Annotated in this window: 44 protein-coding genes and 1 pseudogene (2 of these 45 cut by a window edge); 28 read left to right on the top strand and 17 right to left on the bottom strand. The window is 51.1% G+C overall.

Annotated elements, in window-relative coordinates:
- A pseudogene (locus tag O3276_RS25315) lies at positions 1 to 274 on the bottom strand (IS5 family transposase) (it extends 503 nt beyond the left edge of the window).
- A gap of 466 nt (positions 275 to 740) precedes the next feature.
- Between O3276_RS25315 and O3276_RS25310 the strand changes: the two are divergent.
- Together O3276_RS25310 and O3276_RS25305 are read left to right on the top strand one after the other, a co-directional pair.
- On the top strand, positions 741 to 1,640 hold the full coding sequence (locus O3276_RS25310) for a hypothetical protein (RefSeq protein WP_269673791.1): 900 nt from the start codon (positions 741 to 743) through the stop codon (positions 1,638 to 1,640).
- Positions 1,641 to 1,830: 190 nt separating this feature from the next.
- On the top strand, positions 1,831 to 2,391 hold the full coding sequence (locus tag O3276_RS25305; RefSeq protein WP_269673790.1) for a Smr/MutS family protein: 561 nt from the start codon (positions 1,831 to 1,833) through the stop codon (positions 2,389 to 2,391).
- Positions 2,392 to 2,395: 4 nt separating this feature from the next.
- Here the strand turns inward: O3276_RS25305 and O3276_RS25300 are convergent, their stop codons facing one another.
- Both O3276_RS25300 and O3276_RS25295 read right to left on the bottom strand, forming a co-directional pair.
- The gene (locus O3276_RS25300; protein ID WP_269673789.1) at positions 2,396 to 4,051 is read right to left on the bottom strand and encodes an amidase family protein; all 1,656 of its coding nucleotides are present in this window, start codon (positions 4,049 to 4,051) and stop codon (positions 2,396 to 2,398) included.
- A 540-nt stretch (positions 4,052 to 4,591) separates the two neighbouring features.
- On the bottom strand, positions 4,592 to 5,122 hold the full coding sequence (locus O3276_RS25295; protein WP_269673788.1) for an acyl-CoA thioesterase: 531 nt from the start codon (positions 5,120 to 5,122) through the stop codon (positions 4,592 to 4,594).
- A gap of 127 nt (positions 5,123 to 5,249) precedes the next feature.
- Between O3276_RS25295 and codB the strand changes: the two genes are divergently transcribed.
- The 3 genes from codB (at position 5,250) to O3276_RS25280 (ending at position 9,605) form a co-directional block, all read left to right on the top strand.
- Positions 5,250 to 6,503 carry a cytosine permease gene (codB, locus tag O3276_RS25290; RefSeq protein ID WP_269673787.1) on the top strand — a complete coding sequence of 418 codons (1,254 nt, stop codon included), beginning with the start codon at positions 5,250 to 5,252 and terminating at the stop codon, positions 6,501 to 6,503.
- On the top strand, positions 6,500 to 7,789 hold the full coding sequence (codA, locus tag O3276_RS25285) for a cytosine deaminase (RefSeq protein WP_269673786.1): 1,290 nt from the start codon (positions 6,500 to 6,502) through the stop codon (positions 7,787 to 7,789). The genes codB and codA overlap by 4 nt, the downstream gene beginning before the upstream one ends.
- Positions 7,790 to 7,916: 127 nt before the next feature.
- Positions 7,917 to 9,605: a hypothetical protein gene (locus O3276_RS25280; RefSeq protein ID WP_269673785.1), complete on the top strand. Its 1,689-nt coding sequence runs from the start codon at positions 7,917 to 7,919 to the stop codon at positions 9,603 to 9,605.
- A gap of 334 nt (positions 9,606 to 9,939) precedes the next feature.
- On the opposite strand, the gene O3276_RS25275 is transcribed toward O3276_RS25280, so the two are convergent.
- On the bottom strand, positions 9,940 to 10,173 hold the full coding sequence (locus O3276_RS25275) for a hypothetical protein (protein ID WP_269673784.1): 234 nt from the start codon (positions 10,171 to 10,173) through the stop codon (positions 9,940 to 9,942).
- Between the two features lie 86 nt (positions 10,174 to 10,259).
- Here O3276_RS25275 and O3276_RS25270 point away from each other — a divergent pair, with 86 nt between their 5' ends.
- Both O3276_RS25270 and O3276_RS25265 read left to right on the top strand, forming a co-directional pair.
- Positions 10,260 to 10,508: a hypothetical protein gene (locus O3276_RS25270; RefSeq protein ID WP_269673783.1), complete on the top strand. Its 249-nt coding sequence runs from the start codon at positions 10,260 to 10,262 to the stop codon at positions 10,506 to 10,508.
- A gap of 25 nt (positions 10,509 to 10,533) precedes the next feature.
- The gene (locus O3276_RS25265) at positions 10,534 to 11,589 is read left to right on the top strand and encodes an ankyrin repeat domain-containing protein (RefSeq protein ID WP_269673782.1); all 1,056 of its coding nucleotides are present in this window, start codon (positions 10,534 to 10,536) and stop codon (positions 11,587 to 11,589) included.
- Positions 11,590 to 11,676: 87 nt separating this feature from the next.
- Here the strand turns inward: O3276_RS25265 and O3276_RS25260 are convergent, their stop codons facing one another.
- On the bottom strand, positions 11,677 to 11,991 hold the full coding sequence (locus O3276_RS25260) for a DUF4286 family protein (RefSeq protein WP_269673781.1): 315 nt from the start codon (positions 11,989 to 11,991) through the stop codon (positions 11,677 to 11,679).
- Positions 11,992 to 12,063: 72 nt separating this feature from the next.
- On the bottom strand, positions 12,064 to 12,702 hold the full coding sequence (locus O3276_RS25255) for an O-methyltransferase (protein WP_269673780.1): 639 nt from the start codon (positions 12,700 to 12,702) through the stop codon (positions 12,064 to 12,066).
- A 129-nt stretch (positions 12,703 to 12,831) separates the two neighbouring features.
- On the opposite strand from O3276_RS25255, the gene O3276_RS25250 reads away from it, so the two are divergent.
- On the top strand, positions 12,832 to 13,110 hold the full coding sequence (locus O3276_RS25250) for an Rdx family protein (protein WP_163373176.1): 279 nt from the start codon (positions 12,832 to 12,834) through the stop codon (positions 13,108 to 13,110).
- Positions 13,111 to 13,160: 50 nt separating this feature from the next.
- On the opposite strand, the gene O3276_RS25245 is transcribed toward O3276_RS25250, so the two are convergent.
- Genes O3276_RS25245 through O3276_RS25235 form a run of 3 tightly spaced genes read right to left on the bottom strand, consistent with a single transcriptional unit; the run spans position 13,161 to position 14,726 of the window.
- Positions 13,161 to 13,844 carry a TIGR04211 family SH3 domain-containing protein gene (locus tag O3276_RS25245; RefSeq protein WP_269673779.1) on the bottom strand — a complete coding sequence of 228 codons (684 nt, stop codon included), beginning with the start codon at positions 13,842 to 13,844 and terminating at the stop codon, positions 13,161 to 13,163.
- A gap of 6 nt (positions 13,845 to 13,850) precedes the next feature.
- Entirely contained in the window at positions 13,851 to 14,150 is a 300-nt protein-coding gene (locus O3276_RS25240; protein WP_269673778.1) for a YciI family protein, read from the bottom strand.
- On the bottom strand, positions 14,151 to 14,726 hold the full coding sequence (locus O3276_RS25235; RefSeq protein ID WP_269673777.1) for a septation protein A: 576 nt from the start codon (positions 14,724 to 14,726) through the stop codon (positions 14,151 to 14,153).
- Positions 14,727 to 14,863: 137 nt separating this feature from the next.
- Between O3276_RS25235 and O3276_RS25230 the strand changes: the two genes are divergently transcribed.
- From O3276_RS25230 to scpB, 7 genes are all read left to right on the top strand, one after another.
- Positions 14,864 to 15,754, top strand: coding sequence for a PHP domain-containing protein (locus O3276_RS25230; RefSeq protein ID WP_269673776.1), 891 nt, complete (start codon positions 14,864 to 14,866; stop codon positions 15,752 to 15,754).
- A gap of 394 nt (positions 15,755 to 16,148) precedes the next feature.
- On the top strand, positions 16,149 to 16,775 hold the full coding sequence (locus O3276_RS25225; protein ID WP_269676060.1) for an L-threonylcarbamoyladenylate synthase: 627 nt from the start codon (positions 16,149 to 16,151) through the stop codon (positions 16,773 to 16,775).
- 217 nt (positions 16,776 to 16,992) lie between these two features.
- Positions 16,993 to 17,592: a hypothetical protein gene (locus O3276_RS25220; protein WP_269673775.1), complete on the top strand. Its 600-nt coding sequence runs from the start codon at positions 16,993 to 16,995 to the stop codon at positions 17,590 to 17,592.
- The gene (locus tag O3276_RS25215; protein WP_269673774.1) at positions 17,567 to 18,943 is read left to right on the top strand and encodes a MutS-related protein; all 1,377 of its coding nucleotides are present in this window, start codon (positions 17,567 to 17,569) and stop codon (positions 18,941 to 18,943) included. Before O3276_RS25220 ends, O3276_RS25215 begins: the two co-directional genes overlap by 26 nt.
- Positions 18,944 to 19,130: 187 nt before the next feature.
- The gene (locus O3276_RS25210; RefSeq protein ID WP_269673773.1) at positions 19,131 to 20,345 is read left to right on the top strand and encodes a tryptophan--tRNA ligase; all 1,215 of its coding nucleotides are present in this window, start codon (positions 19,131 to 19,133) and stop codon (positions 20,343 to 20,345) included.
- Between the two features lie 118 nt (positions 20,346 to 20,463).
- Positions 20,464 to 21,333 (top strand): segregation and condensation protein A, encoded by an 870-nt coding sequence (locus O3276_RS25205; protein WP_269673772.1) that lies wholly within the window; start codon positions 20,464 to 20,466, stop codon positions 21,331 to 21,333.
- Positions 21,334 to 21,347: 14 nt separating this feature from the next.
- On the top strand, positions 21,348 to 22,232 hold the full coding sequence (gene scpB / locus O3276_RS25200; protein ID WP_269673771.1) for an SMC-Scp complex subunit ScpB: 885 nt from the start codon (positions 21,348 to 21,350) through the stop codon (positions 22,230 to 22,232).
- Here the strand turns inward: scpB and O3276_RS25195 are convergent.
- Together O3276_RS25195 and O3276_RS25190 are read right to left on the bottom strand one after the other, a co-directional pair.
- Complete coding sequence (locus O3276_RS25195) at positions 22,229 to 23,350, bottom strand: hypothetical protein (protein WP_269673770.1); 1,122 nt, start codon at positions 23,348 to 23,350, stop codon at positions 22,229 to 22,231. The two genes, scpB and O3276_RS25195, sit on opposite strands and share 4 nt — an antisense overlap.
- 43 nt (positions 23,351 to 23,393) lie before the next feature.
- Entirely contained in the window at positions 23,394 to 26,870 is a 3,477-nt protein-coding gene (locus tag O3276_RS25190; RefSeq protein WP_269673769.1) for a hypothetical protein, read from the bottom strand.
- A 185-nt stretch (positions 26,871 to 27,055) separates the two neighbouring features.
- Between O3276_RS25190 and rluB the strand changes: the two genes are divergently transcribed.
- From rluB to O3276_RS25175, 3 genes are all read left to right on the top strand, one after another.
- Positions 27,056 to 27,937, top strand: a complete 882-nt coding sequence (gene rluB, locus O3276_RS25185; RefSeq protein ID WP_269673768.1) for a 23S rRNA pseudouridine(2605) synthase RluB — start codon at positions 27,056 to 27,058, stop codon at positions 27,935 to 27,937.
- A 187-nt stretch (positions 27,938 to 28,124) separates the two neighbouring features.
- Positions 28,125 to 30,146 carry an NEL-type E3 ubiquitin ligase domain-containing protein gene (locus O3276_RS25180; protein ID WP_269673767.1) on the top strand — a complete coding sequence of 674 codons (2,022 nt, stop codon included), beginning with the start codon at positions 28,125 to 28,127 and terminating at the stop codon, positions 30,144 to 30,146.
- A gap of 154 nt (positions 30,147 to 30,300) precedes the next feature.
- Positions 30,301 to 31,221, top strand: a complete 921-nt coding sequence (locus tag O3276_RS25175) for a hypothetical protein (protein ID WP_269673766.1) — start codon at positions 30,301 to 30,303, stop codon at positions 31,219 to 31,221.
- Between the two features lie 75 nt (positions 31,222 to 31,296).
- On the opposite strand, the gene O3276_RS25170 is transcribed toward O3276_RS25175, so the two are convergent.
- Complete coding sequence (locus O3276_RS25170; RefSeq protein WP_269673765.1) at positions 31,297 to 33,258, bottom strand: bifunctional 2',3'-cyclic-nucleotide 2'-phosphodiesterase/3'-nucleotidase; 1,962 nt, start codon at positions 33,256 to 33,258, stop codon at positions 31,297 to 31,299.
- A 121-nt stretch (positions 33,259 to 33,379) separates the two neighbouring features.
- Complete coding sequence (locus O3276_RS25165; RefSeq protein WP_269673764.1) at positions 33,380 to 38,845, bottom strand: hypothetical protein; 5,466 nt, start codon at positions 38,843 to 38,845, stop codon at positions 33,380 to 33,382.
- On the opposite strand from O3276_RS25165, the gene O3276_RS25160 reads away from it, so the two are divergent.
- Positions 38,844 to 39,236, top strand: a complete 393-nt coding sequence (locus O3276_RS25160; RefSeq protein WP_269673763.1) for a hypothetical protein — start codon at positions 38,844 to 38,846, stop codon at positions 39,234 to 39,236. The genes O3276_RS25165 and O3276_RS25160 overlap by 2 nt on opposite strands.
- A 36-nt stretch (positions 39,237 to 39,272) precedes the next feature.
- On the top strand, positions 39,273 to 39,440 hold the full coding sequence (locus tag O3276_RS25155) for a hypothetical protein (RefSeq protein WP_269673762.1): 168 nt from the start codon (positions 39,273 to 39,275) through the stop codon (positions 39,438 to 39,440).
- Between the two features lie 226 nt (positions 39,441 to 39,666).
- Here the strand turns inward: O3276_RS25155 and O3276_RS25150 are convergent, their stop codons facing one another.
- Positions 39,667 to 43,584, bottom strand: a complete 3,918-nt coding sequence (locus O3276_RS25150; RefSeq protein WP_269673761.1) for a hypothetical protein — start codon at positions 43,582 to 43,584, stop codon at positions 39,667 to 39,669.
- Between O3276_RS25150 and O3276_RS25145 the strand changes: the two genes are divergently transcribed.
- From O3276_RS25145 to O3276_RS25125, 5 genes are all read left to right on the top strand, one after another.
- Positions 43,568 to 44,023: a hypothetical protein gene (locus tag O3276_RS25145; protein ID WP_269673760.1), complete on the top strand. Its 456-nt coding sequence runs from the start codon at positions 43,568 to 43,570 to the stop codon at positions 44,021 to 44,023. The genes O3276_RS25150 and O3276_RS25145 overlap by 17 nt on opposite strands.
- 552 nt (positions 44,024 to 44,575) lie before the next feature.
- Positions 44,576 to 44,869 carry a YebG family protein gene (locus O3276_RS25140; RefSeq protein ID WP_269673759.1) on the top strand — a complete coding sequence of 98 codons (294 nt, stop codon included), beginning with the start codon at positions 44,576 to 44,578 and terminating at the stop codon, positions 44,867 to 44,869.
- A 446-nt stretch (positions 44,870 to 45,315) separates the two neighbouring features.
- Positions 45,316 to 48,231, top strand: a complete 2,916-nt coding sequence (locus O3276_RS25135; RefSeq protein WP_269673758.1) for a valine--tRNA ligase — start codon at positions 45,316 to 45,318, stop codon at positions 48,229 to 48,231.
- 282 nt (positions 48,232 to 48,513) lie between these two features.
- Complete coding sequence (locus tag O3276_RS25130) at positions 48,514 to 49,044, top strand: hypothetical protein (RefSeq protein ID WP_269673757.1); 531 nt, start codon at positions 48,514 to 48,516, stop codon at positions 49,042 to 49,044.
- Positions 49,045 to 49,399: 355 nt separating this feature from the next.
- A complete protein-coding gene (locus tag O3276_RS25125) occupies positions 49,400 to 49,945 on the top strand; it encodes a hypothetical protein (RefSeq protein WP_269673756.1) in 546 nt (181 codons plus the stop codon).
- A 120-nt stretch (positions 49,946 to 50,065) separates the two neighbouring features.
- On the opposite strand, the gene dinG is transcribed toward O3276_RS25125, so the two are convergent.
- From dinG to O3276_RS25110, 3 genes are all read right to left on the bottom strand, one after another.
- Positions 50,066 to 52,306 carry an ATP-dependent DNA helicase DinG gene (gene dinG, locus O3276_RS25120; protein ID WP_269673755.1) on the bottom strand — a complete coding sequence of 747 codons (2,241 nt, stop codon included), beginning with the start codon at positions 52,304 to 52,306 and terminating at the stop codon, positions 50,066 to 50,068.
- A 226-nt stretch (positions 52,307 to 52,532) separates the two neighbouring features.
- Complete coding sequence (locus O3276_RS25115) at positions 52,533 to 53,195, bottom strand: hypothetical protein (protein WP_269673754.1); 663 nt, start codon at positions 53,193 to 53,195, stop codon at positions 52,533 to 52,535.
- Positions 53,196 to 53,329: 134 nt separating this feature from the next.
- Positions 53,330 to 54,004: a hypothetical protein gene (locus O3276_RS25110; RefSeq protein ID WP_269673753.1), complete on the bottom strand. Its 675-nt coding sequence runs from the start codon at positions 54,002 to 54,004 to the stop codon at positions 53,330 to 53,332.
- A gap of 124 nt (positions 54,005 to 54,128) precedes the next feature.
- Between O3276_RS25110 and O3276_RS25105 the strand changes: the two genes are divergently transcribed.
- From O3276_RS25105 to O3276_RS25095, 3 genes are all read left to right on the top strand, one after another.
- Positions 54,129 to 54,617 carry a YchJ family protein gene (locus O3276_RS25105; protein ID WP_269673752.1) on the top strand — a complete coding sequence of 163 codons (489 nt, stop codon included), beginning with the start codon at positions 54,129 to 54,131 and terminating at the stop codon, positions 54,615 to 54,617.
- A gap of 354 nt (positions 54,618 to 54,971) precedes the next feature.
- Positions 54,972 to 55,952: a TAXI family TRAP transporter solute-binding subunit gene (locus O3276_RS25100; RefSeq protein WP_269676059.1), complete on the top strand. Its 981-nt coding sequence runs from the start codon at positions 54,972 to 54,974 to the stop codon at positions 55,950 to 55,952.
- Positions 55,953 to 56,211: 259 nt separating this feature from the next.
- Positions 56,212 to 57,671, top strand: partial view of a TRAP transporter permease gene (locus O3276_RS25095; RefSeq protein ID WP_269673751.1) — the 5' portion only. Its footprint extends 1,147 nt past the window's final position; 1,460 of the gene's 2,607 nt are visible here — the first part of the coding sequence; its start codon is at positions 56,212 to 56,214; the stop codon falls past the right edge of the window.

Raw genomic sequence — 57,671 nt, 5'->3', positions numbered from 1 at the left:
TTCGCACCTGGTCACGAAGAGCATCATGCACCTTCTTCCATGTGCCACCTTGTTTCCAGATTCGGAAATAGGTGTAGACAGTACTCCATGGTGGAAAGTCAGAAGGCAGCATTCGCCACTGTCAGCCTGTTTTAGTGAGATAGAATATGGCATTCAATATCAGACGATAACTCCAGTCACGTGGTCGCCCATTTTTTGGGATATCATAGCCAGGGTCAGGGAATAGAGGCTTGAGGATTGCCCACTCATCATCGGTCAGGTCGGATGGATACATAATTATCCTCCTTCAACTAATCAGATACTGTAGTTATAGACGACGTTGAGTTTTTTATCCTGAGTAAATCGTCAGTAACTTTTACAACAGTCTCTAAAAGTCCTTACAGAAGGAACCATCAAGTTCACATGCCCGCTTGACTTCAGTGATCCTTTCGACTGTTTTCCACACTATGATGAAAGTGCTGTTGAACTTTTATAAGATTTCTAACGTTGAAATCTATCAATACGACGGTAAATATATAAACGTCGAGACGAGCTGACTGGTGTAACGGAGAAACTTTAATACAAAAGAGTGGTCTTAAGTTGTAATTCAATAGTTCAATATTTCAATATTTCAATATTTCAATATTTCAATGAATAGACTTAACTTAGCGTCAACGTTCGTTTCTGTTGATTCCTGTCTACAGGGTTCTGCAGAGACACCTTTTATACCACCTTGTTGTGTTACCAGTTTACAGCCAAGGATGGTCGGCTACTATACGCAGATACTGGGTCCATACCGTCACGGATATTTAAATGAGGTAGTAATAAGTCAGAACACACCATCTTCTCCACGTTCGATTAATGATTTTTCAATTTCTCTTTTACCACCCACTGCAAGCAAATTAGTGCCTCCTGAATTATCACCAGAAAACCTTGATGAAATTTCAGGTTGTGACTCAGCCAGTGAATCTGTTGATAATGATTTTGCATCCACAGATTTAACCTCAACAAACTCTCAACAAATAGCTCAGCAATTACCCCAGGAAAATTCGTTAGCTGATTTTTCTCAGCCATCATCACGTCCAATTACTATTGCTGGTCCGTTAAATAAAGACACACAAAAGAAAGCCATAACGAAAATTATTGAGTTTAAAGCACCTGAATTGTCCGGTTCTGGTGAACCCCTACACCCCACACCCGCAGCAGCCCACGATCAGTCCAAGAAAGGGAAGGCTTCAGAACAGTCCGAGCAACGGAAGGCTTACCAGAGGATTTACCAGAAGACTTATCAGAAAGCTTACCGTAAGTCCGAGAAGTATAAGGCTACCCAAAAAGCTTACAGACTGTCCGAGAAAGGGAAGGCTACCAAACGAACTTACAGTCAGTCCGAGAAAGGGAAGGCTGCCAGACGAGCTTACGCACAGTCCGAGAAAGGGAAGGCTGCCAAACGAGCTTGGGCACAGTCAGAGAAAGGGAAGGCTTACGGACAGTCCGAGAAAGGGAAGGCTGCCAAACGGGCCTGGGCACAGTCCGAAATAGGGAAGGCTTACCAGAAGGCTTACCAAAAGGCCTTCAAGATTTTCGGTGATGTAGAACAAGCAAAAGTCGCTGGTAAGCAAGCTGCAACCTTTATAATAGAATCAAATAAAGCAAAAAAATAAAATTTAGTTTCAAGATAAGGTTCATTGTTATTTGTGCTAACTTCAATAGTCCGATAATTCAATGAGTCACTTTAACAAAACATCTCAACCAGAAACTATTCTCAAATGGTTTGATGATACTTGCACAATTAGTACAATACCTTCCCAGTTAACTGTTAACCACCGTACTCAGCGATAAGTAGCCATTTTTATGCCAGAGCGAGATGACGAGCAAAGCTTTCAGGAAGCCATGAGGGATGTACAACCATTGGTTGGCAAAAAAGGCAACAAGACGCATTCTGGCAGCCATCGCAAGACGAATTCAGATATTCCACAAAGCACTCTAAGGGCTCGCCGCAAGGCTGCCGAGCTGGACAAGCCATCCTCTGGTGCTGCACTCTCTGACGCCTGGATTGAGCCTGTCGATCCTGAACAGTTTATTGAATACTCTCAGCCCGGAATCCAGACCACAAGGCTCAGGCAACTGCGTCAGGGAACAATCCCGGTTCAGTTTCAAGTGGATCTGCATGGCTATAAGATTGATGAAGCCAGAGATCTTATCCATGAGTTCATTCAGGTTTCCCGCTACCGTGGGCTGACCTGTGTACGCATCATTCATGGTAAGTCTCACCGCAGCAAAGAACGACAATCGACGTTAAAGAGCCATACCAATCACTGGTTAAAACAGATACCGGATGTTCTGGCATTTTGTTCTGCCCCGCCTTCCGAAGGTGGCACCGGTTCTGTTCTGGTTCTGCTGAAAAGGAAATAAACCGCTAACTTTCCCGGTGCAGATAGTCACCAAAATAGATGTCCGGTTTTTTCATTCTCAGCTCATTACGTTCCCGGGTTACATTTTCAAACTCTTTTGCCAACGGCATAAAATGGTAAAGGTTGCAGTCATCTTCCGAAGTACTCATCAGGGTCAGCCCGACGGGCATACCATGAACGTTATCATGGCCCACGGGCAGAGTAATTGCGGGCACATCCAGCAAGTTAGCCAGACTGGTGAGCTGACTCAACTGCAATGAACTCCGTAAGTCAGCCATACCGTATTGTTTTTCGCCCCTGATAATGTCTCTGCTGACTTCAGGAATCGTGGGCATCAGAATAACGTCAACACCTCGATCTTTGAGTGATTTAAGGTGCTGTTTGAATTGCTCACGGTTTTCTCTGGCAACGCGCTTCATCCGATCAGTAAACGATTTGGCCAAATTCATATTCAGCTTGAGTTCCGGATCGGCCTGGTTCCGTTGATCATCCGATAACGCAGTTGAATTAAAGGCTTGCAGTTCTTCAGAGCCAAAAAGTACCACATGGGACAGGGCCAGTGCCCTGGCATTCCCGGGAGAGTTCTCAAGATCCATAAGATGGACTTCCTGCACATTTCTGGCCTTGCCATATTCGCTCTGCCAGCAGCCAATGGCCTCTTTGCATTTTTCAGTAACAGACGGACTGGCGATGCCCAAGGCATCAAGATCAATGGCCACACCCAGCGCCTGATAATCCAAACAGCGTTTATCCGGTCTGACACTGCTGGACGCCAGAAACGCTTGTGCCATATCGCCTACGTTACGTCCTATAATTCCTGACTCTACCATTGACTCCGGGTTATCTTTATAGGCTCCCCCGGTCTGATCAAGAAACGGTTCAGCACGACTTTCTCCCTTGCCACATTTCCCCCCACCAACGCCCGTTGCTGCCGCAGGTATGCGGACCGAACCACCACCATCACTGCCGATGGCAATGGGCACCAGACCACTGCTGACCGCGACAGCACCACCAGAGGTGGAACCACCGGGAATTTTAGGCCTGCCATTTTTCCCCAGATAGGTATTAGCCAAAGGACCATCTTTAGGATTGATACCACTGGCACCGGCACCCAGGGCATGCTGGGTGTTGGTTTGCAGCAGGCAGAATTCATCAGAAGCACCAAGTATATCGAGAAACCTTGTGGTTACCGTTTGCTCAACGCCATCCCCTTTCATTCCATGGGTTGCCGTCATCCCCTTTATGTGAAATTCAGCCTTGACCGAAACGGGTATCTTATTATGTTGGAAATCTCTGGCTTGCAACGGCTGTTCAAAAATACCCTGTTCGCTGATACACCCTCTCTGTGACTCTGATAGTTGATCTGATTGGCAGGCTTTTTTTATAGCAGCTGACATATTCTCAGCATTCACGCCACACCAGTCAGACAGTGGCTTATCCAGATGACTATCAGACTCCCGGCCAGGCTTGATTTCAGATAACAATTGCAGATATTCACTGTCGGTGATTGTCTCTTCATCACCAGCGGCCCGAGGCGTAACAGCATTATTCGAAATCGCCTTGTTTATCCTCTGATCACTGAAAGTCACTCTTTCGGGCATTGAATTCGATAATCCGGAAATAAACCGCATAATCGGTGTAATGCTTTCAAAACGAGACATTCGTTCAATAACATATTTCAGAAAAGGCCCTTTGTTCATGCGACCCGAAGGAACCAGATTCTCAGCCCGGCATTGAGGGTATTGTTTTATTTTACGATGACAGAAGTACCCGGAATCATTAGCCTTTGATTGTGAACAGAACTCACATGCAAGAGCTGCTGACTTCGATGCTGATAGTGCCGTTGACGCATCCATTTTGACCCCTTCTTCTATATGTCTGCTGAAGTATCTATGTGTGTGCTATCCCTGAAGCGAATAAGTATGAAATAACTGTCATGTGAAGAAGTCACACATGATGAAAAACTGAACCGTCGCTCCCAGCGTTGCACCCAATCAGCCTATCTTCTGATAAAACAAATACAATAACCATGCGGGTTAAATAGGGAACTTGTCTGTTCCGGTCCACTGACCAGACCGGGCAACAGTCCAGCCTGTATACCAAAAAATTTTCTCGCCAGAGTTTGGACAATGAACAGTCACATTAGTTCATTGCCAATATCCCCGATATTGCCCTGTGAACTGTGAAAAAGTTCGATGAAGTTAGCTACTTGCTATCCCGCCCGCTTCAATTGTCTGAATATGGGCTTTTACTTCCTCTGGAATGCTGGTCTTGCGATTGGTCAAAAAGTTAAACATAACGCCCGTTGCGGTACCGGTTGTGGTCACTTTGTTCAGGCTTTTACTGAAAATCGCATACTCCATGGTAAAACGGTCTTCCTGCACATCACGAACTCTTGAGCCCACCAGCAAGGTGTCTGGATAGGTAACCGGAACCTTGTAAAAGCATTGGGTATGACTGATCACCGGGCCAATACCACTGCCTTTCGCTTGTTCCATCATCTGCATTTTGCCGAAATAATCGATCCGGGCTGATTCAAAATAACGGAAATACACGACATTATTGACATGCTGAAGGGCATCCATATCCCCCCAGGCTACGGGTATTTCAGTGATAACGGGATAGTCTTCCAGCAGGTGCTCCACAGTAATTACTCCTTTTTTCTTGCTATTATTGTGTGCATTTAACAGGCATGCGCGTGCAACCATAAAGGGAATTCGGGCAATTAACAACAGGTTCCATCCTACGGTAATTTCCGCAATCAGCTTCGGTTTATCATTGACTGACTTCGAATGACCGTTCTGTTAACATGATTATCCGGCTATCAGGCCCTCAACCTGTTTCTTTATTGGAGGACCAATGTCGGAATATTCTCAGGATTACGCTCACGCTCCCGTATCTGCCGCAGCCCGTAAAGGCTTCTTCCCCATTTTGGTGGTCATGGTTGGTTTTACCTTCTTCTCAGCCAGCATGTGGTCCGGCGGCACCCTGGGACAAGGTCTGGACTTTTCCAGCTTTCTGATCACAGTGATGATCGGCAACCTTCTGCTCGGTGCCTACACGTCAGGTCTCGCCTGGATGGGCAGTAAAACCGGCCTTTCCACTCACCTTCTCTCTGAATACGCTTTTGGTAAAATCGGCGGTAAGCTGACCTCCCTGGTGCTGGCCGCTACCCAGGTGGGCTGGTTCGGTGTGGGCGTGGCCATGTTTGCCCTGCCGGTGAACAAGGCCACCGGAATTAACACGGAGATTCTGGTGTTAATTTCCGGATTCCTGATGACCGTCACCGCTTTTTTCGGTTTCAAGGCACTGACCATTCTCAGTTTTATCGCCGTGCCCGCCATTGCCCTGCTGGGTGGTTTTTCGGTCAGGGAAGCCGTGGAGAGCGCCGGTGGCCTGTCGGCATTGATGGCCATTGAACCGGCCGCCACTATTACCTTTGCCAGCGCTGTCAGTATCTGTATCGGATCGTTTATCAGTGGTGGTTCCTTAACCGCGGATTTTACCCGCTTTGCCCGCACACCGAAAATTGCGGTCAGTGCAACACTGATTGCCTTCTTCCTTGGCAACAGCCTGATGTTCACCTTTGGTGCCATCGGTTCCATGGTGACCGGTCAGGCGGATATCACCGAGGTGATGTTTTTGCAGGGTTTGATTTTGCCAGCCGTGATCACACTGGGCCTGAATATCTGGACCACCAACGATAATGCCCTGTACGTTTCCGGCCTGGGCTTTGCCAGTATTACCGGCAAGAGCAAAAACCTGATCGTGATGATCAACGGTGTCCTGGGAACCTTGTTTGCCCTGTGGCTCTACAACCACTTTGTCGGATGGCTGGGCCTGTTGAGTTCTGCACTGCCACCCGTTGGTGCCATTCTGCTGGCTGATTACTTTCTGGTAAGAAAAGGCCATTACCCGGACTATCAACAAGCCTCTTTTGCCACGATCAACCCGTCGGCACTGATCGCCTGGGTTGTCGGCATTGCCGCGGCAAGCCTGCTGCCAGGGATTGCCCCCATCAATGGTGTTGTGGTGGCGGCTATCAGCCATGTCCTGCTCCAGAAAGCGCCCATTTTTCAGGGCCGCATGGCTCACGCTGAGACTTCGTTATGAGACTTGAAAACGTCCGCCTGCACCAGCAAGAGGGCCTGTTTGATATTGACATGGACAATGGCATGTTCACTGCCATCACGCCTGTTGCCCCGGTCCGAAATACTGCCCGGAACGAGGGAGTGGAGGTCATCGACGGTCATGGACGGCTGGTCCTGCCGCCATTTATCGACCCACATGTGCACCTGGATACCGCTCTGACCGCCGGAGAGACGGTGTGGAACCGCAGCGGCACTTTGTTCGAAGGCATTCACAACTGGTCGGAACGGAAAAAAACGCTGACCCGTGACGATGTTAAAAACCGGGCCGCAAAAGCCCTGGAGTGGTATATCGCCCAGGGGGTTCAGCACGTTCGCAGCCATGTGGATACCACTGACCCATCGCTCACCGCTTTGCAGGCTCTGCTGGAACTGAGAGAAGAGATGCGGGAGCTGATTGATATTCAGCTGGTCGCCTTCCCCCAGGAAGGCATTCCCTCCTTCCCCAAAGGGGCTGAATTGCTGGAAGAGGCCCTGAAGCTTGGGGCAGAAGCCGTTGGCGGTATCCCACACTTTGAATACACCCGTGAATACGGCATTGAGTCCCTGAAAACGGTGTTTGATCTGGCCGGGAAATACGATCGCCTGATCGACATCCACTGTGATGAAATTGATGATGACCAGTCACGCTTTGTCGAAACCGTCGCCACCCTGGCCCTGGAACGTGCCATGGGGCAGCGGGTCACCGCCAGCCATACCACGGCCATGCACTCTTACAGCAATGCCTATGTGGTTAAATTGATGCGCCTGCTGAAAAACTCCGGTATTCACTTTATTGCCAACCCGGTCACCAACCTGAATTTACAGGGGCGCATGGACAGCTATCCAAAGCGCCGGGGGATTACGCGCATCCCTGAGTTGCTGGAAGCCGGGGTTAACGCCTGCTTTGGTCAGGACGACATTGTCGATCAGTGGTTCCCCATGCAGGGCGGTAATATGCTGCTGGTGCTGTTCACCGGTCTGGTCGGCTGCCAGCTCACCGGCTTTGACCAGATTAACCGGGGCATAGACCTGATTACCCACAACAGCGCCCGCTGCCTGAATATTCACGACCAGTACGGTATTGCGGTCGGTAAACCGGCAAACCTTATTATGCTGGACTCCGAGAGCGTGTTTGATGCAGTGCGCCGCCAGGCTGCGGTCACTCATTCTATTCGCCGAGGCAAGTTGATTGCCAGCACCGAGCCAGCCCGAACCAGGCTCTATCACTCTGGCCGGTCCAGGGATATTGACCTGAGCTGGTCGATTTAACCGGTCCACTGCTCCCCATATTCCGTGGAGCAGTCACTTTCTTCGCGCCATTTGCAACCCTTTCCCCATTTATCTGTCTATATTGTCTGAGGCTTCAAGAAACGCTGGATTCACTGAGGAAGTACCGATGGCAATAACAAGATGGCTGATTTTCACTCTCCTTTGCGGGATAACCGGACTCGCCGCCGCTTATCCTGAAGCAGACCAACAGGGCACAGTTTATAAAGGGCTGCAGGATGTCCATACCATCGCAGAAATGCAGGGAATCAACCCCCGGGATGCAACAGTCCGATGGGAAATCGGCGACAATAATCTGCAGGAGTGGCTGCTCGCTCCCTGGAACCAACAGAAAGTGGACGAAGCCCTTGCCACTTACCAACAGCAGTACGGCTCTATCACCCAGACGGCTGCCAGAGTGGTCATTGGCGCTATCAGCAATAATTTTGATGCCTCTGGCCACCGGATTACCGAAGCTGAACGCCAGCAGCTGTTAGAACGGGTTCAGCAGACTCAATATCTTCAGAGGTTTCATCCCAGAGCCCGGGCCATCACCATCGCCGATGCTGATGCGCAGTTTTTCCCCAGTGATGTCTTTTTTACCAATAATCTGGCTCAGGCTTCCAATGTTGCCGCTAACCAGAAATCATCCAGTACGCTTATTCTGAGAAATACCCCGGTCTTTGTGCTTGGTCAGTTAACGACGATTGACTCAGCAGGTCTGGAGTCTGCCGAAGATAGCTGGGTTGCACTGTGGCGTCCGGAGTTTGGCCTCAAGTTCACCAAGGCAAGGCATATCGCCTTTGTTGATGACTCGCTGGCGGGTGAACTTCCCGCTTCATCCCGGGATCCTGATAACCAACTGAAACTGACCGTCACCAGCCGGGTCAGAAGTCAGGACCTGAACCAGCGGTTGCCTTTAGGCACCCCGGTATACAGCCTGAGTGGCAGGTACTTTTTCGCTGCGCGAAACCATCAACCTCCGGCATCCCGGCAGATAGAATCATCAGAGTTACGGCTTTATTCTGCCCAACTGTCCCCGGTGGAATTATCGGTTGATCCTGCGGGGAAACTGGATAATCAGGTGATACAAGTACCACTTCCCCTGAGTTACCGGAACTATCTGAACCAGCTGAGTAATACCCTGTTAAAATACCCGTCAGACTATGTTGCGCCGGAACACAATGAGAACCGTTACTTTGCCTTTGGCGAAGGAACCATTGGCCCTGACGGCGAAAGGGGGATGGACGCTTCCACTTTTGTACTGAAGCTCATTCAGCCTTTTGGCAAATGGCTTCCCAGATTTTCTGTTCACCAGGTTGAAGAAGGCATCAAAAACCGTCTGATCATGACCACTCAAAATGCATCCCCGGAGGAAAACTATCAGGCCATGCTGAATCATTGCCAGGTGGGTCATTTTGTCTCGGTGGGACGTGGCAGCAATATGGCCTGTCTGGGCAGCATTACCTTGGAACAGCTGGGACAGCTCAGTGACCAGGCCTATGCGGATGCAGTAACTACCGGAGGGATGACAGATCAGGACCGTATTCCACTGCTGGCACTCAGTACCGTCGGACTGACAACCATAGAGGATGTGATGATCAATAAACCGGCAGGTTCTTTGGAATTCCAGGCAACCGGTGAAACGCTGCCGCTGTATCTGGCGGCAAAAACGTCAATGCCCGTCTGGTATATCACTGGCAAGGCGGCAGTTTACCCCGTCTTTAAATCGGGCTATCTGAGCAGCCTTATCCGCGATGGCAGATCACTGACATTCTACCGCTATTTTGAGCCTGTAGGAGCGACGCCTGGTGATTGAGCTTCAAGGCACAAACATCAGTTAGAAAACCGAAAGGAAGGCGTATTCCTGCCTTCCTGTTTCATTGGGCCAGCACATCACATTCCAATGAGTTCGATGAATACTATTTCCGTTCACCCTGAACGGAATCTGGACTTCATTGATAGAAGGATACCATTAATGGAACCTAATAATTATTTTGAGGTCAAATTCCGAAATTTCCATTCCATGCGTGCAAGGTTTCATTCTGAGAGCAACAGCACCACCTTTCTACCCTTCGGGATCGATTAATCAACGAGCTGGTTCAGGCAGGACTCCTCACCGCTCCCGAAGTGCATTTAACGGTAAACGAGTATCAAACCATCAGTCTCAGAGAAGTACGACGCCTCTCCATGTGGATAGTAAATGCGTTGAAGATGCCTTTTGGGAAAAACAACCATTTCAGGGTCGTAAAGTCACCTCCGCTGTTGTGCTCAACGCCTATGGGAATGATACAACGTCCCTTCGACCTGGCTTCTTCCTGCAAAAACTGTGCTTGCAGAGCATTCTCCATGGCAATAGAAAAGTTACCCCGGATCAGGTCATTCAAGAATTCAACCGTAAACCGGATCGAAACAATAAGTGCAAATTAGCCTTGGTGCGCTTTAAGGAAGATGTTGCCTGAGGGGCCTGACCTTGAATGGTCAGCAGGTCTTACCGGATGCGGTAGTTAAGGGTTATGAGGCAACCGGGGCTGTGCTGGAGCTGGCGCGCTTCAAAGCGCATTGTTGCCTGAAGGGCATGCTGTTGAATGGCCAGCCGGTCACACCGGATGCGGTGGTTAAGGTTTGTGAATGCGGCGGCTGGTTACTTCAAAAAGCCATTTTTTATACTCAGCTGGCATTGAATGCCAGGGAATTGGACAGCGCCTGTCCGGATGCTTAAGAAGAATTTAACCCTGGAGCCTGTTATGAATCGTGTTGGAGGTGTCTTTCATTTGCCCCGTGATACTGTCAACCCGGACCCCGTTCATCAACCTCATGATAAGATCACAGCGGTGCCTGAATTCACTGAGGCAGCGAGCAGGTTTCTGAAGTCGGCAGAGATAGACGAGTTCATTGGCAACGCCAGGGCCGTTGCGTCCGAGTTGCTTGCTCCCGATGGTTCCCTGGTGGATAGCTGGAACCTGCCCCATCAGCTTAACCCGTTTCATATTGCCTGCCTGGCGAAGAATAACGAGCTGTTGGAAGCCGCGCTTGAAGCCCCTCAATGGTGGAACATGATTGATCAATGCACCGCTGTCATTGATGTGAATGAACTGGCCGTTACTGCGGGTGATAAGAAAATGCCTGCCATGAACGGTGACCCTCCATTGCATTTTGCCCTGTCTAATGGCTGGAATGCCGGGGCTATAAGACTCATTAACGCACTTCTCAGCGCCGGAAAAATTGCCGATATGGTGAATAACACCGGCAATAGTACATTAAGCCTGGCTGCGGCCAGGAGCAACCTTGATGTAGTCTCCGAGCTTTGTGATTATCTCTGTCATGAATTTCGCCAACTTTACTCCCAAAGCTTTCTGATGCACCGCACAAACAATCAAAGCAATCTGCTGCATCACGCTGCACAGCAGCCAGATCCGGAGGTCTTTGAGTTTCTGCTGAAAGAGCAGCTTGCGGGTACTGGACTATCAACACTGCATCAGCCGGATGAGAGCGGGAAGACTCCGGTTGACCTGATTAAGGATTTATTGCTTGAAAGGCGCAGAATTGCCTTGAATGAAGCTGACAATTCCATGATGGCAGTTTACGCAAAGCGGCGAAAAATTGATCCGGTCCTGGCATTGTCAGACTATAAGAAGCAATTGGATAGCAATGATAGCCTGACGCGTAAATACTTTAAGGATTGCGGCTATCCTGATGGTCCATGGCAAAAGTTTTATATGGAGAATATTCTCGAGGCTGAACAGTTGCAGGCTCATTCTCCTGGAATTCCAGCTGGTCAACCCCCGGGACATCTGCTCTGATGTCTGGGCAGCCTATGAGCGAGTAATCCAAAAAGCAGTCCAGAAATAACTGACCTGATTTTCTCTGCCCGGCCCCGGTTGTGACGATCAGGCACCTTCCTTTAATACACGACGATATGCTGTGAACTGATGGCCAAACGTATCAATGCCCTCCTGGCGAAGTGCAGGGGCAAGATGTGCCAGGTAGTGATCCAGCGCACCCTGCCCGGACACTCGATAGCGAATGGAAAAACCGGTTGAATAAGGTCGTGCCGTCAGCTGATCATCGACCGTCAGCTTCAGCATTTCTGCACTGTGAAACCCTTCAGCCTTGAGCACGGCATCAACATGTGGCTTTAGCCAGGCCCTGAACTCATCCACAATTTCATTATCCACCAGACAATTGACTTCATAGATAATCATGAACGCCCCCCTTCTTAAATACCCAGTTGCCAGTAATGGATAATAGTGGATAAATGGCAGAAAGGCAGAAGGTCAGACTTTGCGCACAATATTTAAACCATGCCGGATGGGCAGCAGCACACTCTCAAGGTTTGGGTGCTGATAAATGTAACGATTCAGATCGGCAATCACCTGATCACGCTCCTCCTGAGGGTCAAGCACCTTCCCTTTCCAGAGGGCATCATCAATCACCACAAGCCCGTGAGGGTTCAGCATGGGCAGTACCAGTTCCAGATAATCGTGGTACTTCTTCTTGTCGGCATCAAGAAACACCAGGTCCAGTTTTTCCGCTGTTAATTCCGGGATAGTATCCAGTGCCTTGCCAAAGAGCACTTTGACTTTATGACCATGGGGAGACCGGTCAAAAAACTCCTGGCCAATGGCAATGGACCGTGGGTTGGTTTCACAGGCATACACCACGCCATCATCAGGCAAACCTTCTGCCATGGATAGCGCTGCATAACCGGTAAACATACCAATTTCCAGCACGGTTTTACTGCGGCTGATCTTAACCAGCATTTTCAGGGTCTGCCCTACCAGCCGACCGGAGAGGTTAACGGGGTAACGGGTTCTGTCCACCGTGGCCTGAGCCAGCTCGGCCAGAAGCGGAGACTCACCGGACGTCATCGTCTGGCAATAGTTTTCTATTGCCGGATCAACCATCCAATCCATGCACTGTACCTTTCTTGATAAAAGAACCTTAATAAAAGAACCTTGATAAAAAGGGCACTCTCCATGAAGATGAGGCCGCAACTTATCAGGCGTTGAAAAAATCAGCGGCGAATTTTAAGCGAGGGAGCCATGACAGAAAAGCCCGTTATTGAGATAGAGTACTGCAGTCAATGCCAATGGCTGTTGCGTTCTGCCTGGCTGGCACAGGAGCTGCTAAGTACCTTCAGTACTGATATAGGGGAAGTTCGGTTAAAGCCGGGAACAGGGGGCATCTTCATCATCAGGCTCAATGGCGAAGAGATCTGGGAACGGAAAAAGAATGGCGGTTTTCCCCAACCCAAGGAAATCAAACAGAAAGTCAGGGACGTAATTGCCCCTGAAAGAGACCTTGGCCACAACGACCGCTGAGGGAGGTCAGATTCATTCTAACCTCACCTCTGGAAACTCTAAGATGAACCCTAAACCCAGGCGCTCTCTTTCTTGCGGATTTTCAACATCGGCAGGAACAAACCAAGCAGAATACCCAGCAGTATTGTACCACCACCAAAGAGATACCAGCGCAGGCTGGTGTCTCTGAGCAGCTGACGGTTTTCCGCCTGCAGCACCTGCAACTGGTTCTTCAGCCGTTCGTTTTCCTCAACCAGCTGCTGGTTACGACGGTCTATCGCCAGGGGCTCAGCAGAAATATCCTGAAGTCGTTTCAGCTCTATCTGCTGGCGATCCAGTTTATTATCCGCCTTGCTGAGTTCGGAGGTTACCTCTTGCAGCTGACCATCCCGTTCAATCAGGCGTTTTTCCAGCGCTTTATTGTCCGCCGCCATTTTACTGGCCCGATCCAGGGCCGAGGGTAACTGGCGAAAAGCCGGTGGGTTGGTCATCAGATATTGTGTCGGTACATAACCTTCCTGATCACCGTATTTCACTTTACTGAAGCCCTTGCCAGCATTTTCTTCCAGCAGTAACAGCGAAGTACCGGTCTTCAGTCCACGGTGCAGAATCCGGTATTCATTACCGGGTCCGCTGCGCATAGGCACATAGGTAATATCAGTGATATATCGTGTCTCTGCACAGACCTGCCCGATCCATAACAACCCGAACAGAACAGCCAGCCAATGTTTTTGCATTTTCACAGGTATCAGCATCTCAAATCACGGCAGAACTTTTTTAAATGGCTTAACGATAACCTGTCGATAAACGCCAGCCTCAATATAGGGATCTGCATCTGCCCAGGCCCGGGCTTCGGTTAAGCTGGCAAATTCGGCAACCACCAGACTCCCGGTAAAACCAGCCTCTCCCGGATCATTGCTGTCTATGGCAGGACAAGGGCCGGCCAGCACCAGCTGCCCTTTATCCTTTAATTGCTGAAGCCGCTCAAGGTGTGCGGGGCGCGCCTTCATGCGCAAGGGCAGGCTATTATCGACATCTTCACTGAAAATAGCGTAGAGCATTTATTTCTCCTCAGTCTGAATATGTTTTGAAATCACCAGAAACTGACCAATCACAAACAGGAATGTCAGAATAAGGCTGCCGAACACTTTAAAGTCCACCCAGATATCGTGGAAGGTAAAGGCCACAAACAGGTTGGCCGCCCCCAGAAGAATGAAAAATATCACCCAGCTGATGTTCATCTTGAGCCAGATATTGTCCGGCAGTGTCAGGGCGTGTCCCATCATCCGCTCCAGCAGGGTCTTTTCACCAATAAACTGACTGCCCAGAAAAGCAACCGCAAAGATCCAGTTGACGATGGGGGTTTTCCACTTCAAAAAAGCTTCATCGTGAAACGTCAGTGTCATGCCCCCAAACAGCATAACCGCCGCGAGAGTAACCACATGGCTTTTTTCCAGCGCACGGTTTTTCAGATACAGGCTGCCGTACACCAGAACGGAAGTAACCATCAACACCAGTGTTGCGCTGAACGGTCCGCCCAGTTCAAAGTCATTTGCCCCCAGACTGACCGTTCTCGGGTCCATTTTATAGACAACAAAGAAAAGAATCAGAGGAATAAAGTCAATTATTTGCTTCATATTTGGCCAATCAGAGTAGAATAGGAGGCACCAACTTATCACCCCGTTATTGAATAACGGTTAGGGAGTTTGAGCCTGCTGGCAATAACAGTCAAACTACATAATAAACTAATTGAATTTCAGGGTAAGAGGCAATTTTGATTTCCATTGATTTACACAGCCACACCACCGCTTCCGATGGAACTCTTGACCCAGTTGAACTCTACCTCCGGGCTCAGGAACGACAGGTCCATACCCTGGCCATTACCGATCATGACACCGTTGCTGCCCACTACTTCCTGAGAGACCACCAGCCTGAGGGGGATATTCGATTAATCACCGGCATTGAGCTCTCCACTACCTGGTCGGGTGCTGAAATTCATATTGTCGGTTTGAATTTCTCCCTTGATCACCAGGACCTGGAGCTGGTCATAAAAGCCCAGGGCGAGTCACGCAGAAAACGCTCACATCATATTGCCGAACGGCTGGCCCGCCGTTTGCCAGAATGGAATGCCGATCAGATTTTCCGCAAAGTCCTTGAGGTTGCAGTTGAACAACAGCAAAACAGCCATCATGGCTTTATGCTGAAACCGGACGACGTGCAGATTGGGCGACCACACTTTGCCCGCTGGCTGATCAGTGAAGCACGATGCCATGATATGGATGCTGCGTTTCGCAAGTACCTCGATAACAGCAAAATTGGCAACCTTAAAGCCTTCTGGCCAAAGATGAGCCAGGGCGTCGCCTGGATCCGGGCATTGGGAGGAACGGCCGTTCTTGCCCACCCCGGAAAATACCGGATGACCGCCACCAAACTCCGGGCACTGATCAAAGACTTTACCCTGGCAGGCGGGCACGCCATGGAGGTTCAGGGCTCTAACCACCCACACAGTCAGGTAGAGCAAATGGCACGCTATTGCCGGGAGTTTAACCTGATGGCATCACAGGGCAGCGATTTTCATAACCCGGACTACCCATGGGTTGATATTGGTCGACTGCCTCCCTCTCTCCCTGCCAACCTGAAACCGGTTTGGGATATCTGGACATAGCGCCTGCTGTGGCCGGGGAAGAAGTTGTAATCATCGCCGTGTTGTCTGATTCATCAGTAACACCCGTGAGTGATCACAAACAAAATGTGAGCCCCACCGGAGTGCTTTCTGTATCCCGGCGACTTCCGCTGGCCAGCTCTTCTTTCCTGTTGACCTCAGTGTTATGATGCGCCACCGCTTTTGCGCAATCACCACCGTGCTCTTTCGCTGAAGCATTACTCTTTCGGCTGAAGGCTATTTTTTTAGCTAAAGGCTCTTTTAAGCTGAAGACCCTTTTTTGCTGAAGGCTCTACCCCTTCATCACTCTGAATTATGGCCGACAAACTTTTTTGCTTGTCACCACCCACACCCCGGGCCATAGGTAGAGTGAATAACCCTGATGCTGACGATTGCCATGAGCCAGTTCTTTCAGATTCACCCCGACAACCCGCAACTGCGCCTGATCCGTCAGGCTGTCGATATTATTCGCGATGGTGGTGTGATCGCCTACCCTACCGACTCTGCCTATGCCCTGGGTTGTCACATTGGCGATAAAAAGGCGGTTGAGCGTATCCGGAAAATTCGCAGGCTGGATGAAAAGCATAATTTTACCCTGGTCTGCAGAGACCTCTCCGAACTGGCGACCTATGCCCAGGTGAATAATACGCAATATCGAATGTTGAAAAATCACACACCGGGCCCCTATACCTTTATTCTGAAAGGGTCCAGGGAAGTGCCTCGACGGTTGATGCACCCGAAGAGGAAGACCATCGGCATACGTGTACCTGAGGGTGCCATTGTACAGTCACTGCTCAGCGAGCTGGGCTGCCCCATTATGAGTTCAACACTCCACTTGCCTGGTGACGAGTTCCCCATGATGGATCCTTACGATATCCGCATGACGCTGGAACCCCAGCTGGACCTGATTATTGATGGCGGATTCTGTGGCATGGAGCCGACCACGGTGGTCAGCCTGATGGAAGATGTCCCGGAACTTCTCAGGGTCGGCAAAGGTAATCCTGAGCCTTTTATGATTGATTAGTTTTTCTTGCGGTAAAGCAAGTATCGGCTGTTAGTTCACACAACCATCCATGATTTACCATGAGGTGGAATTAACAGCAAAAACTATGTTTCTACTATTCAGAAAAATCGTCTAGGATAAGTAGTCTGATTCAAAAGCCTGAATCCCACACTGCATCCATCAATCAAGAATTAATTAGTGAATAGCCAAAATCAATCAACAAAGCATTTATCAAACCATGCCAATATCTGCAGTCAAAAAACCGGAAACCAAAAGATACCAAAATAAATTATTCATAATAATCTTTGGATTTCTTATACACCCTTTAGATATTCAGGCTGAACTTGGTATAAAAAACACCTATCAAACATCACAGCAACACTTTTCTCAAGCCTACCCGGACTCTAATGAAAAAATTGAATCAAAAGAAGTTAAAGGTGAACTTCCTGATATTATTCTTTCACCCGGAGAAAAAAGAAAAATCGTATTAAAATCACTCACCCAGCAAACCGTCGACCAGGCCAGTTCCACAAACAAAATTCTGACACATTACGCCGTTAAAGACCTGGATTTATTAAATGGACCAACGCAGTCACCCGACCACAGCATTCTGAAAAGCCTTGGAACCCCGATTACCGTATCCGGAGAAATCATGTTAGCCAATATGCTGATTACTCCGACAACCGATATCAACGTACTGAAAAAAAGACAATCCACCATTCAATACCTGATCGATAATCCAATAATCATGGCCAGGCTGGAGAATCATTTACAACGGTTCTCCGCCAATGAGGATGGCATCATATCTCTGCTTGACCCCCTCCGATACTGTCTATAAAGGACTTTTCCAGAGCCTGGATGCTACCACTCAGTTTGGTATGAACCCGAAAACCAGCAATGAAAAAGAAGCCTCCCGTCGTTTTATTGAAAGCCTGAATTTGCTGAGTCTCGGGTTTATGCCTACCTACCTGTATTACAATTCTTCACATCCATTGCATCTGGTCAGCGGCTTGACTCTTTATGGCCTGACACTTTATCTGACACAACGAAGTGCCAAAAGAGAGAGGAAATATTACACCTACGTAATGGAACGCAGCAGACGCCCGGGCCTTGCCTTATTTGAAGCCAGAAAACTCTGGATGACCCTTGAGGACCATGCACCGTTTCATGAAGTGCTGTTATCCTACCCGGAGCTGGCCAGGCTGGATTACTCGAAAGAGTTCCGGGAAATGCTCGCGCTATTGAAAAAGCCCCCTGAAAGCCCTGTCCGTTCCAACTGGCACTACTACACCTCTCACATGGGGTGCTACCACATGGCATTAGAACTGATGCAGAAGCACAAAAGTTCTCTGTTATACATCCTCAAGGCCGTGGGTGAAGTGGATGCCTGGCTGACCATTGCCCGACTGGTAAGCCAGGGTCAGCAAAGAGAAAGCAACCCAATTACCTTTGCAAAATACATTCCGGAACACGCATCACCCTACCTGAGACTCGACCGCTTCTGGAATCCACATTTATCACCAGCAGTCGCCGTGCCAAACAGTATCGAAATAGGCGCGCAATTGCCGTTGAACACCATCATTACAGGCCCCAATGCCGCCGGAAAATCGACCAATATGGAAGGCATTGCCATTGCCGTCCTGCTGGCACAAACCTTTGGAATTGTACCAGCGCACCATATTGAAATAACCCCGTTTTCCCTGATCCATACTCACATGGATATCAGCTCAGAGGTGGCGGCAGGGCTGTCAACCTTCAAGGCAGAATCGGTGAGAGCTATTGAACTGATGGACCATATTGAAAACATGGCAGAGTCCCAGTTCAGCCTGACACTGATGGATGAAATTTTCAGCAGCACTAATCCGATAGAAGGTGAGGCTGGCACCTATGGCTATCTGAAAATCATTTCCAACAACCGCAACTGCATTAATATCTGCACAACCCACTACCCCAGACCCACACTGCTGGCTGATGAATACCCCGGAATATTCCAGAACATGCACGTTCATGCAGACATCACCAGTGACGGCAGACTGGTCTATGACTACCTCTTAAAGTCCGGTTTTTCTGAACAGCATATTGCCATCAAGATTCTTGAAGATGAGGGTATTCAATCAGAATTTCTTGATATCGCCACTGACATCATCAAATATCCGGAACGATACCCTCTTCAAAACCGCAGGCTCTAAGCGGAACAACGTGTTATCAATGTCTCATTCAGGGGAGCATCCCGTCTTTTGATACTGACAAAAAGATCCATCACATTATTGGCCACTAAAGCCGGTAATTCGCGGCAGGCAATACCGTCTTGCCCCTCTTTCCCCTGGATTAAAACTATCGTACCCTGTCCTCTCAGGACTAATTTGGGAGAGCCCTTTGAGCGCTGTAGACCCTCAGTCGCGTGTTTTATCTGGCATGCGACCCACTGGCCGATTGCATCTTGGCCATTATCACGGTGTTTTAAAAAACTGGCTGGCACTGCAACACGAATACGACTGTTTTTTCTTTGTGGCAGACTGGCATGCATTGACCACTCACTATGAAGATACCCAGCACCTTCAGCAACACATGCTGGATATGGTCACTGACTGGCTGGCCGTTGGTGTGAACCCTGGCTCTTCCACCATTTTTATTCAGTCCCGGGTACCGGAGCATGCCGAACTTCACCTGCTGCTTTCCATGATGACACCGCTGTCATGGCTGGAACGGGTTCCAACGTACAAAGACCAGCAGGAAAAACTCAGAGAGAAAGACCTTTCAACCTATGGTTTTCTGGGATACCCCCTCCTGCAAAGCGCTGACATTCTGGCCTATCGGGCAGGCAGTGTGCCTGTGGGCGCGGATCAGGAAGCTCATGTAGAGATTACCCGGGAAATCGCCCGCCGTTTTAACCATCTCTATGGCCGTGAACCCGGTTTTGAACAAAATGCCGAAATGGCCATCCGGAAAATGGGCAGAAAGCAGGGTGAAATATATCGGAAGCTTCGCAAAACCTATCTGGAAAAAGGTGATGAACAAGCCCTGGAAACAGCCAGGGCCCTGCTGAAAGAACAGAACAATATTACCCTGGGTGACCAGGAACGCCTCTTCGGTTATCTGGAAGGCACCGGCAAGGTTATTCTGCCAGAGCCACAGGCATTGCTGACACCGCAAGCCAGAACGCCGGGGCTGGATGGACAGAAAATGTCCAAGTCCTGCAACAACACCATCAGCCTCAGAGAGAGTGCTGACGAGGTCGACACCAAGATCCGGAAAATGCCCACGGACCCGGCCCGTATTCGCCGGAATGATCCGGGTGATCCCATAAAATGCCCGGTATGGCAATTTCACCGGCTCTATTCTGACCAGCAACGTCAGGACTGGGTACACAGTGGCTGTACCAGTGCCAGCATCGGTTGCCTGGACTGCAAAAAGCCGGTCATAGAAGCGATCCAGGCCGAGCTGGAACCGATACGGATTGAAGCCCTGGAACTGGAACATAACCAGGATGTGGTCAAGAGCATTATTACCGAAGGGTGCGAGAAAGCCCGCGATGAAGCCCAGGACACCCTGAAGGAAGTCCGGGATGCCATGGGACTGCACTATCGCTAAGAATTGGTATAGCTCCTCTCTAGACAGACACCACCTCTGGCAGGCATGATGGAACTGATCAGTAAATAAACCATCTAACCTCCCAGGAGGTACCGGCCCAGCAAGAGGTGAACTGCCCATGACCACGACGGAAGCCGTGGCCGAACAACCAGCACAGACGTCAGCCCCATCGGAAGCAGAATCCGTTGCACCTGAAGCGCCTCATATAAGAGCTGAAAAATCGCTGGCACTGGTTAAGGGTCAACCATTCACCAAGCTGCCTGACGATCTCTACATTCCACCGGATGCCCTGGAAGTCTTTCTGGAAGCCTTTGAAGGCCCGTTGGATCTTCTGCTCTACCTGATCAAACGGAACAACATGGATATCCTCGATATCCAGGTGGCCCAGATCACCCATCAGTACATGGAATACGTCAAGCTGATGGAAAGTTCCCAGTTTGAGCTGGCTGCAGAATATCTGGTGATGGCCGCAACACTGGCGGAAATCAAATCCCGAATGCTGTTGCCACGAACTGCAGAGGCTGAAGAGGAAGAAGACGACCCCCGTGCTGAGCTGGTCAGGCGACTGCAGGAGTATGAGCGCTTTAAGAAAGCGGCCGAAGACCTGGATGCCCTGCCCAGAATGGGCCGGGATAACTGGCCAGCCAAAGTTCAGCCTCCTGAGTTTGAGCGGGTTCAGATACATCCGGAGGTTGATCTTCAGGATATTCTGGTTGCCCTGAGCGAAGTCATGCGTCGGGCTGATATGTTTGAGCATCACCATGTAGCGGAAGAAGCACTGTCCGTTCGAGAGCGGATGAGCGAGGTGCTTGCCATGCTCTCCCCTGAACGCTTCACCCCCTTTGTGGCACTCTATCGGGTCAGCGAAGGCCGACTGGGCGTGGTGGTCACCTTTATGGCCATAATGGAACTGATCAAGGAATCCCTGATCGAGCTGGTACAAAGCGAACCCTTTGGACCAATTCATGTAAAGGCCCGGGTTGAATAACATGGAAAATATCAATGAGCGAAAAGCCTGATCTCTCACTGATTCTGGAAGCAGCGATCATGGCCAGCAGTCGTCCACTGACGATTGAACAACTGGCGGCCCTCTTTGCGGAAGACAATCGCCCTGATGGCAATGAAATCCGTGAAGCCCTGGTCAAAGTATCTGACGCCTGCGAGGGCCGGGCCTTTGAACTGAAGCAAGTAGCGTCCGGCTTCCGCTTCCAGGTTCGTCAGGCCATGGCTCCCTGGATTGGCGGCCTGTGGGACGAAAAACCTCAGCGCTATACCCGTGCCCTTCTGGAAACCCTGGCCCTGATCGCCTATCGCCAGCCCATTACCCGGGGAGAAATTGAAGATATTCGTGGCGTCAGTGTCAGCAGTAATATCATACGCACCCTGCAGGAGCGGGAGTGGGTTCGCGTTGTCGGCCACCGGGATGTGCCCGGCAGACCCGCTATGTTTGCCACCACCCGGCAATTCCTGGATTACTTCAACCTGCAGAACCTGAATGAACTGCCGCCGCTGTCGGAAATCCGGGACCTGGAAGAAATCGCCAAGGCCCTGGAAATCCCGGAAGAGATTGCCGAAGCACTGGCCGCAGCAGGCGGTACGTTAGAACAGCCGGAGCTGGCGGACCAGGAGGTCATCAAAGAGCGTTCGGCCCAGGAGCTGTTCGATGAACTGGATGCCATGGAAGCCGAATTGCCCACTGGCTTTAATGACTTGATCAAGAAGCAGAAAATACCGGCCCTGCAACTGGAAGAAGAGAAAGAACAACTGAGCTCTGAACTCACTGAAGATGAATTGACCATAGCTTCAGAAAGCCTGACTTCTGATGAGCAATCCTCTGAAGAAGCCATTTCTTCCCAGTCTGAAGAGCCCGATGAAACCTTTCATTAATCAACGACACTCTTGAAGTATTCTTCCAGAGTGTCTTCTGGAATAGCCCCACCAACCTCAACCAGCGCCTGAAATACCGGTTGCAAATAAGCATCCAGCTCACGGGCAAGGTGGTTCCAGTCTGTACTTTTATCGCCATCAAGAAGGTAAGTGAAATCTGGTAATTCTTCCCCATCAAAAAGTTCATCTGGAAATTGTGAGTCTAATATATTTTCCTGATAAAATGAGAAGGAAAGTATTGGCTGATGGACGTCTTTGCTCATATCTGTGCAAAGACGATGACGGTGGCGTAGCATCGTTACATCACACCCTCTCAGATAACTGTCAATTTTATCAAGCCCTTTGCCAAGATCAGACATAACACCTGTATTAATAATACCGTTGATTAGATCATCGAACTTGATTGGAACCATTCCCCGGGTAGTGAGATCGGGTATGTAAGTGTCGAAGGAGTTAACTTTACATTTTTCAAGTAATCTGCAATTCATTTTCTGCCACAACTCGAGTCTACAGGCAATAGTATGCAATTCTTCCAGTCTGGCTGTTGTGAAAGAGTCCGCGATCGTTTCACCAAGTTCTTTCCTGACACTTTCAACGGCCTTATCGCTAGCGCCCTTCCCCGCAGAAGATATTGACGCCAGTTCATTCAAGCTGGATGTCAGAGACTCCTCCAGAATCTGCTCACCGCCACAATAAGCGCAGCCCCCTACAGCACCTTCAGTGGAATCTGCCTCCTTTACCAGAAGAAGGCTTTCTAACGTTTGCTCCAACCCAATGAAGCAATCGGGTTCTGAACCAGGACCTGAACTGAGGGAGGATAAGGGTGAAGCATCGTCATCAGACTGTTCATCATCTGAGCCAACCGTAAATCTCACAACCGATGGATTATCAGTTTCACCTAATGCTGGATTCATATAATTTTGGACAGGCAAAACCGCACTGACAGTTCGAGCTCCAACGGCCGGACTGTGCTGAAGATCTTCCGTGGCACGACTCCGAAAAATACCGCCCGCATGCTGAGCATTCGCTGGCAAGGCAGAATCATTCTGGTCATAGCTGTTGCTTAGTGGTCCGTTAACAGAGTTTGCCAATCCGGTATTTGCACTTGGTGGAGTCATAAATAAACCTTCTAACGATAGATATTTACTCCCCATAGACAGCTTACTTTCTCAATAGGTTCACTACTGCATTATGCGCTACGGGAAGGTCAGAGTTATATTGTCGGAGTCCAGAGCAATCAGGGTGGATCAGCGCAAGCAGTGTTTTGACAAATTCCTTTTTCTTGCATTGGTAATCATTAACTGGCTGAAAGGTCGATAGCCAGCCATTCACTCTGAGCTCAAAACCCTTACGCCACAGATGGCTGAGCAATTTCATGTGAAGATTCTGAGTCAATGCATAAAGGCGTCGGCGCTCTTCCTGCCCCTGGATTGTCCGGTCGTCAGGTTTTCCGGGGTCTCCTTGAGAGTGCAGCGCTATAAACTGCCGGGCTTTATTCAGGGTAAGCAAAGAGCGTATCAGCAAACCATAAATACGCTCACCGGTGTTTTGGGGGGTATTAAAAAGAATGGTTCGGGGCAAGGCAAATGCCGCTCCTTTTTGCAACTGCTCAGTCAGTGGATCGAGGTTATCGGTGAGAAATTTCAGCGTATCGTTCAACAATCTGGTTTCTTCAGCAAACGACAAACACCACACCGACTTCTTTACGCCGGGAACATGAACGGCCAGTCGTGCCTCGTTTCGATGGGCTACTCTGTCGTCCACGCTGACCTGCAGCCCCATTACCCTGGCACCCAGATCACCGTCTGTCAGATGAATATTGAAAGCTTTTGGCAGTTTAATCGCCGGACATCCCGGGACTGGCCCGATGGTGACACTTTTGGGGATTTCTGAATCTCTGTCAGTATTCAATGCCCGCAGCCGGTCAAACAGGGCTCTGGCAGGCTCTTCTGCCGTGCAGATAAGGTCAATATCGTTGAATGATGAGCAGCGGTTTTGTAAGTAACGGGCATACGAACCGGTAATCAGGATGGGGGGATCGGGATAAGCATCATTGATTACCTGAATAATCTCCAGTGTTTTCAGCGTCAGCGCATTTAACGGCGGCACCTTATTGTCCGGAAGACCCGCTCTGCCCGGAGTGAACGTATTTTCTGCTGTCCCTGTTTCATACCAGTATTCACCGGCCTGGTAAGGGAATGGATGTTCCCTGCGGGGATTGGCCACGGATACTTCTACCGCTTTTTCTCGGCCAGGGTATTCTGAAATCGGGACCACGTCAGGCAGTTGACCTCTATAGCCATATCCGGCGTTATGGACACAGCTGGCTGAATATCTGTTTTCATGACCAAAGCCAGACCGGAAGTTATCTGTGGTCTGTCTATACAATTCAGGTCTATACAGTTCAGGTCTGTAAGCTACCGGGCACTTTCGACGAACGGCGACAGAAGCCGCATGCTGACGGGCAGAGGCTGCGTATCTGTACCGACTATCACAGGCGACAGCATTTTCCCGATTAAACAGAAAATTATTCACTGTACCTGTTTGGTAGTGGCTCTGTTCAAGGCCGCACCCCAAAGCATGGCGCAGTTTACTTCCTTCAGGAAAACCCTTAAGGCATTCCATCACCTGATGTCTTTCGATTCTTCGCCCATAAACAGGCTGTCCAGTGATATAACAGTGTTTCAGGAAAAAGAAATAGATGCGCGAATTCTGAAATGAGGGCCTCAGTGTCTGGATGGATTGCAATACCTGTTCTGCCGACACTCGCTGATGATTAATGGTCAATCCATTCTGCATAGCCATGAATATCAATATACATCGCAACCGTTGTTGCTTATCTTTGACCAATATGCTGTCCAGAAGTTGCCAGGCCTTTTCAATGAGATCCTGAGCATCATTGCTTTCATCGTATCGCCGAGGTTGTTGCAACCTGTGCATCAGGTATTCAATCTGACTTGCGGCATGATTTCCGGGAGCTTCATTAAACGCTGCCAGTACTTTCAGGTTATCCAGATAGCTGCCATTCAATTCTCTGGCATTCAATGCCAACCGGGAATAAAAAATCGCTCTTTCAAGCAACCACCCACCCTGTTCATAATTCTTAACCACGGCATCCGGTGTGACCTGCTGACCATTCAATCGCAGCCCCCTCAGGCAACATTCTGCCTTGAAGCGCCCTAGCTCGAGAGTTGCCCTGGCTGCCTTATAATCCCTGGCCACGGTGTCCGGTGTGACCTGCTGGCCCTTGACCAACAGGCCCCTCAGGCAACATTCCGCTTTGAAACGTGCCAGCTCAAGCATGGCATTGGCTGACTGATAATCCTCAATCACTGCATCAGGGGTAACCAGTCGGCCATTCAACGCCATGCCCTTCAGGCAACACAGTTCCTTAAAGCGCGTTCTTCCCAGCTTGCCACCTGTATCATTATCCGGAAAACTCCTGAACACATCATCCGGCCTGACCTGCTTGCCATTTACTGCCAACCCCCTCAGCCAACACCGTTCCATAAAGTGCGCCAGCCCCAGTACTGATTTAGTGGCCCGGTAACCGTTAACCACCGTATCCGGTGAAACCTGCTGGCCATTCAACAGCAGCCCGCTCAGGCAACAGTCCTCTTGGAAGTGCGCCACTCCGCGTTTGCCTGCCGGACTATCCGGGTAATCCTCCACCACCTCTTCCGGTGTGACCCGCAGGCCACTCAACGGCAGGTCCCTGAGGCAACATTCCCCTTTGAAGCGCGCCAGTTCCAATCTTGCCCCAAGTGCCTGATAGCCCTTAACCACTGCCTCCGGGGTGATCTGTCGGCCATTCAATGGCAGGCGTTTCAGGCAACATTCCGCTTTGAAGCGCGCGATCCCCAGCCAACCTTTCGGATTATCCGGAAAATCCTTCACCACCGCATCCGGTGAGACCTGCTGGCCATTCAACGCCAGCCCTCTCAGGCAACATTCCTCCTTGAAGCGCGCAATTCCCATTTTGCCTTCCGGGCTATCCGGGAAACCCCTGACGACCGCATCCGGTCTGATCGGCTGGCCATTTAACAGCAGTCCCTTCAGGCAGCATTCCGACTTAAAGCGTGCCAGCTCCAGAGTTGCATTAAGGTCCTGATAACCCTTAACTACCTCATCCGGTGTGACCGGCTGGCCATTTAACGCCAGGCCATTCAGGCAGCATTCCGACTTAAAGCGCGCTATCGCTATCTGGTACTTATTCTTTTGATCTGGTTTCCGGTTGAATTCCTGAATCACCTGTTCCGGAGTCACTCTTTTATTGTCATAAAGAATGTTCTGCAGGCAAAGTTTGAGCAGGAAGAAGCCACTTCTAAGAGACGATCTATCATGTCCGTAGGCTGCAAGCACACTGGCCGGGGTGATACGATGTCCATATAATGTTTTTCTCCCCCAGAAGTCATCCTCCGTAAGCTTGCCGTAATCCGGGGGGGCAGCAGCCATTCTATCAGGCTGATAGTTTGCGACCCTTTTACCGTTAAATGTATGTCCGGGGTGTTCTGGCATCCCGCGCAAACCGGCTCTCTGGTCAACCCGGAGAGCAGACTGTGCATGGTAGCAGGTTGGTATTATTGCTTTCAGAATAAAACCCTGCCTGAGGCTATAAACACCGCCGTTTGACCACAAAATGATTATCAGGTTCCATTCCTCTTCTTTATTTCACCTGTTTAAGTAGCTGGCCATATGGAATCATATATTTCTGGCTACTTACTCTATTTCACTGCGGCTCAACCGGATTGTTTGTACCCGAACCTCCCGTTATACTGCGTTCCCTCTTGTTAAATTTCGGGCGGAGACCCCGCCGATATCCCATGACCACAGAAACTACACTCCCTCCGCAGGGCGAAAAATTGCAAAAGATCCTGGCGGGCGCTGGCCTTGGCTCACGCCGTGAGATGGAGCGCTGGATCACTGAAGGACGCATCAGTGTCAACGGTGTCAAAGCCAGCCTTGGCGACCGTGCAGCCCTGGCCGACGTTATTGCCGTGGACGGCCGGGTTATTAAGCTGGATGCTTACGCCTCCGGTATTCGCCGTGTCATCGCTTATAACAAACCGGAAGGCGAAATCTGCAGCCGTTCTGACCAAGAAGGCCGTCCAACGGTCTTTGATAAACTCCCTAAACTGAAGGGCGAGCGCTGGATCTCCATCGGCCGCCTGGACCTCAATACCTCCGGTCTGCTGCTGTTTACCAATGATGGCGAACTGGCCAGCCGCCTGATGCACCCCTCTCATTCCATTGAGCGGGAGTACGCCGTGCGGGTCATGGGTGATATTACCCAGCAGAAAGTGAAAAACCTGTTTGAAGGTGTCGAGCTGGAAGATGGCATGGCTCGTTTTACCGATATTGTGGACTCCGGCGGTACTGGCATTAACCATTGGTTTCACGTCTGTATTCTTGAAGGGCGTAACCGTGAAGTCCGCCGTCTCTGGGAATCCCAGGATCTGAAAGTCAGCCGTTTGAAACGGGTCCGTTTTGGCAGCATGATCATTCCTGATCACCTGCGTCAGGGGCAGTTCCAGGAGCTGGAAAAACAGGACATCGACGCGCTTGCCGCACTGGTAGACCTGTCACCCGCACCCGCCTTCCACAAAAAGCCGCAGGACCGGCTGAAAAAGAACGAAGTGCAGGCCAGGAAAGTCAAAGGCAGTACCAAACGTTTCAGTCCTCATCCGAAAAAGCGTTCCCGCTAGGGAAATCTTCATAATGGCAGCATCCACCCGGCCCTCTCCCTGCGCTTGATGAGGGGGCTGGCGGTTGGCTTCTCATACCCACCTGGCACCGCCTGTCCGTATCATTTTTGCCGTCACCACCAGAAAAAGTGAACTTCATCAATCAGTTGTGATCCTTATACATTACTCACAGCCGTAAGATGATGATATGAACGTAACATCACCGGGCAATCTCCCTGCACACAATATTGGTACGAGTGTAAGTAGAACAACGCAAGGTCCGGATACTGACGCTAACGGCCCAGTGCCAGAAAATCTTATACGCCGCGATTCATTGTCCGTTGATGCACTGTTCCCACATAACGTTAAACTTTTATCGAAATTCTCAGTCATTAAAGTCCGGGAGACCGACCCGGCCGAAATGATCCTGTTGATGAAGCAGGGTAATGTTTCCGATAACCTCTGCTATAAAATTAATGGCGACCTGTTTCCCACTCTCAGCCGGCCCCAGCGCAGCAGGATTCAGTCTGTTCCCAAACATCTGTACGTGGTGTTCAGTGTTGATTTTGAGGGTTTCAGCCAACTGCCGGAGTTACCGCAAAACTTCTTCGTGGGGCGGACCCTCTTCCTTAAGGCTTGCTCCAGCCTCAGGACTCTGCCTGAAAACCTTACCGTAGGACTGAGTGCTGAGCTTAACGAATGCCATAGCCTGGAGACTTTACCGACAAATTTCTTTGTGGGGGAGAACCTTCTGCTCAACGGTTGCACCAGACTTAAATATTTGCCCGATGACCTGATTGTCAGGCGCAGCCTGTTTCTTAACGATTGTTACAATCTGCAAAAACTGCCGGAAAATCTCTCGGTACTGGCGACCCTTAGCCTTATTAACTGCACCAGTCTCCGGGAACTGCCCAATGGTATGAACATACCGGAAAATCTCTACCTTAAGGGTTGTACCAATCTGGAGTGGCTGCCGCAAACCCTCAAGGTGGGCCGAAACCTTACCCTTGAAGGTTGCACTGAACTGAGAATAGCGTCAGATACTCTACTGGAAATAGGTGGCAACCTTATCCTGAAAGATTGCACCAATCTGGGAGAACTGCCTGCCTCAATCAAGCTCGGTGGCGACCTTGATCTCTCTGGCTGCGTTAGCCTGACCTCCCTGCTTCACTGGATTACAGAACTGGGCTGGACGACGGAAAATCAGGAGGTGCGTTTACGCAAGGTTTATCTGGAAAATACCGGGCTGCCAGCAGCGATACTCGCCCAGCTTGAACATGAACCACCAGAAGGCATGCAATTTTATGTAGCTGAACCGCAGGGTGTACCGGAGCGCACATTTAGAACGTTTGAAGAGGCTTTTACATTTTGGGCGAAACTTGCAAAATCTCGCTCCCCAATCCCAATTCTGGATCTGCGGCCTGACCAGATGCAAAGCCTGACTTATTATCTGCAACGCCTGACCGGTACTGCGGATTACCAGAACCGCGTAACACAGCGGATACTGGCCCAGCGAGTGTTAGGAGTCATGTCGCTGCTCAGCAGTAATCAAGAGATTCAGGAAAACGCCCTGATGCGCATACACCATGCCACCAGTACTTGTGACGACCGGGTTATACTGGCTCTGGATGACCTGGAAGCACTGGAGCTGTCCAGATCAGCAGAAGCCATGGCTATGCAGCCGGACAGCGACCCCACAGAATTGCGCGCCCTGGGACGGCAAATGATGATTCTGGATGCGTTGAAAGTAATTGCCAGACGTCATATAAGCACCTTAAATTACGTCAATCCGATTGAAGTGGAGCTGGCTTTTCAAATTGGTTTGCGCAAGCACTTTAACCTGCCGGGCGCAACTCAGTACATGCTGTTCAGAGCCTGTAGCGGGGTTTCCCAGTGGCATATTACCCAGGCCGCCATGGAAATCGAACAGGACTGTACTGAAGATGCCCTGGGGGACTTCCTGAGAACATGGGAACCCTGGCAAAAATACCTGCGCAGCCTGTCCGTTCCAGCCTTCGAGCAGCTCCAGCACAGAGTTGTTGCGCGGATCAGGGAATGTCCGTTCTGCCTGGACAAAACAGAGCAAATGGTTGTCTTTGATGACGACCACTATGATTACCACAGCCTGCGCCGGGCGTTTCTGGAAAACAGCAAGGATCCATTTTTCAAAAAGCCGCTGGACTGGTCAATGGTCTGCCGGCTGACGGAAAAATCACGGGATGCCAGTTAAGTAGCTAACCATATGAAATCACATTCCTGAATATCTGCTCAGCCTTTGATAACAGGTTTCACTGAAATATTGAATGGTTTGTGTTAGGGAGGAACTTTTATAAGAAAGAGCGGTCTTAAGCTGCAATTCAATGATTCAATAATTCAATAATTCAATGGATTTCTTTAGTAGCTTAACTTCATCCGATCTTGCTTTTGACGAACTTTGTTCCGACTCATTAGATTTAATAGAACAAATATATCGATTTGATGCCAGCGAACAATCCTCGACATATCAAGGAATGTCTGTACAGACGCTGGATACTTCTTTTCCTGTTTACTATAACCATTCAGATATAGCCAAAAATAACGCTGATCCTGTTAATTCATTGATTAAATATAGAATTAAACCTCTAACACTTTCAGAGACAGCAGACTGTTTTTGCACTGGTATTCCTCAAATACCACAATCAGTTCTTGATGAATATGTCCCCTGGAAATCTAATGAACCCCATGAACTATCATCAAGAGCGAAATTTCCTCCTATTCAGCAGGTATGCTTATCAGGGAGTGAGCCTGAGATTAGGGAGCCAACACCAGCGAGCCATTCGAATCCAGATTATCCATTAACTAATCTTCCTGACTTACCTTCTAAACCACAATATTTACGACCATATACGGTAGTTAACCCATTAAACCTGAACCAAACTACAAGTGATAACCAAACGACCCAGGCAACAGAAATTGTTGATGATCACTCTTCAATAATTGAGCGCCAAAGGGAGAGCAAAAGGGAGCGCCAAAAGGAGTACCAAAGGGAGAGCATGAGAAAGCTTCGCAAAGATCCCGCTTACGCCGAGCGCGAAAGGAAGCGCAGCAGGGAGCAACAAAGGAAACGCTACCAGAATGACCCTGATTTCGCCGAGCGCAAAAGGACAAGCCAAAGGGCGCGCAAAAGGGCGCGCCAAAAAGAGCGCTACCAGAATGATCCCGATTTCGCCAGGCGCGTCAGAAAACGCAGCGCTGAGTACAATGAGTACAAAAGGAAGCTTGGCAAAGATCCAGCTGCTCAAAATGGCTGCGAAGTTTATGTTTAGAAGGTGGAATTGCTATTACGTTATTGAGCGAAAACACGCCCGGCAGGGCCGGGAGTGCGGGGAGTGCGGGGAGTGTCAGTTGCTCAGATCAATCCGGTACAGGGCAAAACCTATTTCATCCTGTCCCTGCTTTTTCAAGGGATAAGCTGCCCGTTTGGCAATGAAACGTTCCGCGCTTTTGGAGTTACCGGTTTCAAAGGTAATGTTCAGTTTTTTGTCTGACTTGATGGGTGCCAGGCACCAGTTGTTGTCAGCACTTGGAATCACCTGACCGTTCTTTTTGGTCTGAGCCGTAATATACGCAGAAAGAACAGTTCGGTTTTCATCAGGAGAAGCAAACGCGACGAACTTATCCCCCGTTCCGGCAAAGTTACCACCGCCGTAAGCGCGATAGTTGTTGGTAGCGATAATAAATGCCTGATCTTCTTTCACCGGTTTACCCTGGTAAGTCAGGTTGATGATACGGTGAGAGTCGTTTACCTGAATACCGTTGGCATCAAAACGGGCGGGCTGGGTCACATCAATCTGATAATCAACCCCATCCATCACGTCAAAGTTGTAAGTCTGGAAACCATCCCAGTTCAGCAGAGGTTGTGGTTCGGTACTGTCAGGATTGATCTGATTGAACTGACCTGCAGAGCGCTCCAGCCAGTTTTTCACCTCTTTTCCGGTGACTTTCAGGGCAACCAGTGTATTGGGATAGAGGTACAGGTCGGCAGCATTACGGAAGGTCAGGGTGCCTGCTTCCACTTCGGTGTAGCCGGTCGGATCATTTTTACGACCACCGGCTTTGAACGGGGCAGCAGCGGAGATAACAGGAATACCTTCCAGATCAGGATCGCCCTGGATAAAGCGCTCAACGTAATCTCTCTGTGCATTGTTCACGATCTGCACGGTGGGGTCGTCCTGCACCAGTGCCAGATAGCTGTACATCTGGTCAGAAGCCTTGCCGATAGGCTGGTTAACAAATTCCAGGGTGCCCTGGTGCTCTGCTTTGATGATGTTAACGATGTCCCGGTAAGACTTAGCCTTGGAGCTATTGGTCCTGGTATTAAAAATAGCGCGTGTGGTTGCCCGGGCATCAACCACTTCCCATTTGCCACTGCGGTTGTCCAGTGTCAAATCAACCAGCCCCAGATGGCTGCCCCAGCGACCCGGCATAACCGCAGGTACGCCGTTGATCGTCCCTTTTTCCACATCGACGCCGGGGATCTCAGCATAAGCCTCTGCCGGAAAAACGCCGTGGGAGTGACCAAACATCAGGGCATCGATGCCTTCCACCAGAGATAGATAGTAGGTGGAGTTTTCCGCCATGGCTTTGTAGGGCTCGCTGCTCATGCCGGAGTGTGGAATGGCAATGATAATATCAGCCCCTTCGGCTTTCATTTGTGGCACGAATTTTTTAGCCGACTCAACAATGTCGTGAGCGACCACTTTTCCTTCGAGATGCTTACGGTCCCACTGCATGATCTGTGGTGGTACGAAACCGATGTAGCCAACCTTGACGGTCTGCAGCTTGCCATCGGAATCCTTAAACTGCTGGCTCTTGATAAGATAAGGCTGGTAGAGGTTTTTGCCGGTTTTGGCATCCACCACGTTAGCACTTATATAGGGGAAGCGGGCATCATTAATGGCTTCATTGAGAAAGTCCAGACCGTAATTGAACTCGTGGTTGCCTATGTTGCCTACGTCATAGTCGAGCAGGTTCATGGCTTTGTAGACCGGGTGCATATCCCCCTGTTCAAGGCCTTTGTCGGCCATGTAATCGCCCATTGGCGAGCCCTGCAACAGATCGCCATTGTCCACCAGAACACTGTTGTCAACTTCGGCACGGGCCTGTTTGACCAGTGTTGCGACACGGGCAAGTCCAAACTGTTCGGTGGGCTTGCCCTTGTAATAATCAAAATCCATGACATTGGCGTGAAGGTCGGTTGTTTCAACAACCCGGAGGTCAATCGTAGCGGCGGAGGTCAGACCACTGACAGAAACCAGGGCAGCAAAGACAGCCATGGAAACAGGGGAGCGTCGAAAGTACATGCAAAACCTTTCATTCAATGATTGCTGAGCAAGACGGTGAACCGTCGTATCACCAAATTACAAAAAACGCATAGTACAGCAGCTTCGCTTTGAGTATCTATCAGGATTTTCAGGTTTATTCTTAAACTGGAGTCTGGACAAACTCCTCCGCTTCGATTTGCAGCCGCGCTGCTATTTCCGCCTGCCGTTGTCCGGCAGGCTTGCCATGCACGGCCCCCAAACTGCCCAGCGCCACCTGGACAATGATCTCTTCTTGCAGGTCACTGTCCAGCTTCTGGTTGATAAAATACTGCGGCAACTGCTCGGCGACTTCTGCCTTGATGGTTTTATAAGCACTGAGCATGTCGTTTATGGTGCCCCGGTCGTACTGGTGCTGCTGGAACACTGGCGGCCGGGCGCACTCTGCGACCTCCCGGCAGGATCGCTGGCTGGCATTGTCCCGGGTTGGCAGCAGGTCAATAATGTGTGCCACCAGTTGTTGCGCCTCGTCGTATTGCCCGGCCACCTTGCCAGCAGTGACCATCGACATCAGCTTCAGGCGGTTCATCGCCTCTTCCTGCACCCCCATCTTGCTGTCGTACAGGGCGGTGAACCGTTGCCAGGCACTCTGGCTGTCTCTCGGAGCCGGATCATCCCACTGGGGCTCCAGTCCAAAACAGTCCGGCATCCTTGTCATTGACTGGATAGCCTGTTGCTGCTGCTGGTCCGACAGCGCCAAGAAGGATGCCCGGGCCGAGCCATAATCACCCGCTTCCAGCTGGCTGAGGCAGGTATTACCCGCCTGAACGGCCCCCGGACTGGTAACCGGGGTCAGCCGTTGTTCCAGTCGCTGGAACAGCTTATCGCGGCGGCTGCTGTAGTTGCCACTGCTGGTGCCCAGCCAGTCTGGCAGCTGGCTGAACAATCCCCTCGAATGCTGGGCAAACACAAACCCTCTTTGCAGTTCCTGAAACTGGCTGGCCCGGTCAACAATGGCATCGCGCAGTGCGCCACTGAGTAACGGGCCGGCGTCCGCCGATTCTGCGGTCATTTGTTCCAGTTGACGGTCTGCCATGGCGTTCAGCATGCACTGGCCAAGATCTCTGGCCGGGCCTGACTGGCACGGCCGGGTTTGCTCCCCGCCAAAGAAGATGGCATCGCCATCGGTGCCCCGGACCCGTCCGCTGCTGTCGAAAATATTGGCGGCGCGCTCATGTTCCACCCCCAGTCTGGGCGAGAACAATACTTCCATCAGAAACTCCTCGGTGCAGCGGGCCGGTTGCTCCTCATTGGTGACCATGGCGATGGCCATATTCAGCAGGTCATCGGTTTGCCAGGCAGCATCCGGCTGAATCCGCTGCAGCCTGAGCTGCTGCAGAAACGCCGACACTTCGTTGTGCAGTTGCCGGGCCACCCGCATGCTGCCGGTGAGCAGCCGCATGCCCGGCAAGCAGTCAAAGGGCTGTGCTGCCGTATCAGTCTGGGGCCTCTCACCATGAGCCAGTGTGTCAGGTTGGATGGGACGGTCCGTGGCCCGGGATACCAGCAGCCCGGCCAGAGCCAGGCTGTTGTTGACGCTGTGCGTCGCCGGCCTGACTCTGCTGGTCGGCCGGTTGTCGGCACCATTATTAGTATTAGTAGACTCCTGTCGTTGATGGCTTTGCCCGGCAGTGATCTGCGCTGCTCCCTGCGGTTGCTCAGCGGTGGCCCGGGTGCCGCCGGTCAGCCAGGACAGGCCATGACGCAGCACCGACAACAGCCCCCCGTGGCGGGCGGCGCCGGCAGTGGCCGGGTCACGGTGGTCATTGGCAATCGCTTCCTCATCCGGGGGAGGCGTCGGCTTGCCGGAGAGATGGCCGTCCAGCTGGCGACGTTTGCGCGAGTCAACCTTGCACGACTGGATCTCCCCCTCCAGGAAAGACTCCGCAAAGGTATCGGGCTCCTGGAATATATCGATAAAATCAGCGGGAAAACCCGCCCGGCCTTCCAGTTCACCCAGCCCGGCCAAGTACCCGACTTTCTCATCCCGGATGAGCCGGTCGACAGCGTCCATGTCGCCACGAACCACCGTGGCTGGCGGCAAGGTGAACTCATCACCGGCGACGGTGGTATTACCGATGATCTGCAACAGGTGACGATCAGTCTGTGGCGGGCGCAGATCATTATCGTCGTCACCGATGGCCAGGTTATCCAGATAGTCCTCCACCCCCTGCAGAACGTCCTGCAACGGTGCGGACAACCCGGACGGGCTACCCAACAGATCTTTGACCGTGTTCTCCAGCCCCCGGGCGCTGAATCCCCGCAACAGCGGTAACTCTTCCTCCTCCCGGGGGAATCCGGTGGCTTTGATCATATTAAAACGGGCTTCTGCGTACTGTGAATACAGGTTCAGGAACTGGTTGACCAGATCATCGATCATGGCCTTCCGGGTGGGGTTCTCACTGCTGGCATCCGGCCCCATGGTCAGGTTTTGGGAGGCATCATGACGAATATACTGATCGGCCAGGCGGAGGTCCGACAGGAACGTGTTCCTGAGTGTCTGGTCCATAGTCTGCAGGCCCTGGGCACAGCAGACCAGTCGTTCCTGCGACCGGTCGAAGTTCTTCACTGCCCGGGTATTGGCACTTTGGATTTTGCTGAGGCGCTGGCCATAGGTACGGTAGGAGCGGGCAGCACGGTTGGCGTACAGTTTCAGCAGTTGTTTCCCGGCGGCCGTGATTTCAGGTGCCCGGTCGGCAGCCCGGGCCAGCAGTTCGCTCAGCGCCGAGGTGTCGGCCAGCCCCTGCTCGCTGGTCGGACAGGGAAGTTCCTTGCCATACAAATGATTTTGCAAATCCGTCGTATTGTCGAACACGTCGCTGAACATCTCGAAACGCAGATCCCTCAGTGTTCGTGTGTTCTGAAAGTAGGCTTTGCGCTCGGCCAGGATGAGTTGATTGATCACGTTCACATCCCGCTCGTCCAGCATGGCTGGCGGCAGGTCAAACTCATCATCCGCTACCCGGACATTTTCCAGCGTCTGCTGCAGTGCGGTATCCGGCTGCGTGAGACGCCTGTCGTTGGCGCGGTGACCCTCATGGTCACGGGCCAGAGTGCTATTAAGCGTTTGCAGCACCTCCCGGATGGGGGCCGACATCCGGGCCGATCTCGCCAGCAACCCGGTAACGGCCCCGGCAACGGCCCCGGCATGGTAACCGTGGAAGCGATCATCCTCTGCCGCCTCACCTGCGAACCCGGTGGCCCTGACCATGTCAGAACGGGCAGCGCTGTAGAGCGCATACAGGTTCCGGAACTGGTTGGCCAGATTCCTGGTGACCAACCCTTCGGTGGCGCGCTGGCCCGGGGTAGCGCCGGGTTGGCGGTCATCCTGATCGTCATCATAGCCAAGGTACTGCCCCGCAGTACTGGTCATGTTCAGGAAACTGTCCCGGAGCTGCCTCTCCAGTGTCTCCAGCAGGTTGACGCAGCACACCTGTCGTTTTTGTGGCCAGGTTATGGAGTCTGACTCCTCGACGGGTATGGCGTCCATAATTTCCCGGTTCTGATGCTTTATGGCCTCGCTCTGGTGGGCATACCCGTCATAGATTGCCGTGGCCTGGTCGGCATACCCCTTCAGCAGTTTCCGCTCAGTCACGGTGAACGGTGACTGTGCCGGAGGGCGGGAAAGCAGCGGTGCCAGGGCCGATGTGTCGTCGTCCAGTCCCGATTCGCTGTAATAGCAGGGAGCGGTGTCGTCATTCGGTAACTCTTCATCATAAACTGTGGGGTTCTCAAGGATCTCCCGGTAATTAACCGGGAAGTCTTCCCACTTTCTATATACCCCCATCCTGGTAATGAAACGGTCCGACTCAGCCTGGATGATCCGGTTGATCGCATTAAGGTCTCCGCGTTCCAGCCAGCCCGAGGGCAAGGTGAACTCATGATCGGCGACGGTGGTATTGTGTATCACCGACGACAGTTGTTCATCGGGCCCGGGGGTGCGCAGCACGTTACCGTCGTTGAGGCGCTTCTCCGTGATCTGCCTGCCCAGATAGTCCGCCACCCCCTCCAGAACCTCCCGGAACGGTGCGGACACCCCGGAGGCATCACGCAACTGGGCATTGACCGTGTTATCCATGCCCTGGGCATTGAATCCCCGGAAAAGCCCGGCCTCGGAGGTCTCTTCCTTGGCAAACCCGGTGGCCAGGATCATCTCGGACCGCGCCTGTGCCAGCCGTGAGTACATAGTCAGGAAGCGGTTGGCCAGGTTATCAACGATGATCTCCCTGGCCGGGCTTTCCCCGGGCGCTTGCGGGTTCATGGTCAGACCACGGCTGGCATCATAGCTGATGCATTGCTGGGCAAGGCTGCTGATGGTCAGGAAGTTATCCCGGAGCAGTTTGTCCATGGCCCGCAGGCCGTGGGCACAACACACCAGCCGTTCAACGGGCCATTCCAGATAGATCCGACCGTTGATTGTTATCTCTCCACCTCTGCGATTGATAGCCTCCAGCGCCTTGACACTTTTATCCTGGATGTCGTTTATCTGCCCCATATAGCGTTCATGGATCGCCTGGCCCCGGTCGGCATAAAGTTTCAGCAGTTTTTTGCCCTGCGGGCCCACCTGCGGCGGGCGACTGTTGGTGACGGAGGCGGTGGGGGTCGCAACCGGCCCGGCAGGCGTACTGGAAACCAACCGGGCGGTGTCGGTTGCAGCATCGTCTGGGGCAGAGGACGATGGACGTGTGGTGTCAGAGGTGGTTTGTACGACAGACGACGCTGTTTTTAACGATGTTGACGGTTCTTTTGTAATCTCTGATAAGTCTTCTGATGCCCCGGTGGCATCTATCGACGAACTCATCTCCGGTGAGACCCGGGCCATTGTGCTGGGCGACAATGGCTGAGTGCTTGCTATCCCGGATGGCGTCAGTGACACATCGGTGGTATTGATCGACGAACTCAGTTCCGGTGAGAACGGAGCCGTAGTGTTAGATGACAATACCTGAGTGCTTGCCATGCCTGACGGAGTCACCGACACATCGGTGGTATTCACCGACGAACTCAGTTCCGGTGATAACGCAGCCGTGGTGTTGGATGACAGTGCCTGTGTGCTTGCCATGCCTGACGGAGTCACCGACACATCAGTGGTATTCACCGACGAACTCAGTTCCGGTGAGAACGCAGCCGTGGTGTTAGATGACAGTGCCTGAGTACTTGCCATCCCGGATGGGGTGATGGACACATCGGTGGTATTCACCGACGAACTCAGTTCCGGTGAGAACGGAGCCGTAGTGTTGGATGACATTGCCTGAGTGCTTGCCATGCCTGACGGAGTCAGTGACAGATCAGTGGCATTCATCGACGAACTCAGTTCCGGTGAGAACGGAGACGTAGTGTTGGATGACGGTGTTTGAGTGCTTGCCATCCCTGATGGGGTCATCGACACATCGGTGGTATTCACCGACGAACTCAGTTCCGGTGAGAACGGAGACGTAGCGTTGGATGACGGTGTTTGAGTGCTTGCCATCCCTGATGGGGTCATCGACACATCGGTGGTATTGATCGACGAACTCAGCTCGGGTGAGAACGGAGCCGTAGTGTTGGATGACAGTGTCTGAGTGCCTGCCATGCCTGACGGAGTCAGTGACACATCGGTGGTATTTATTGACGAACCCGGTTCCGGTAAGAACGCAGCCGTGGCACTGGATGATGACGCCTGGGTGCCTGCCATCCTTGATGGAGTCAGTGACACATCGGTGGTATTCATCGACGAACTCAGTTCCGGTAAGAACGCAGCCGTGGCACTGGATGATGATGCCTGGGTGCCTGCCATCCCTGATGGAGTCAGTGACACATCGGTGGTATTGATCGACGAACTCAGTTCCGGTAAGAACGCAGCCGTGGCACTGGATGATAACGTCTGGGTACCTGCCATCCCTGATGGGCTCAGTGATGCCTCAGCAGTATTGATCGACGAACTCATTTCCGGTGAGATCCGGGCCATCGATGACAATGCCTGAGTGTTTGCTGCTCCGGACGGGCTAAGTGAACTCTCTGTGGCATTAGCGAACGAACCGGACCCGGATGAGGCTAAAGCGGCGAAACCGGACGACACTGCCTGGCTACTTGCCGCCTCTGACGAACTCAACGACGCCTTGACAGTATTAACCGACAAACCTGACTCTGCCCCAATTGGAGCTGTGGTATTGGCAGGTAATGCCTGAGCACGGGTGCTCTCTGACTGGCGTGGTGCACTGGCCAGCGAACTCAACCCGGGTGCCAACACAGGTGCGGAGGTATGCGGCCATAAAGCCGTCGATAACAATGCTTCTGAGGCGTCTGCATGGCTGGAACTGCCCTCAGATGCCGCTATGGACGTTAGCAGTCCGGCTTCACTGGTTGTGGCAGCAGAAGCCATTGCAGGGGTAATATCAGCCCGTTCTGTCACGGTTACAGCCGTGGTTGATACACTGGTCGATGCCGGTGGCTGCAGGGTGCTGGTCTCCGGCGCGATGGTGGCCAATGCATGCATGTCAGACGCGATGGTGGCCAATGCATGGATATCAGAAGACACCACCGCCTGTGCACCGGTTGCCGATGGGATCGCAACAGGCTACTGTTGTCGGCAACCACTCCGGGATTGCTGCCTGGCCTGCCCGTAGCCGGTTGCCGACCCGTGACGGGCGGCTGGCCGGTCGTTAACAATCCACTGGTGGGCGTGGTTCTCCTGTTACCACTGCCACCGGATGAGTCACCATGACCGGATTTGTCTTTGTCCGATGAATCATCATCACTATCACCCCCGCCTCCCTTATTCTTATTCTTCTCATGCTCTACCAGTTCGTAAACTTCATAACCTATCCAACCGGCAACGCCGAGTGCCACCGCTGCAGCAATGGCCATAATTACTACTTCTGCTGTTGCGATCCCGACTCCGGCACCCAATGCCTGGGCAAAACCGGCCATCAGGCCGGATGCAGATAATCCAATAACGCCTCCTTTAATTATCCTTCGTACGGCCTTTTCATACACATCTTCGGCGAGACAACGGCCCAAGCCAGTCCCGGCTCTTTTACGACGACACGCGGGTTGTTTTATTTTGCCACTACCGTCTTTTTCATGGATCCAGTCGCTGCCACCGGGCCCATGGTCTGGCGGGGCAGGTGCCTTGTCCAGCAGATCCTTAACACTACTTTTGAGCCCGTCACCCAGGGAGCTCAGAATATCGGCCTCTGACATAAACTCCTCTAATGCATCCTCAATGCTGGCCGCTGCATCTTCCGCCGCCGCTTCGCCCCCTTTCGAGATCAGTCTTTTTATAAATGCGCCGCTAGCCACCACACCTAAAGTTCCGGCGACGCTACCCACCGCAATTCCGGCCTTGGTTCCCGCGCTTAAACCTTGATCGGTGCCACCGGAGGGCTGGCCACCGGACGATTGGGGAACAGCGGATGGGTCAGCCAACAGCGCCGCTCCGGGAACCTCCGGGGCAATAGCATTGATGGCATCGCGCAACACCATCATCTGCATCGAATATTGAAAGTCGTCCAGATTAGACGCGCCCTGGGCCACCCCGGAAGAACCGGGTACCGGGTCCGGCTGCACTCCAGGGCTCGCTTTGGCCCGGGCAAGCAGGCTTCGACTGGTTTTGGCCATAAGGTGAGCATTCAGTATTTTGACGGCATCCGGTACCGGGACATTATGGGCCAGAGCATCGTCAAGCACACTGATCACTTCCCGCATTTGCATAATCAGTGGATCGGCTGTGGTTACCTTAAGGCTTGAGGGTGGAGGTTGCAGGTCCTGTTCAGTCAGTTTCTGGCTTAATTTCAGTTTATTAAGCCCCGCTGGACTGGTCACCTTGTTAATGTATTCTTTGGCCAGGGCCTTCGTGGCCGCTTTGTCGAGGGCTTCAAGTTCCGTTACCGGCTTGGTCAGGATCTGTTTTAACGTTAAGGCCGAGGTAGGAATGGGAGCCAGGTCAGCCCACTCGGTTATTTCTGCGTCGGTGGGTTGATAAAGGTGCCCGATACCTCTTCCGTCGGCAATCTGCGCTGACTGAGTCAATCCAAGACCGTATTCCTGAGCCAGCGGTCTCAGCATGCGCATGGCCCTTGCGACCAAGTGTTCCATTGAATCGGCGCTGGCAGTAAGCAAATAGCCTGCGATATCAGAAGTGGTCAGGGACAGTTGATTATTCACTCTTTGCATTTTTGCAAATATGACATGTTCGGTATGGGGGCAGACGCTAAACAGAACAGTAACATCGTCTCCTGCCGGTAACTGATTTGCCTTCGCATTGAACGCTGCAACCATCTTTGACAGCATTGACCGGATTGTAAGAAACACCTGTGAACCATTCGTTCTAAGCGAAAATGCATCAAGTTTCTGGTGTATTTTACTAAGGTAATAGCTGGCACTTTTCAGGCCCAGGGTACGCCATAAACTTACGGGGGAAGTTAGACTATCTTTAAGCGCAATTTCCTGTAGGGTCGTCCTGACAAGAGCGGGTAATCGAGCATATCCGGCACCCAGGAAAATAGCATTGACCAGAGTATTTAAAGAGCTGCTAACAGAAATTCCCAACTGGCTGGCAACGGTTAATGAAACCACATCCGCCAAACAAACGCCTTCTTCGAACTGCTGATTACGCATCATTAATCGCAAAGGGTTCCAGATTAAACAGAAATTTGTGAGATCAGCTATTTGCATCGTAAAAGTTGACGGATTGGTGGTCCCCAGATTTATCCGTTGGAGATATTGAATCATGTTACGAACCATGACCCTGAGCGATTCCATCATGTCTCTTAATTGTGGCGGAGCAACAGCGCTAAAGTATGAGAGGGCGTTAACTTTAAACACTAATCTGCCAAGTGCCTCGAAGTCATTACTCCACAGTAATTCAAAGACCTCGCTCTCATATTGCTGCAAATGATTGGCCATCTCCAGCGGCTGCCGGAGTTGATTGGTAAGCGCTATTGCATCCGGGTCTCCCGCAACGCCACGCTGCACCGTAAGGGTAAATTCTTTGCGCATTGCAGAAAAACCCCGTAAAAACTCCATCAGTTGCGGGACCATGTCGTCTGCGGTAACGGCCTCTTCAACCTCTATCAGCCGGCTGATTCTGCTTAAGAAATCCGGCTCCGAAAGGATCATTCTTTTGGAACGATGGTGAGGGGCTACTGTCGTTGAGCTGGTATTCCGGTCAGGCGCGATTGTGGTGTTGAACTCATGGATAATGTCATCCACCCCGGCTGCTACGATATCGAAATAGTGACGAGCGACATCAGGGAAAGTGGCATTAGGGAAAGTGCCATTAGTGAACGTGCCATTGAGCATTTGGGCGAAGGCTTCAATGCCCTCGAGCAGCATATATCCGGCAAAATTCCTGGCACTGTCCTTAACAAAGGTGACTAATTCCGTGAAGTTAAGGGCCGGAAACAGTTCTTGAAAGTAAACCAGGTCATTTTCGAACATGCCAAGATTGGTTGATTTGGCCATATCGTCCACTATGGCGGTCAGCTGCTGATCCAGTGTTAAATTGGTAGCGGCCATCGAACTGGACAGGGCCTGGGTGGTCCTGGCGGGCGCGATGTCGGTGATGCCGCCCAATGAGTGTGCCGGGATAATACTGTCAGTCCAGGGTGGCAGGGTGTTAACCAGTGAGGGAGTGCTCGCCGGTAGTAGTATCGGGCTGTTGGCGATGCTTGCAGAGGCAGAATCCTGAACAGTCGGGTCTGCATAACTAAACGGTGTTGTTTGTGTCGGGCTTGCATAATTAAACGACGTTGTATCCATACCAATCGGACTGGCAACAACCGAAACAGAACCGGGATTGTCTGTTGTTGACGTTGCCGATGCATTGGCAGCAACAGCGCCCTTGCCGGAACCGGTCAGGCTGGACCGGGCTGGGAAAGCCGTGGTGGCATTCATGGCAGTTGCCGAACTGTGCAGCGAAGGCAATGAATGGATACCCGTTGCATGGGTAGAGGCGGCACCCGAGCCGGATAACCCCATGGACGTTGCCGAATATTCACCGGTTTCACCCATATCATTGATACTTACACTTGTGGCGGAAAGCCCTGCTGAGCCAGAAGCATGGGAGTGGCTGGAGACGCTGGCTGCCAGGGGATTGCTCACTGAGCCGGACAGGCTGGCTGGCCAATGAGCGCCGGTTGCCGTAAAACCGGAGTCCGTCGTTTTGACAGAGCCTGCTGCATCGTGGGCAGTAGCGGTAATGGACTCTGATAAACTGTCTGATGAACTCACAGCAGTCTTGTAATCACTGCTGGACTTACCCTGAGTAGCTGCTGGGGATCTGGCCAGGCTGGATGTTGCCAGGTATGCACTGGTGATTGCTGTTAACACCGACGCCGACGCCTGTACCGAGCCTGATTCGCTGTTCACAGACGGACTGTTAGCGGACGTTGCCGAAGCATCGTTATCAGAGACACTATCCTTTATTGCTTCCGACATTGACTCCGACATTGACTCCGAAATAGTGGCCGTTGCCGTGTGCATGCTACCTGCGTTGGCAGATGTTGAAGGGTTTGTCGGATTTGAACTGCTGGCCGAATCGGTTATTGAGGTTGCGCTACTTATTGAACCCGATGCGCTTTCAGATGATGCTGAAGCTTTTGCCGGAATTGAACTGCTGGCCGAAGTTGTTTTTGAGGTGGCGCTATTTAGTGAACCAGCAGGACTTTCAGATGTCGATGCAGATGTCGATGCTTTTGCTGTGTTTGAACTGCTGGCCGAGGCGTTGATTGAGGTGGTGCTATCTATTGGAGCAGCGGCGCTTGAATGAATTGACTTTGTCTGCCTGGATGAGAATGAAGAACTGGCAGACTGAACCAAATGGCTGGTTTGATCCTGGCTACCTGGTGCAAGCGTCGTCTTCCCTGTCTTTTTATTATTAGCCACTTGACGTGAGTGAAACACTCTGGTTGGTTTAGCACGACCATGAGGAAATTTTTTTTCATCAGGATTTTTTTCATCAGGATTTTTTTCATCAGGATTTTTTTCATCAGGATTTTTTTCATCAGGATTTTTTTCATCAGGATCATGAAGGAATCTTTGATCAGGCAGAAAACCCGGATTAGTTGGTTGAGTTGGAGGTGGAAGATGCATTGCTTAATTAACCCGTCAGTTGACTTTTATTCATTTCAGATTGATGAAAAAATATCCAACTTTACAAAATTTGCAAATATTCGAGAGAGAAAATTATACGGCCAGGGAGTGACAAATAAGGATCATTTATTATTAAAAACTGATATTTAAAAGCCGATTCCCAAAGAGCCTACTGGACAAAACAACTGTATTTATATACAGTTCATAAACCCAATACAGGAGGAAGCCCATGTCCATTACCCCCATGTGGCGAGTTGACCGGGACGGAAGCATGTTTACTGATAAGAAAGCCGCAGAAGAACACGATCGGATGCTGGAGCTGGCAGATGGCATCACTGGTATGCTGGAAGCCAATTTCAAGATCGATGAACAACTGGCGGAAGAGATCGGTCTGCTGCTGTCACGAAACAAGGATATTCTTGCCAAAGCCTTTAAAGGCAAACCTGAAATCCTGCAGGAGATCAAACTGGAGAGCGAACCTGCAGAAAACAACACCGTAGATATTCGTGAAGCGATTGCCTGATACTGATAAGCCACAGAGGCGTGATGTTGCTCATAGTGAAATATCCTTTGTGGTTGGTTACCAATCACATTTTATGAATACTTAAATTAACAGCTGATTCGGTACTTTTCATAGGCTAGTAAATGTTTTCAATGTAATTGATGGGTTCCTCCTATCAATGACTCCCGGGTTCCGTTCGTCCTGAGCGGAGTCGAAGGGCGTACACACCATACCCTGAATAAAGACTGTGCCAATCACCCTTCGACTCTGCTCAGGGTGAACGGAGATTGTACACACCAAACTCATTGAAATGATGCAGAAAGCTGTCCGAGAAACCGGTGGTCGGCAATGAAGGGTGCTTCCTGATTCAGCCCCACAGTGTATAATCACCGGTTTATCCAAACTCGGAGCCCCCCTGCTCTTCAGGAGTTCCGGGGACAGTTGGAACCTCTACTGGAAAAGCAGTTATGGAAAAGACGTTCAACCCCCAAGCCATCGAACGCACGTTGTATCAAAACTGGGAAGAGAAAGGCTATTTTGCGCCGGCTTCTGACCAGCGCGGTGACCGCACGCCCTACTCCATCATGATCCCCCCTCCCAATGTCACCGGCAGCCTGCACATGGGGCATGCCTTCCAGGACTCCATTATGGATGCCCTGATCCGCTATCACCGGATGAAAGGCTGCAACACACTCTGGCAGGTGGGTACCGACCATGCGGGTATCGCAACCCAGATGGTGGTTGAACGCAAGATCCTGGCAGAAGAAGGCAAAACCCGTCACGACTACGGACGTGAAGCCTTTACCGATAAAATCTGGGAGTGGAAGGAAGCGTCCGGCGGCACCATCACCCGTCAGCTTCGTCGTCTGGGGGCATCTGTTGATTGGGACACCGAGCGCTTCACCATGGACAAGGGCTTCTACGGAGCTGTCCAGGAGGTCTTTGTCCGCCTTTACGAAGACGACCTGATCTACCGGGGCAAGCGTCTGGTGAACTGGGACCCAAAACTACACACCGCTATCTCCGACCTGGAAGTGGAAAACAAAGAAGTCAAAGGCAATATGTGGCACCTGCGCTATCCACTGGCGGATGGTGAGACAACCGCAGAGGGCAAAGACTATATCGTGGTTGCCACCACCCGTCCGGAAACCATGCTGGGGGATACCGGTGTGGCGGTTAACCCGGAAGATGAGCGTTACCGGGCCCTGATCGGCAAAGCGGTTATTCTGCCCCTGGTCAACCGTCGCATCCCGATTGTCGCCGATGAACACGCCGATATGGAAAAAGGCACCGGCTGCGTAAAAATCACCCCGGCCCACGACTTTAATGACCATGAAGTTGGCAAGCGCTGCAACCTGCCAATGATCAATGTTATGACCCTGAACGGCGATATCCGCCAGCAGGGTGAAACCTACAATATTGACGGCACAGTCAATCAATCCATTGATACCACTATTCCAGACGCCTACCAGGGCATGGAGCGCTTTGCTGCCCGTAAGCAGATCGTTGCTGACCTGGATGCCCTTGGTCTGCTGGAAAAAATCGATGACCATACCCTGATGGTGCCTTACGGTGACCGTTCCGGCGTGGTGATTGAGCCGCTGCTGACTGACCAGTGGTTTGTCCGCGCTGCACCGCTGGCCAAACCGGCTATTGCAGCGGTAGAAGACGGTCGTATTCAGTTCGTGCCCAAACAGTACGAGAATATGTACTTCTCCTGGATGCGTGATATTCAGGACTGGTGTATCTCCCGTCAGCTCTGGTGGGGACACCGAATTCCTGCCTGGTATGACGATGTCGGCAACGTTTATGTTGGTCGCAATGAAGCCGAAGTCCGGGAAAAGCACAACATCCCAACCCCTGTTGTCCTGAAACAGGATGACGATGTTCTGGATACCTGGTTCTCTTCGGCACTCTGGACTTTTGGCACCCTGGGCTGGCCAGAGCAGACCGATCGCCTGAACACCTTCCACCCCACCGATGTGCTGGTCACCGGTTTTGACATTATCTTCTTCTGGGTCGCCAGAATGATCATGATGACCATGCACTTTATGAAAGATGATGACGGCAAACCACAGGTGCCGTTCAAGTACGTTTACGTGACGGGCCTGATCCGTGATGAGCATGGCGACAAAATGTCCAAGTCCAAGGGTAACGTCCTTGACCCTCTGGATATGATTGACGGTATCGACCTGGAAGCCCTGGTTGAGAAACGCTGTGGCAATATGATGCAGCCGCAGCTGGCGGAGAAGATCGAAAAACGTACCCGCTATACCTTCCCCGACGGTATTTCTGCCCACGGTACCGATGCCCTGAGATACACCCTGTACTCACTGGCCTCCACCGGCCGTGATATCAACTGGGATATGAACCGTCTGGATGGCTACCGGAATTTCTGCAACAAGATCTGGAACGCTGCCAACTACGTCAAAATGCACACTGATGAGCAAGATTGTGGTATCGGTGATGAACCCGTTGAACTGACTTTGGCTGATCGCTGGATTGTTTCCCGACTGCAACGGGTTGAAGCCCAGATCGAAAAGAACCTGTCCGAGTTCCGTCTCGATCATGCGTCACAGAACCTCTACGATTTTGTCTGGAATGAATATTGTGCGTGGTATCTGGAGCTGTCCAAGCCGGTTCTCTGGGACGATGGACAGGGAGGTTCAAGTGTCGCGGGAGACAGGACGTCGGGAGCGACGGAAATGCTGGAAAGACGCAAGCGCGGCACCCGTCGTACACTGGTTCGGGTTCTGGAGGCCATTATGCGCCTGGCCCATCCGTTTATGCCTTATATCACCGAAGCGATCTGGCAGAACATCAAGCACAGTGCTGGCGCTGCCGGTGACACCCTGATGCTGCAGAGCTACCCGGTGTCGGACCCGGCCCGTATTGATGAAACGGCTGAGCGTGATATTGAGTGGCTCAAATCGTTTATCACCGGTATCCGTAACATTCGTGCCGAATTGAATATTGGCCCCAGCAAGCCGCTGAATGTACTGCTGCGGAACACCTCAGCAGACGACGTTGCCCGCCTGAATGCTAATCAGACCTTCCTGAAGTCCCTGGCCAAACTGGCAGACATCAGGGTTCTGGCCGCCGGTGAAGAAGCCCCCATGGCAACCACTCAGCTGGTAGGCTCCATGGAAGTCCTGGTACCAATGGCTGGCCTGATCGACAAGGACAAAGAGTCTGCCCGACTCAATAAGGAGATTGAGCGGTTTGCCAAAGAAGTGGCCCGCTTTGAAGGCAAGTTAAACAACGAGAAATTCATCAGCAAGGCACCCGCCGACGTGGTTGCCAAAGAGCAGGCCAAGCTGGCTGAAGCTCAGGCCGCCAGGGCCAAGCTGGAAGAACAGCTGGAGGCGATCAGGGCTTTGTAAACCTGAGCATTGGCAATATAAAAATGGCTGCAATCACAGCAGCCATTTTTTTATGCACCGCTTTTTTTATTTTCTTTTTGTTGGTACGTCTTATTCATTTTATCAGCCTTGTTTCAACCCGATTCCTCATTGCACCCGATAGATGATAGTAATTCTAACAATCATGTTATTGAACAGCTTGTTAATATTAATACAATCAATAACAACAAGTACGAGTATGACTTGTAACAGTTTACATTTAATGAAACATCGCTGGTCAATCTGTACATATGGAGGTGAAATATGAATTCTGTTGGAGGCAGTCAGTATTTAACAGGCCAACCTGCCAGGCAACCTGAAGTCAATTCCGGAACCACTAAAGCCGACCTTTCTGGCAAAAGAGTAACTATCGCTACGCACTACTATGAAAGCCCCCAAATACCTGAAAGAGGCAACGTGTACGAGGGGCGGCCACTGCATAACCGAAAAACCAAGCGTACCCTGGCCACATTGTCAGCGATCGCGATGGGCGTTGCATCAGTGTTATTCATCGCCCCGACTATCGCTTCCGTAGCGGGTGGCATTTTGGGTGGCATTGGTACCGCGATTGGGGTGGTAGGAGGGCCTTATGGTATGTTTCTTGGTAGCGTGATCGGTTTCTCTGTTGGGGCTTTCGCAGGATATGCCGTGATGGCCTACTTTATCCCCTATTTTATAGCAAAGACTTACAACCTGGTTCTGGAGGCGACAAATGGCAATGGCTTTGAAAGGTCCAATCTTGCCGATAGAGTTGTGGCCCATTATGAGGGGTCAACTTCAACATCAAGGGCATAAACCCAATACAATCTAAACTGTTAATAAAAATCGCTGTCACCGCCGCAGCGTTTTTTTATGCTCTGTTTTTTAAATTTTCTTTTTATTAATTAAATCTGTTGCGTTCAAACTGATCCCTTATTATATTCGCTGGACGTTATCAATTCTAACCATCATGTTATTGAAAAGTAATTTATCTCAATAGCTTATTGCTTTTAGAAACTGTCCCAAAACAATATCCATATTTCTGCTGGTGCTACCCGAAAAGCTGAAACCGCTTTTGATTTGCTCGCAGTCGATGGCGACCTTTTCCCGGACTGAGTAAAATGATTTATTCTGAGACAAATTCATCAATCTACTTAAATTGAGCTGTTATATGAATCCTAACGAAACCACCGGATCTTATTTCGCCAACCGATACAATCCGTCAACTGTAATCAGTTTACCTGAAGAAACTAAAGCCAGGCATTCTGGCAAAGATGTTTCTATTGATATGTACCCTGATAAAAGGTCCCAGATATCGGAACAAAACAACAGATACGATGGGCCGTTACTGAAAACCCGAAAAACAGAGCGTGTGCTGGCCACATTGTCAGCGATTGCAGTGGGCAGTGCATCAGTGATTATCACGCAAGTTGCCGCTCACGTCGGGTGTTTCACTCTGGGTGCCGCAGGTGCGATGTTAGGAGAGATGATAGAAGGACCAGAAGGTCAGTTAACAGGAGGTCGGATAACAGAAGGTCAGTATATTGGTGTAGCGGTTGGTGGCGCTATCGGGTATTTCACAGGATTCAGCGTTGCTGCCTACCTTAGTCCCTACATGGTCGCAAAGGCTTACAATTTTGTTCTGGAGGCGTCCAATGGAACCGGCTGTGAACGGTCAGCACTTGCTGACAGGGTTGTGGCTTACTACGAACGATAAATATTGAACCTGATCGGTTAGGAAACGGGAACAAAATCCTGTCTCTATTGTAGGATAATTTATCGGTTCATCCGGCCGCTGCTGCCGACAGGTAGCAGTGGCCTCCTTCAAAATCGCCCTTTATCTCATCATAACCGCCGCAGCTGGCTCAATAATCCGGTTAAACGGCGGCAGAGAGTTCATGATCATCTGGCCATACCTGGCGGTAACCAGCCGTCGATCCATAATCGTGATGCGACCACGATCCTGCTCCGTCCGCAATAGACGACCACAAGCCTGTATCAGTCGGATCGCCGCATCCGGCACGGTAATTTCCATAAATGGATTCCGCCCCTGGGCTTCCAGCCACTCAGAGAGTGCGGCCTCCACAGGGTCGTCCGGTACTGCAAAAGGAATCTTGGCAATAATCACGTGTTCACAATAATGACCGGGTAAATCGATCCCTTCTGCCAGGCTGGCAAGACCAAACAGGATGCTGACCTTGCCATCATCAATCTGCTGGCGGTGCTTCTTCAACAACTCCTGTCGTGAATAGTCATCCTGCAGCAGGATCTTCTCCTGCCAACAGGCATCCAGACCAAAGTGCACATCCTTCATCTGTCGGCGGGAAGAGAACAGTACCAGCATCCCTTTTGGGCGATCATCACCGGACAGTAATTCTGGTAGCAGTTCGATAATCTCGGCGGTATGATCTTCCGCATTCCGTGGGTCTGAGGCCATGGCCGGTATCACCAGAGAAGCCGCCTCACCATGCAGAAATGGACTGGGCACTACCACACAGCGAGACTCAGCAGGCACTCCGGAGCGCATCCGGAACCGGCCAAAACTCCCCAGGGCAGCCAGGGTTGCCGAGGTGACAATGGCGGCATGAGCAGGATTCCAAAGCGTCTGCCATAAGGTCATGGAAGACATGATCGGACTGCTGAAAACCTCCAGCTCTTCGCCAAAAGCACCTTCGCTCCATTTCAACCAGCGTGCGCTGGGAGGCTCTCCCTCGGGATCTTTGCCGGTGTAGGTCAGCCAGAGTTGAAAATGGCTGTCCATTCGTGACTGCATGCCACCGATTTCAGGATAGAGCTGTTCCGCCTGCCAGCGATCAATACCAGGAACATCGCCGTCCATTGCATCGTCCAGGGCTTTGGCTATCTTTTCCAGCATACCGCTGCACTTGCTGAAACCGGCTTTCAACCGTTCCGCCTGTTGTCGTAATGGTTCAGGCACAATGCCCTCGGGAAAGCGGTAATAAGCGACCTGACTCTCCCCCTGGGTGGTAAATTGTGTTTTTGGTTCAAACCGGGCAATGCTGTGCAGCATCTCCCGGGTGTGCCCCAGGGCATTGACCAGGGCATCAAACTCGGGCTGAATCCGCTCCAGCAATTCACCCAGTTCTCCCGGCAGGGTCTGCTGGGTCAGAATCTTCTGCAGATGTCGTCCGGCTTTCTCCAGCCAACTGGCCGTGCCCTTGACTCTGGACTGACAGGTAAAATGATCAATGGCTTTGTCTGGCAGGTGGTGGCCTTCATCAAACACATAGATGGCATCCTTTGGCTCAGGAAGGATCGCACCGCCGCCCAGCGCCAGATCCGCCAGCACAAGGTCGTGGTTGGCAACCACAACATCGGCATGCTCAAGATCACCCCGGGCTTTATAAAATGGGCACTGCCGGAAATAACCACAGCGACGTCCGCTGCATTGGGCATGGTCAGTGGTGATGGTCCGCCACTGCTGGTCTTCCAGGGCATCAGGCCAGCTGTCCCGGTCACCTTCCCATTTGGCAGCGGCAAATGCCTCCAGCATGCTCTGGTATAGCGCCAGGGAGGACTGATCGTTTTCCAGGGTGTAATCATCGTAGGCGAACATATCCATTAACGAGGCAGTCGCTTCTTCTTCCTGAAGCAGCCGGTCCAGCTTACTCAGACAGGCATAACGCCCACGCCCCTTGGCCAGGGTGTAAGAGAACTTGAGTCCGGTTTTTAAAATAATGTCCGGCAGATCTTTATTGATGACCTGCTCCTGAAGGGTCACGGTGGCCGTGGCAATGACCAGGCGTTTTTTCGCAGCCTGAGCCATTACCACCGCAGGCAACACATACCCCACGGTTTTTCCGGTGCCCGTACCGGCTTCAATCACGGTAATGGAGGGGTCGGAAATTCTGCGGCCTTCACTGTCGGTGTTAATATCTCCAAGCGCTCGGGCAATCTCGGCAATCATCTGCTTCTGCCCCGGTCGGGCCTTTAGCTTTTTACTCTCCAGAAAAGCACTGTACGCTTTCTGGATGGCTCTCTTCTGGGGTTCGTCAAGCACAACGCCTATCGCTCTGGTGGAGTAGTTAAATAGTCTGATTGTATCCTGTTTCAGCACACTGCACAGCGTTGAATACCACAAACTCTATTCAATAAACGATACGGCAACCGGGAGCAAAACTGTTTATTCTTTCAGGTGGGGGGCTGGCCGCTCATCAGCCAATGTTCCCGGATCGATCCGGGAGTTTAAAAAAAGAGTGTAAAAAAGACACCCATTTTCCGGGACAGGAAATGTATGGGTGTCTTTTTTCTTTCGTTATTTAGAATCCTGACTATCCCGGGTTTTAAGCTGGTATAAATATTAGTCCCAATATTCCCAAAAGCATTAAACCAGAATGTTCAAAATCAAGATAGTCACTGAATTCAGTGTGTTTGATCTCATTCAATATATCCTTTATCCGCACCGGTTCCGGGTGCAGGTCCGCTTTATTATCCTGTGTGGCGGCACGATAGATGTCGACAGGTAAAGAGACCACGCTGCCAACCAGCCCAATAACAGCAAAAGCAGCCGCAGCAACCGCACCAAGTGCGACACTGGCAGGAACGGCGAGCAAAGAGCCCACATAAAATCCGATAAGAGTACCCGTTTTACCCGGAGATTCATCAGAGTCCGGAAAAAATAAACATTGAATTAATCGACCAATGGTACTGCCAATAATGTCACCGGCTATACCACAAATACCACCGACACTGATTATCGGCGCAAAAAGCCCAGCTTGTACACCTATACCCCCCAGTTTCAGAATCCGATTTTTGGCGGCATAAAATGGATAAATTAAGCGATCTTTAAGTGAGGGCTTTTCATCAAATGATCGGTTATTTTCAGTCTGTCTTGTGGCATCGAAATCAGTGGTCGTCCTTCCATCAAATTGACCGTCTGTACGGTTGGGGATGGGTCCTGTGACCGTTGAATCAAACTGCCCGGTAATGTTACCTATAGCCTGCATGAGATCCCTCCATGGATTTCAATAAGATTGATGAGAAATAAGTACTGCATCAAATCTTACAGCAGGTTAATCCCCTGATCCCATAACAACAGGGTTATAAATACTGACAGAAAAGCATAAAAAAAGGACACCCACTATTCCCAGTTAACAAACTGGCTGAGTTCAGGCATTCTGATATCATCCCATATATCCATTACCCGCACTTGCTTTGGGTTCAGGTCTGCTTTATTAGCCATTGTCATGCCATGATAGATATCAAACGGTGAAGCCAGCACGCTGCCAGCCAGACCAACAACAGCAAAAGCAGTCGTAGTAAACACACCAAGAACAACGGCGGCAGGAATGGATAGCAAAATCCCTGTATACAATCCCAGTAAAGCACCAACTTCTCCCGGTGGTATATCAGAGTTCGGAAAGAATAAACTCTTAATTAATCTACCAACGGTATTGCCAATAATTTCACCGGCTCCAACACAGATAGCACTTGCAGCGAACATCGGCGTATAAACGCCAGCCTGTGCACCTATACCCGCCATGTGCAGTATTCGATTTTTGGCGGCATAAAATGGATAGATTAAACGATCTTTAAGTGAGGGTGTTTGATCGAATGATCTGTTATTTCCAGTCTGTCTTGTGGCATTGGATTCAGTGGTCGCCCTTCCCTCAAATTGACCAACAGCACGGTTGCGGGTGGGGCCTGTGGCCGGTGATTCAAACTGTCCGGAAATTTTGCCTATAGCTGGCATAAGACACCTCCATAGATTTCGATAAGATTGATTAGAAATAATTACTGACAGAAAAACAAACAATTAAGTTCTTAACAGCCTTTACCTTTACAGCTCTTGCGGCAACAGGTCAGAGCCTGTTAACGTTTCGCTGTAAATTCAGCAAAGAAACGTCAACAGCTACATATACCGTTTTCGGGTAGTTACCATGTCCATTAACCCCTCACATTGCCCCTGTGGCTGTGGAAAAACATTCATCGAATGTTGCAAGCCTTATATTCAAGGGAAGCCAGCCCCAACAGCTGAAACATTAATGCGCTCCCGTTATACGGCTTACACACTGAGCAATATTCCCTATCTGGTTGCCACAACACACCCCGGGCAACAGGAAACCATCAAACAGCAGAAAGTCTACCAGCAATCAAACGGTACGCTGTGGCAAAGGCTCGAGATTGTCGGTACAGAGGCAGGACAAGCGGCGGATCAATCGGGCATGGTTGAATTCAAGGCCTGGTTCAGGGAGTCACTCTCAGGCCCTGAACAAGTTCACCATGAACGCTCTTCTTTTATTAAAAAAGAAGGGCACTGGTATTTTGTCTACCCCAAAATGGCACTGGCCAAAACAGAAAACGCTGGCAGAAATGATCCCTGCCCCTGCGGCAGTGGCAAGAAGTATAAAAAGTGCTGCGCACCATAAAGACGATAACTTTTCCGAGCTATCATAAGTACTTACCGAGAATCAATAGACAGAAATCAAAGAAATCGATACGTAAACATGGTAGCATCACCTACCTCATCAGGTTGCTTCGACAAACGTAATAACCTGACAGACAAATTCTCGGCTTGCCATTCATGGTTAAGCGAGTCAAACCAGTCAGGGGACAACATGGAAATGCTGTCCGGACTGAATATAACAGCCATGAACGAGAAGTACGGTTCAGAAGCTATCAGGTCTGCCCGGGGAACTGACCCGGGACCCGCCAGAGCTGATGTTCACTGCCCACCTCTTGTTGTTGCCATGGTAAAAAAACTCAAATCAAGAGGACTGACAATGACCATTTGCAAAAAACTGGGACTTGCCATTCTGGGGGCAGGCTTTGCAGCTATCTCCTCCACTGCCAGTGCAGCCCCATCCAGCCAGCAGTTTGTCACCATTGGTACCGGCGGTGTCACCGGCGTTTACTACCCAACCGGTGGCGCTATCTGCCGCCTGGTGAATAAGGGACGCAAAGAGCATGGCATCCGCTGTTCGGTAGAAAGTACCGGTGGTTCTATTTACAACCTGAACACCATCCGTGCCGGTGAGCTCGATATGGGTATCGTCCAGTCGGACTGGCAGTTCCACGCCTACCGGGGAACCAGCGCTTTTGAACAGCAAGGTGCCAACAAGGACCTGCGGGCGATTTTCTCGGTACACCCGGAAGCCTTTACCATTCTGGCCAGGGCAGATGCCGGCATCAGCACGTTTGAAGACCTGAAAGGAAAGCGCGTCAACATCGGCAATCCGGGCTCCGGTCAGCGTGGTACCATAGAACAGCTGATGAAACTGTATGGCTGGACACACGACAGCTTCTCTCTGGTTTCCGAGCTGAAAGCAGCCGAACACGCCAAGGCACTGTGTGACAACAAGATTGACGCGTTCGTCTATACCGTTGGCCACCCATCCGGATCTTTCAAGGAAGCCACCACTTCCTGTGATACCGTACTGGTCTCTGTCGCAGGCGATAAAGTCAACCAGTTGATCAAAGACAACCCATACTACCGCACTGCGACCATCCCCGGTGGCATGTATAAGGGCAACGATCAAGACGTTCAGACCTTCGGTGTAGCGGCAACCTTTGTCTCCTCCACGGCGGCCAGTGAAGCAGCTGTCTACCAGGTGACCAGGGCCGTATTTGAAGATCTGTCCACCTTCAAAAAACTGCACCAGGCGTTTGGCACCCTGAAGAAAGAAGAGATGGTGTCTGATGGCCTCAGCATCCCGCTGCATGAAGGTGCCAGGCGTTACTATCAGGAAGCAGGTCTTCTCTGAACTTTTTTCCCTGATCCGGGCAGGTGTAGCAACACCTTCCCAAATGCAGTTTGTCATCATGCAGAGTGCTGCCTGAATTCTGCATGAAGACCTATACAGCCCTCACCCAACAGGGTTCACAGGGCTGCATGGGGAAGCAGTGTCGTCTTTTTTTACCTCATGGATATTCCGCTTCCCCCCATTTTTATAAGGCCATGAGCCATTGGCTGAAGAATGCATCATTTCCAGAGCGCATAACTTCAATAACAACAGGTATATTATGGAAGCAGTAAACAGCGCCAAGCTGAATAATTCAACAGCAGGCTGCACCAGCTCTGCTGAACAAATGGTTAACCAGTCCGAACAGGGCGGCCGCCAGCCCATTGGCAAATCCAGACTGGTATTACTGGGCACAGCCCTGAGCTGGTCACTGTTTCAGCTGTGGAATGCATCACCTCTGCCATATATTTTCAATGTTGGCATATTTAACGATGGTCAGGCCCGGGCAATCCATCTCGCCTTTGCCATTTTCCTGGCATTTATTGCCTTCCCTGCCAGGAAAAAATCGTTTACCCATCAGGTGCCCGTGACTGACTGGCTATTGGCACTGACTGGCAGCTTCTGTGCCGCCTACCTTTATATTTTTCACCAGGTGCTGGCGACCCGTGCCGGGGCTCCCGTTATCCTGGATCTGGTCACGGCCGGTGCCGGTATGCTGCTTCTGCTGGAAGCAACCCGCCGGGCACTGGGGCCGCCACTGATGGTGGTTGCGGCGGTTTTTATCACCTATGCCTTTGCCGGCCCTTACATGCCGGATGTGATTGCCCACAAAGGTGCCAGTCTCAACAAGGCGCTGTCGCACTTCTGGATCACCACTGAAGGTGTCTTTGGTGTTGCCCTGGGTGTCTCCACCAGTTTTGTTTTCCTGTTTGTTCTGTTTGGTTCACTGCTGGAAAAGGCCGGTGCCGGTAATTACTTCATCCAGGTGGCATTCTCTCTGCTTGGTCATCTTAAAGGCGGGCCTGCCAAGGCTGCTGTGGTGTCATCCGGCCTGAGCGGTGTGGTGTCCGGCTCGTCCATCGCTAATGTGGTCACCACCGGAACCTTCACCATCCCCCTGATGAAGCGGGTCGGCTTTCCTGCTCACAAGGCCGGAGCCATTGAAGTTGCCGCCTCCACCAATGGACAACTGACGCCGCCTATTATGGGCGCTGCGGCGTTCCTGATGGTGGAATATGTTGGCATCTCTTATATCGATGTTATTCGCCACGCCCTGTTACCCGCCGCGATTTCCTATATTGCCCTGTTTTATATTGTCCATCTTGAAGCCCTGAAAGCGGGCATGCAGGGATTGCCAAGAAGCGTCACCCGCACAAAGACTCAGGCACTGATGTCATTCACGGGCTCGTTTGCCGGACTCTGCCTGCTGGGCGCTGGCGTCTATTACGGTGTTGGCTGGACCAGACAGTATATGGGCGAGCACGCCCTCTGGATCATCACGCTGGCATTGCTGGCCAGTTATCTGATACTTCTGAAAGTGGCTGCCAGGCAACCGGATCTCATCAACAATATTGAAGAGGATATACGCTGTACTCCGGTGCCCGGACCAACCATCAAGCGCGGTCTCTATTATTTGCTGCCCCTGGTAGTGTTACTGTGGTGTCTTACCGTTGAACGCTACTCCCCCGGCCTCTCTGCCTTCTGGGCAACCCTGGTCATGGTTTTTATTACGCTGACCCA

This window comes from Endozoicomonas sp. GU-1 (assembly GCF_027366395.1).
GTDB lineage: Bacteria > Pseudomonadota > Gammaproteobacteria > Pseudomonadales > Endozoicomonadaceae > Endozoicomonas.
The sequence above is the reverse complement of the archived record's forward strand: the minus strand, read 5'-3'. Positions and strand labels throughout refer to the sequence as shown.

What these genes read in the sequence shown, in the direction of transcription:
- O3276_RS25245 (WP_269673779.1), bottom strand. Translation starts at nt 13,844, where the DNA reads ATGCTGATACCTGTGAAAATGCAAAAACATTGGCTGGCTGTTCTGTTC.
- O3276_RS25305 (WP_269673790.1), top strand. Translation starts at nt 1,831, where the DNA reads ATGCCAGAGCGAGATGACGAGCAAAGCTTTCAGGAAGCCATGAGGGAT.
- O3276_RS25165 (WP_269673764.1), bottom strand. Translation starts at nt 38,845, where the DNA reads ATGGCAGGCACTCAGACACTGTCATCCAACACTACGGCTCCGTTCTCA.
- O3276_RS25300 (WP_269673789.1), bottom strand. Translation starts at nt 4,051, where the DNA reads ATGTCTCGTTTTGAAAGCATTACACCGATTATGCGGTTTATTTCCGGA.
- O3276_RS25100 (WP_269676059.1), top strand. Translation starts at nt 54,972, where the DNA reads ATGACCATTTGCAAAAAACTGGGACTTGCCATTCTGGGGGCAGGCTTT.
- codB (WP_269673787.1), top strand. Translation starts at nt 5,250, where the DNA reads ATGTCGGAATATTCTCAGGATTACGCTCACGCTCCCGTATCTGCCGCA.
- codA (WP_269673786.1), top strand. Translation starts at nt 6,500, where the DNA reads ATGAGACTTGAAAACGTCCGCCTGCACCAGCAAGAGGGCCTGTTTGAT.
- O3276_RS25235 (WP_269673777.1), bottom strand. Translation starts at nt 14,726, where the DNA reads ATGAAGCAAATAATTGACTTTATTCCTCTGATTCTTTTCTTTGTTGTC.
- O3276_RS25115 (WP_269673754.1), bottom strand. Translation starts at nt 53,195, where the DNA reads ATGCAGGCTATAGGTAACATTACCGGGCAGTTTGATTCAACGGTCACA.
- O3276_RS25135 (WP_269673758.1), top strand. Translation starts at nt 45,316, where the DNA reads ATGGAAAAGACGTTCAACCCCCAAGCCATCGAACGCACGTTGTATCAA.
- O3276_RS25195 (WP_269673770.1), bottom strand. Translation starts at nt 23,350, where the DNA reads ATGACTCCACCAAGTGCAAATACCGGATTGGCAAACTCTGTTAACGGA.
- O3276_RS25225 (WP_269676060.1), top strand. Translation starts at nt 16,149, where the DNA reads ATGAGCCAGTTCTTTCAGATTCACCCCGACAACCCGCAACTGCGCCTG.
- scpB (WP_269673771.1), top strand. Translation starts at nt 21,348, where the DNA reads ATGAGCGAAAAGCCTGATCTCTCACTGATTCTGGAAGCAGCGATCATG.
- O3276_RS25250 (WP_163373176.1), top strand. Translation starts at nt 12,832, where the DNA reads ATGACAGAAAAGCCCGTTATTGAGATAGAGTACTGCAGTCAATGCCAA.
- O3276_RS25255 (WP_269673780.1), bottom strand. Translation starts at nt 12,702, where the DNA reads ATGGATTGGATGGTTGATCCGGCAATAGAAAACTATTGCCAGACGATG.
- O3276_RS25310 (WP_269673791.1), top strand. Translation starts at nt 741, where the DNA reads ATGGTCGGCTACTATACGCAGATACTGGGTCCATACCGTCACGGATAT.
- O3276_RS25125 (WP_269673756.1), top strand. Translation starts at nt 49,400, where the DNA reads ATGAATCCTAACGAAACCACCGGATCTTATTTCGCCAACCGATACAAT.
- O3276_RS25105 (WP_269673752.1), top strand. Translation starts at nt 54,129, where the DNA reads ATGTCCATTAACCCCTCACATTGCCCCTGTGGCTGTGGAAAAACATTC.
- O3276_RS25180 (WP_269673767.1), top strand. Translation starts at nt 28,125, where the DNA reads ATGAACGTAACATCACCGGGCAATCTCCCTGCACACAATATTGGTACG.
- rluB (WP_269673768.1), top strand. Translation starts at nt 27,056, where the DNA reads ATGACCACAGAAACTACACTCCCTCCGCAGGGCGAAAAATTGCAAAAG.
- O3276_RS25140 (WP_269673759.1), top strand. Translation starts at nt 44,576, where the DNA reads ATGTCCATTACCCCCATGTGGCGAGTTGACCGGGACGGAAGCATGTTT.
- O3276_RS25260 (WP_269673781.1), bottom strand. Translation starts at nt 11,991, where the DNA reads ATGATTATCTATGAAGTCAATTGTCTGGTGGATAATGAAATTGTGGAT.
- O3276_RS25205 (WP_269673772.1), top strand. Translation starts at nt 20,464, where the DNA reads ATGACCACGACGGAAGCCGTGGCCGAACAACCAGCACAGACGTCAGCC.
- O3276_RS25220 (WP_269673775.1), top strand. Translation starts at nt 16,993, where the DNA reads ATGCCAATATCTGCAGTCAAAAAACCGGAAACCAAAAGATACCAAAAT.
- O3276_RS25280 (WP_269673785.1), top strand. Translation starts at nt 7,917, where the DNA reads ATGGCAATAACAAGATGGCTGATTTTCACTCTCCTTTGCGGGATAACC.
- O3276_RS25265 (WP_269673782.1), top strand. Translation starts at nt 10,534, where the DNA reads ATGAATCGTGTTGGAGGTGTCTTTCATTTGCCCCGTGATACTGTCAAC.
- O3276_RS25130 (WP_269673757.1), top strand. Translation starts at nt 48,514, where the DNA reads ATGAATTCTGTTGGAGGCAGTCAGTATTTAACAGGCCAACCTGCCAGG.
- O3276_RS25240 (WP_269673778.1), bottom strand. Translation starts at nt 14,150, where the DNA reads ATGCTCTACGCTATTTTCAGTGAAGATGTCGATAATAGCCTGCCCTTG.
- O3276_RS25170 (WP_269673765.1), bottom strand. Translation starts at nt 33,258, where the DNA reads ATGTACTTTCGACGCTCCCCTGTTTCCATGGCTGTCTTTGCTGCCCTG.
- O3276_RS25160 (WP_269673763.1), top strand. Translation starts at nt 38,844, where the DNA reads ATGCCTGACGGAGTCAGTGACACATCGGTGGTATTTATTGACGAACCC.
- O3276_RS25175 (WP_269673766.1), top strand. Translation starts at nt 30,301, where the DNA reads ATGGATTTCTTTAGTAGCTTAACTTCATCCGATCTTGCTTTTGACGAA.